The 55635-nt window shown below is 61.5% G+C and carries 56 protein-coding genes (2 of these 56 running past the window's edge); 25 read left to right on the forward strand and 31 right to left on the reverse strand.

What is annotated here, in order from left to right; translation table 11 throughout:
• Positions 1 to 522, reverse strand: partial view of a molecular chaperone DnaJ gene (dnaJ, locus tag AB8A38_RS19280; protein ID WP_439087090.1) — the 5' portion only. 621 nt of this gene lie to the left of the window's left edge; only the first 522 of its 1143 coding nucleotides appear in the window; its start codon is at positions 520 to 522; its stop codon lies beyond the left edge, outside the window.
• Positions 523 to 705: 183 nt separating this feature from the next.
• Positions 706 to 2604, reverse strand: coding sequence for a molecular chaperone DnaK (gene dnaK, locus AB8A38_RS19285; RefSeq protein ID WP_120287698.1), 1899 nt, complete (start codon positions 2602 to 2604; stop codon positions 706 to 708).
• Between the two features lie 379 nt (positions 2605 to 2983).
• Between dnaK and AB8A38_RS19290 the strand changes: the two genes are divergently transcribed.
• Positions 2984 to 3928, forward strand: a complete 945-nt coding sequence (locus AB8A38_RS19290; RefSeq protein WP_315839957.1) for a hypothetical protein — start codon at positions 2984 to 2986, stop codon at positions 3926 to 3928.
• 25 nt (positions 3929 to 3953) lie between these two features.
• On the opposite strand, the gene AB8A38_RS19295 is transcribed toward AB8A38_RS19290, so the two are convergent.
• Positions 3954 to 5483 (reverse strand): hypothetical protein, encoded by a 1530-nt coding sequence (locus AB8A38_RS19295; RefSeq protein ID WP_439087091.1) that lies wholly within the window; start codon positions 5481 to 5483, stop codon positions 3954 to 3956.
• The gene (locus AB8A38_RS19300; protein WP_439087092.1) at positions 5483 to 6997 is read right to left on the reverse strand and encodes a hypothetical protein; all 1515 of its coding nucleotides are present in this window, start codon (positions 6995 to 6997) and stop codon (positions 5483 to 5485) included. The genes AB8A38_RS19295 and AB8A38_RS19300 overlap by 1 nt, the downstream gene beginning before the upstream one ends.
• A 161-nt stretch (positions 6998 to 7158) precedes the next feature.
• On the opposite strand from AB8A38_RS19300, the gene pncA reads away from it, so the two are divergent.
• Positions 7159 to 7875 (forward strand): bifunctional nicotinamidase/pyrazinamidase, encoded by a 717-nt coding sequence (gene pncA, locus AB8A38_RS19305; protein ID WP_315839954.1) that lies wholly within the window; start codon positions 7159 to 7161, stop codon positions 7873 to 7875.
• A gap of 149 nt (positions 7876 to 8024) precedes the next feature.
• Here the strand turns inward: pncA and grpE are convergent, their stop codons facing one another.
• Positions 8025 to 8624, reverse strand: coding sequence for a nucleotide exchange factor GrpE (gene grpE / locus AB8A38_RS19310; RefSeq protein ID WP_315839953.1), 600 nt, complete (start codon positions 8622 to 8624; stop codon positions 8025 to 8027).
• 104 nt (positions 8625 to 8728) lie between these two features.
• Positions 8729 to 9817, reverse strand: coding sequence for a heat-inducible transcriptional repressor HrcA (gene hrcA / locus AB8A38_RS19315; RefSeq protein ID WP_315839952.1), 1089 nt, complete (start codon positions 9815 to 9817; stop codon positions 8729 to 8731).
• Positions 9818 to 9970: 153 nt separating this feature from the next.
• Between hrcA and rph the strand changes: the two genes are divergently transcribed.
• The 3 genes from rph to hemW are packed head-to-tail and all read left to right on the forward strand — an operon-like array spanning position 9971 to position 12514.
• Positions 9971 to 10693, forward strand: coding sequence for a ribonuclease PH (gene rph, locus AB8A38_RS19320; RefSeq protein WP_093757824.1), 723 nt, complete (start codon positions 9971 to 9973; stop codon positions 10691 to 10693).
• Between the two features lie 35 nt (positions 10694 to 10728).
• Positions 10729 to 11364, forward strand: a complete 636-nt coding sequence (gene rdgB / locus AB8A38_RS19325; RefSeq protein ID WP_439087093.1) for an RdgB/HAM1 family non-canonical purine NTP pyrophosphatase — start codon at positions 10729 to 10731, stop codon at positions 11362 to 11364.
• Positions 11351 to 12514 carry a radical SAM family heme chaperone HemW gene (hemW, locus tag AB8A38_RS19330; RefSeq protein WP_439087094.1) on the forward strand — a complete coding sequence of 388 codons (1164 nt, stop codon included), beginning with the start codon at positions 11351 to 11353 and terminating at the stop codon, positions 12512 to 12514. Before rdgB ends, hemW begins: the two co-directional genes overlap by 14 nt.
• 2 nt (positions 12515 to 12516) lie before the next feature.
• Here hemW and AB8A38_RS19335 read toward each other — a convergent pair whose 3' ends face one another.
• Both AB8A38_RS19335 and AB8A38_RS19340 read right to left on the reverse strand, forming a co-directional pair.
• Complete coding sequence (locus tag AB8A38_RS19335) at positions 12517 to 13116, reverse strand: hypothetical protein (RefSeq protein ID WP_439087095.1); 600 nt, start codon at positions 13114 to 13116, stop codon at positions 12517 to 12519.
• A gap of 17 nt (positions 13117 to 13133) precedes the next feature.
• The gene (locus tag AB8A38_RS19340) at positions 13134 to 14360 is read right to left on the reverse strand and encodes a penicillin-binding protein activator (RefSeq protein WP_439087096.1); all 1227 of its coding nucleotides are present in this window, start codon (positions 14358 to 14360) and stop codon (positions 13134 to 13136) included.
• A gap of 225 nt (positions 14361 to 14585) precedes the next feature.
• On the opposite strand from AB8A38_RS19340, the gene rsmI reads away from it, so the two are divergent.
• Genes rsmI through gshB form a run of 3 tightly spaced genes read left to right on the forward strand, consistent with a single transcriptional unit; the run spans position 14586 to position 16922 of the window.
• Positions 14586 to 15542, forward strand: coding sequence for a 16S rRNA (cytidine(1402)-2'-O)-methyltransferase (gene rsmI, locus AB8A38_RS19345; protein ID WP_439087097.1), 957 nt, complete (start codon positions 14586 to 14588; stop codon positions 15540 to 15542).
• Positions 15529 to 15942 carry a YraN family protein gene (locus tag AB8A38_RS19350; protein ID WP_439087098.1) on the forward strand — a complete coding sequence of 138 codons (414 nt, stop codon included), beginning with the start codon at positions 15529 to 15531 and terminating at the stop codon, positions 15940 to 15942. Before rsmI ends, AB8A38_RS19350 begins: the two co-directional genes overlap by 14 nt.
• A 38-nt stretch (positions 15943 to 15980) precedes the next feature.
• The gene (gshB, locus tag AB8A38_RS19355) at positions 15981 to 16922 is read left to right on the forward strand and encodes a glutathione synthase (protein WP_439087099.1); all 942 of its coding nucleotides are present in this window, start codon (positions 15981 to 15983) and stop codon (positions 16920 to 16922) included.
• A gap of 12 nt (positions 16923 to 16934) precedes the next feature.
• On the opposite strand, the gene AB8A38_RS19360 is transcribed toward gshB, so the two are convergent.
• Positions 16935 to 17117, reverse strand: coding sequence for a hypothetical protein (locus tag AB8A38_RS19360; protein WP_439087100.1), 183 nt, complete (start codon positions 17115 to 17117; stop codon positions 16935 to 16937).
• Here AB8A38_RS19360 and AB8A38_RS19365 point away from each other — a divergent pair.
• Positions 17116 to 18096, forward strand: coding sequence for an MBL fold metallo-hydrolase (locus AB8A38_RS19365; RefSeq protein WP_439087101.1), 981 nt, complete (start codon positions 17116 to 17118; stop codon positions 18094 to 18096). The two genes, AB8A38_RS19360 and AB8A38_RS19365, sit on opposite strands and share 2 nt — an antisense overlap.
• Positions 18097 to 18169: 73 nt before the next feature.
• Here the strand turns inward: AB8A38_RS19365 and AB8A38_RS19370 are convergent, their stop codons facing one another.
• Positions 18170 to 19204 carry a diguanylate cyclase domain-containing protein gene (locus tag AB8A38_RS19370; RefSeq protein ID WP_439087102.1) on the reverse strand — a complete coding sequence of 345 codons (1035 nt, stop codon included), beginning with the start codon at positions 19202 to 19204 and terminating at the stop codon, positions 18170 to 18172.
• A 182-nt stretch (positions 19205 to 19386) separates the two neighbouring features.
• On the opposite strand from AB8A38_RS19370, the gene AB8A38_RS19375 reads away from it, so the two are divergent.
• The 4 genes from AB8A38_RS19375 (at position 19387) to AB8A38_RS19390 (ending at position 25014) form a co-directional block, all read left to right on the forward strand.
• A complete protein-coding gene (locus AB8A38_RS19375; RefSeq protein WP_439087103.1) occupies positions 19387 to 20925 on the forward strand; it encodes a YifB family Mg chelatase-like AAA ATPase in 1539 nt (512 codons plus the stop codon).
• 107 nt (positions 20926 to 21032) lie between these two features.
• Positions 21033 to 21503, forward strand: a complete 471-nt coding sequence (locus AB8A38_RS19380; RefSeq protein WP_309941494.1) for a hypothetical protein — start codon at positions 21033 to 21035, stop codon at positions 21501 to 21503.
• 175 nt (positions 21504 to 21678) lie between these two features.
• A complete protein-coding gene (locus AB8A38_RS19385; protein ID WP_439087104.1) occupies positions 21679 to 23925 on the forward strand; it encodes an ATP-binding protein in 2247 nt (748 codons plus the stop codon).
• 138 nt (positions 23926 to 24063) lie between these two features.
• Complete coding sequence (locus AB8A38_RS19390) at positions 24064 to 25014, forward strand: GNAT family N-acetyltransferase (RefSeq protein WP_120288088.1); 951 nt, start codon at positions 24064 to 24066, stop codon at positions 25012 to 25014.
• A gap of 4 nt (positions 25015 to 25018) precedes the next feature.
• Here the strand turns inward: AB8A38_RS19390 and coaA are convergent, their stop codons facing one another.
• Genes coaA through hisB form a run of 7 tightly spaced genes read right to left on the reverse strand, consistent with a single transcriptional unit; the run spans position 25019 to position 29672 of the window.
• Entirely contained in the window at positions 25019 to 25972 is a 954-nt protein-coding gene (gene coaA, locus AB8A38_RS19395; RefSeq protein WP_309941501.1) for a type I pantothenate kinase, read from the reverse strand.
• 28 nt (positions 25973 to 26000) lie between these two features.
• The gene (locus tag AB8A38_RS19400; protein ID WP_320446116.1) at positions 26001 to 26321 is read right to left on the reverse strand and encodes a phosphoribosyl-ATP diphosphatase; all 321 of its coding nucleotides are present in this window, start codon (positions 26319 to 26321) and stop codon (positions 26001 to 26003) included.
• Between the two features lie 48 nt (positions 26322 to 26369).
• The gene (gene hisF, locus AB8A38_RS19405; RefSeq protein ID WP_439087105.1) at positions 26370 to 27131 is read right to left on the reverse strand and encodes an imidazole glycerol phosphate synthase subunit HisF; all 762 of its coding nucleotides are present in this window, start codon (positions 27129 to 27131) and stop codon (positions 26370 to 26372) included.
• A gap of 10 nt (positions 27132 to 27141) precedes the next feature.
• Complete coding sequence (gene hisA, locus AB8A38_RS19410) at positions 27142 to 27873, reverse strand: 1-(5-phosphoribosyl)-5-[(5-phosphoribosylamino)methylideneamino]imidazole-4-carboxamide isomerase (protein WP_439087106.1); 732 nt, start codon at positions 27871 to 27873, stop codon at positions 27142 to 27144.
• On the reverse strand, positions 27870 to 28520 hold the full coding sequence (hisH, locus tag AB8A38_RS19415) for an imidazole glycerol phosphate synthase subunit HisH (protein WP_231078636.1): 651 nt from the start codon (positions 28518 to 28520) through the stop codon (positions 27870 to 27872). The genes hisA and hisH overlap by 4 nt, the downstream gene beginning before the upstream one ends.
• Positions 28517 to 29047 (reverse strand): DUF2628 domain-containing protein, encoded by a 531-nt coding sequence (locus AB8A38_RS19420; protein WP_089263100.1) that lies wholly within the window; start codon positions 29045 to 29047, stop codon positions 28517 to 28519. Before AB8A38_RS19420 ends, hisH begins: the two co-directional genes overlap by 4 nt.
• Before the next feature lie 31 nt (positions 29048 to 29078).
• The gene (gene hisB, locus AB8A38_RS19425; RefSeq protein ID WP_068730239.1) at positions 29079 to 29672 is read right to left on the reverse strand and encodes an imidazoleglycerol-phosphate dehydratase HisB; all 594 of its coding nucleotides are present in this window, start codon (positions 29670 to 29672) and stop codon (positions 29079 to 29081) included.
• A gap of 201 nt (positions 29673 to 29873) precedes the next feature.
• Between hisB and hslV the strand changes: the two genes are divergently transcribed.
• The 3 genes from hslV to hslU are packed head-to-tail and all read left to right on the forward strand — an operon-like array spanning position 29874 to position 32397.
• Positions 29874 to 30446 carry an ATP-dependent protease subunit HslV gene (hslV, locus tag AB8A38_RS19430; RefSeq protein ID WP_068730238.1) on the forward strand — a complete coding sequence of 191 codons (573 nt, stop codon included), beginning with the start codon at positions 29874 to 29876 and terminating at the stop codon, positions 30444 to 30446.
• On the forward strand, positions 30443 to 31054 hold the full coding sequence (locus tag AB8A38_RS19435) for a DUF2585 domain-containing protein (protein ID WP_439087107.1): 612 nt from the start codon (positions 30443 to 30445) through the stop codon (positions 31052 to 31054). Before hslV ends, AB8A38_RS19435 begins: the two co-directional genes overlap by 4 nt.
• 41 nt (positions 31055 to 31095) lie before the next feature.
• Positions 31096 to 32397 carry an ATP-dependent protease ATPase subunit HslU gene (gene hslU, locus AB8A38_RS19440; RefSeq protein WP_439087108.1) on the forward strand — a complete coding sequence of 434 codons (1302 nt, stop codon included), beginning with the start codon at positions 31096 to 31098 and terminating at the stop codon, positions 32395 to 32397.
• A 161-nt stretch (positions 32398 to 32558) separates the two neighbouring features.
• Here hslU and AB8A38_RS19445 read toward each other — a convergent pair whose 3' ends face one another.
• The 3 genes from AB8A38_RS19445 to AB8A38_RS19455 are packed head-to-tail and all read right to left on the reverse strand — an operon-like array spanning position 32559 to position 35579.
• Positions 32559 to 33152 (reverse strand): Smr/MutS family protein, encoded by a 594-nt coding sequence (locus tag AB8A38_RS19445; RefSeq protein ID WP_439087109.1) that lies wholly within the window; start codon positions 33150 to 33152, stop codon positions 32559 to 32561.
• Positions 33149 to 34906 (reverse strand): murein transglycosylase A, encoded by a 1758-nt coding sequence (gene mltA / locus AB8A38_RS19450; RefSeq protein ID WP_439087110.1) that lies wholly within the window; start codon positions 34904 to 34906, stop codon positions 33149 to 33151. The genes AB8A38_RS19445 and mltA overlap by 4 nt, the downstream gene beginning before the upstream one ends.
• Positions 34884 to 35579 (reverse strand): Tim44/TimA family putative adaptor protein, encoded by a 696-nt coding sequence (locus AB8A38_RS19455; RefSeq protein ID WP_439087111.1) that lies wholly within the window; start codon positions 35577 to 35579, stop codon positions 34884 to 34886. Before AB8A38_RS19455 ends, mltA begins: the two co-directional genes overlap by 23 nt.
• 504 nt (positions 35580 to 36083) lie before the next feature.
• Between AB8A38_RS19455 and secB the strand changes: the two genes are divergently transcribed.
• Positions 36084 to 36563: a protein-export chaperone SecB gene (gene secB / locus AB8A38_RS19460; protein ID WP_068730233.1), complete on the forward strand. Its 480-nt coding sequence runs from the start codon at positions 36084 to 36086 to the stop codon at positions 36561 to 36563.
• Between the two features lie 61 nt (positions 36564 to 36624).
• On the opposite strand, the gene dnaQ is transcribed toward secB, so the two are convergent.
• Genes dnaQ through AB8A38_RS19480 form a run of 4 tightly spaced genes read right to left on the reverse strand, consistent with a single transcriptional unit; the run spans position 36625 to position 39419 of the window.
• Positions 36625 to 37326: a DNA polymerase III subunit epsilon gene (gene dnaQ, locus AB8A38_RS19465; RefSeq protein ID WP_089263111.1), complete on the reverse strand. Its 702-nt coding sequence runs from the start codon at positions 37324 to 37326 to the stop codon at positions 36625 to 36627.
• Positions 37327 to 37358: 32 nt separating this feature from the next.
• Positions 37359 to 37958 carry a dephospho-CoA kinase gene (gene coaE / locus AB8A38_RS19470; protein ID WP_439087112.1) on the reverse strand — a complete coding sequence of 200 codons (600 nt, stop codon included), beginning with the start codon at positions 37956 to 37958 and terminating at the stop codon, positions 37359 to 37361.
• Between the two features lie 16 nt (positions 37959 to 37974).
• Complete coding sequence (locus tag AB8A38_RS19475; protein ID WP_439087113.1) at positions 37975 to 38583, reverse strand: Maf family protein; 609 nt, start codon at positions 38581 to 38583, stop codon at positions 37975 to 37977.
• Complete coding sequence (locus AB8A38_RS19480; RefSeq protein WP_089263669.1) at positions 38580 to 39419, reverse strand: pyruvate, water dikinase regulatory protein; 840 nt, start codon at positions 39417 to 39419, stop codon at positions 38580 to 38582. Before AB8A38_RS19480 ends, AB8A38_RS19475 begins: the two co-directional genes overlap by 4 nt.
• 472 nt (positions 39420 to 39891) lie before the next feature.
• Between AB8A38_RS19480 and hemJ the strand changes: the two genes are divergently transcribed.
• The 4 genes from hemJ to mnmG all read left to right on the forward strand — a co-directional run bounded on the left by hemJ (position 39892) and on the right by mnmG (position 45586).
• Positions 39892 to 40314 carry a protoporphyrinogen oxidase HemJ gene (hemJ, locus tag AB8A38_RS19485; RefSeq protein WP_309941542.1) on the forward strand — a complete coding sequence of 141 codons (423 nt, stop codon included), beginning with the start codon at positions 39892 to 39894 and terminating at the stop codon, positions 40312 to 40314.
• Between the two features lie 274 nt (positions 40315 to 40588).
• Positions 40589 to 41854 carry a transcription termination factor Rho gene (gene rho, locus AB8A38_RS19490; protein ID WP_068730228.1) on the forward strand — a complete coding sequence of 422 codons (1266 nt, stop codon included), beginning with the start codon at positions 40589 to 40591 and terminating at the stop codon, positions 41852 to 41854.
• Between the two features lie 210 nt (positions 41855 to 42064).
• Positions 42065 to 43399, forward strand: a complete 1335-nt coding sequence (mnmE, locus tag AB8A38_RS19495; RefSeq protein WP_439087114.1) for a tRNA uridine-5-carboxymethylaminomethyl(34) synthesis GTPase MnmE — start codon at positions 42065 to 42067, stop codon at positions 43397 to 43399.
• Positions 43400 to 43711: 312 nt separating this feature from the next.
• Positions 43712 to 45586 carry a tRNA uridine-5-carboxymethylaminomethyl(34) synthesis enzyme MnmG gene (gene mnmG, locus AB8A38_RS19500; RefSeq protein ID WP_439087115.1) on the forward strand — a complete coding sequence of 625 codons (1875 nt, stop codon included), beginning with the start codon at positions 43712 to 43714 and terminating at the stop codon, positions 45584 to 45586.
• 32 nt (positions 45587 to 45618) lie between these two features.
• Here the strand turns inward: mnmG and AB8A38_RS19505 are convergent, their stop codons facing one another.
• The 3 genes from AB8A38_RS19505 to AB8A38_RS19515 all read right to left on the reverse strand — a co-directional run bounded on the left by AB8A38_RS19505 (position 45619) and on the right by AB8A38_RS19515 (position 46425).
• On the reverse strand, positions 45619 to 45807 hold the full coding sequence (locus AB8A38_RS19505; protein WP_439087116.1) for a hypothetical protein: 189 nt from the start codon (positions 45805 to 45807) through the stop codon (positions 45619 to 45621).
• Between the two features lie 85 nt (positions 45808 to 45892).
• Positions 45893 to 46288 (reverse strand): DUF4269 domain-containing protein, encoded by a 396-nt coding sequence (locus tag AB8A38_RS19510; RefSeq protein WP_439087117.1) that lies wholly within the window; start codon positions 46286 to 46288, stop codon positions 45893 to 45895.
• Positions 46186 to 46425, reverse strand: a complete 240-nt coding sequence (locus tag AB8A38_RS19515; protein ID WP_439087118.1) for a DUF4269 domain-containing protein — start codon at positions 46423 to 46425, stop codon at positions 46186 to 46188. The genes AB8A38_RS19510 and AB8A38_RS19515 overlap by 103 nt, the downstream gene beginning before the upstream one ends.
• A 102-nt stretch (positions 46426 to 46527) precedes the next feature.
• Between AB8A38_RS19515 and rsmG the strand changes: the two genes are divergently transcribed.
• The 3 genes from rsmG (at position 46528) to AB8A38_RS19530 (ending at position 49084) form a co-directional block, all read left to right on the forward strand.
• The gene (gene rsmG, locus AB8A38_RS19520; protein ID WP_439087119.1) at positions 46528 to 47241 is read left to right on the forward strand and encodes a 16S rRNA (guanine(527)-N(7))-methyltransferase RsmG; all 714 of its coding nucleotides are present in this window, start codon (positions 46528 to 46530) and stop codon (positions 47239 to 47241) included.
• The gene (locus AB8A38_RS19525; RefSeq protein ID WP_371423398.1) at positions 47228 to 48082 is read left to right on the forward strand and encodes a ParA family protein; all 855 of its coding nucleotides are present in this window, start codon (positions 47228 to 47230) and stop codon (positions 48080 to 48082) included. The genes rsmG and AB8A38_RS19525 overlap by 14 nt, the downstream gene beginning before the upstream one ends.
• 111 nt (positions 48083 to 48193) lie before the next feature.
• Entirely contained in the window at positions 48194 to 49084 is an 891-nt protein-coding gene (locus AB8A38_RS19530; protein WP_068730222.1) for a ParB/RepB/Spo0J family partition protein, read from the forward strand.
• On the opposite strand, the gene holA is transcribed toward AB8A38_RS19530, so the two are convergent.
• The 4 genes from holA to AB8A38_RS19550 all read right to left on the reverse strand — a co-directional run bounded on the left by holA (position 49081) and on the right by AB8A38_RS19550 (position 55146).
• The gene (gene holA, locus AB8A38_RS19535) at positions 49081 to 50109 is read right to left on the reverse strand and encodes a DNA polymerase III subunit delta (protein ID WP_439087120.1); all 1029 of its coding nucleotides are present in this window, start codon (positions 50107 to 50109) and stop codon (positions 49081 to 49083) included. The two genes, AB8A38_RS19530 and holA, sit on opposite strands and share 4 nt — an antisense overlap.
• 9 nt (positions 50110 to 50118) lie before the next feature.
• Positions 50119 to 50670, reverse strand: a complete 552-nt coding sequence (gene lptE, locus AB8A38_RS19540; RefSeq protein WP_315839921.1) for an LPS assembly lipoprotein LptE — start codon at positions 50668 to 50670, stop codon at positions 50119 to 50121.
• Positions 50657 to 53266: a leucine--tRNA ligase gene (leuS, locus tag AB8A38_RS19545; RefSeq protein ID WP_439087121.1), complete on the reverse strand. Its 2610-nt coding sequence runs from the start codon at positions 53264 to 53266 to the stop codon at positions 50657 to 50659. Before leuS ends, lptE begins: the two co-directional genes overlap by 14 nt.
• 182 nt (positions 53267 to 53448) lie before the next feature.
• The gene (locus AB8A38_RS19550) at positions 53449 to 55146 is read right to left on the reverse strand and encodes a diguanylate cyclase domain-containing protein (RefSeq protein ID WP_315839919.1); all 1698 of its coding nucleotides are present in this window, start codon (positions 55144 to 55146) and stop codon (positions 53449 to 53451) included.
• A 75-nt stretch (positions 55147 to 55221) separates the two neighbouring features.
• Here AB8A38_RS19550 and AB8A38_RS19555 point away from each other — a divergent pair, with 75 nt between their 5' ends.
• On the forward strand, positions 55222 to 55635 hold the 5' portion of the coding sequence (locus AB8A38_RS19555; protein ID WP_315839918.1) for a YggS family pyridoxal phosphate-dependent enzyme. The gene runs 315 nt beyond the window's last position; only the first 414 of its 729 coding nucleotides appear in the window; it begins with the start codon at positions 55222 to 55224; its stop codon lies beyond the right edge, outside the window.

The following is a 55635-nucleotide window of genomic DNA, read 5'->3' on the forward strand; positions in this document are numbered from 1 at the left end:
GCCAGCACCGCCACAGGTCGAACAGGCCTTTGGCTTGGTGCCAGCCTTGGCGCCGGTGCCGGAGCAGGCTTCACAGGTCACCGCGACCGGAATCTCGATCTGTGCGGTCTTGCCGGAGTAAGCCTCCTCCAGCGTGATTTCCATGTTGTAGCGAAGATCTGCCCCGCGCTCGCGGCCGCCGCTGCGACCACCGCCGCGCTGTCCGGCCATGCCGAACAGGTCTTCAAAAATGTCGGAGAAAGATGAGGCGAAGCCGGATCCGAAGCCTGCACCGCCGCCGCCATGGCCCTGCTCGAAGGCGGCGTGGCCGTAACGATCATAGGCGGCGCGCTTGTCGCCGTCCTTGAGCACGTCATAGGCCTCGGCAATCTCCTTGAAACGCGACTCGGCGGTGGCATCGCCGGGGTTCTTGTCCGGATGCCACTTCATCGCCAACTTGCGGAACGCGCTCTTCAGCCCCGCATCATCGGTGCTGCGTTCGACTTCCAGAGACTCGTAGTAGCAGCGCTTGGTGGTGGACATCCGTCAGATCCGCCCGAAATTGGTCCTCATCCCGAGGAGCATCCCAGAAGAACGCATCGATGAAGATGCTACTCCCGTACTAACAAAACTTGCCTAACAAGACCCGCCTGACAAAAAACAACCCTCATCCTTCGAGACGCGCACCGCGCTACTCAGGATGAGGGTCATCGTTCCGCTCGCCTATCAGGCCGACTTCTTCGGCTTGTCGTCATCGACTTCCGTGAATTCGGCGTCGACCACGTCATCCTTCTCGGCATCGCGCTTGGCGTCAGCCTCGGCCTGCTGGGTGTACATCGCTTCGCCGAGCTTCATCGAAGCCTGCGCCAGCGTGTTGGTCTTGGCCTTGATCGCCTCGGCATCATCACCCTTCAGAGCTTCCTTCAGGTCGCTCATGGCATCCTCGATAGCGCGGCGCTCGGTCTCACCGACCTTGTCGCCATGCTCGCTCAGAGCCTTCTCGGTCGAATGCACGAGGGCATCGCCGTGGTTCTTGGCATCGACAGCTTCACGACGCTTCTTGTCCTCGGCAGCGTTGGCTTCGGCGTCCTTGACCATCTTCTGGATGTCGGACTCGGACAGACCGCCAGATGCCTGGATCCGGATCTGCTGTTCCTTGTTGGTCGCCTTGTCCTTCGCCGACACGTTGACGATGCCGTTGGCGTCGATGTCGAAGGTCACCTCGACCTGCGGCATGCCGCGCGGAGCCGGCGGAATGCCCATCAGGTCGAACTGGCCGAGCGGCTTGTTGTCGGCCGCCATTTCGCGCTCACCCTGGAAGACCCGGATGGTGACGGCGTTCTGGTTGTCCTCGGCCGTCGAGAACACCTGGCTCTTCTTGGTCGGGATCGTGGTATTGCGCTCGATGATGCGGGTGAACACGCCACCCAGCGTCTCGATGCCCAGCGACAGCGGAGTCACGTCGAGCAGCAGCACGTCCTTGACGTCGCCCTGCAGCACGCCCGCCTGAATGGCGGCGCCGATGGCCACGACTTCATCCGGGTTGACGCCCTTGTGGGGCTCCTTGCCGAAGAACTGCTTCACGACTTCCTGGATCTTGGGCATGCGGATCATGCCGCCGACCAGAACCACCTCGCCGATTTCACCGGCGGTGAGGCCGGCGTCCTTGAGCGCCTTGCGGCAAGGCTCGATGGTCTTCTGCACGAGATCGTCGACCAGCGCTTCGAACTTGGCGCGGGTCAGCTTCAGCGTCAGATGCTTCGGACCGGAGGCATCCGCCGTGATGAACGGCAGGTTGATTTCGGTCTGGGTCGTCGACGACAGCTCAATCTTCGCCTTTTCAGCAGCTTCCTTCAGACGCTGCAGCGCCAGCTTGTCGTTGCGCAGGTCGATGCCCTGCTCTTTCTTGAACTCGTCGGCGAGGTAGCCGACCAGACGCATGTCGAAGTCTTCACCGCCGAGGAACGTATCGCCGTTGGTGGACTTCACTTCGAACACGCCGTCGCCGATCTCGAGGATCGAGACGTCGAAGGTGCCGCCGCCGAGATCGTACACCGCGATGGTGCCGGATTTCGACTTGTCGAGGCCGTAAGCGAGCGCAGCAGCAGTCGGCTCGTTGATGATGCGCAGCACTTCGAGGCCAGCGATCTTGCCGGCATCCTTGGTGGCCTGACGCTGGGCGTCGTTGAAGTAGGCGGGCACGGTGATGACGGCCTGCTCGACCTTTTGGCCGAGGTGAGCCTCCGCGGTCTCCTTCATCTTCTGCAGCGTGAAGGCGGAGATCTGCGAGGGCGAATAGGTTTTACCGTCGACTTCGACCCAGGCGTCGCCATTGCCACCCTTGGCAATCTTGTAGGGGACGAGCTTCTTGTCCTTCTCGACGGTCGGATCGTCATAGCGGCGGCCGATCAGGCGCTTCACCGCGAAAATGGTGCGCTCGGGATTGGTAACTGCCTGGCGCTTGGCCGGCTGGCCGACGAGGCGCTCGCCATCATCGGTAAAAGCCACGATGGACGGCGTGGTCCGCATACCTTCCGCGTTCTCGATGACCTTCGGCGTTTTGCCATCCATGACGGCGACGCAGGAATTCGTCGTACCGAGGTCGATACCGATGACCTTTCCCATGCTCTCATATCCTTTTTCTGCGGCAGGTTGGCTGGGCCCTGACGGCACCCCGCTCCCAACCCCCAAACATCAACTATTCGCGATATTGCGACGGTAGGCCTCATATAGGAGGGGGGGTGGTGGCCGCAAGGCATCTGGCACACTCCAGACCCATGAAAACACGACCGATGCGCGAAATTAATATTTGGTGAAACAGACCCTTGGCGGTGTTTCGCCAATACGCGACGGATGGGCGCGGACGGCGCCGGGAACGGATTTATGGCTTGATCTGTTGGCGGAACAGGGCAACCGTGAACGCCCTTTCCGGCCGGTCGTGTGATGGCCAATGCCGGAACCCCGCACCATCGAACAGCCTCAATACAAACCCAGTAGATTTTTCATGAAACATGCTGCGCCCCTGTTCGCTTTGACCATGCTGACGGCCATTTCGGTCGCCCACCGCCCCGCTTTGGCGGCTGACCCCGTCTTCCCGCCGGGTGTCCGTGTGGGTCTGGCCCCACTGGTCGGCCTCGCCCCGGCAAAGACCTTTGTTGGCTTCGAGACCTCCGATCAGGGCGTCAAGGTGCTCATGACCGAACTGCCAGCCGCCGCTTTCAACGAGGTTGAGACCGCGTTCAAGGCCAATCCGGCTGGTATGGCCGCGAAGCCCGAGAGCATCGAGACCACGGCCGGAAAGGCCTTCTACACGATCGAGAACGCCAAGGACGCGACCGGCAATGTCAGGCGCTATTCGATGATCGTCGGCGGCGGGACCTTCTCCGGCTATGTCGCCGTGCAGGTCCCGGAAAACGCCCAAAAGATCTATACCGACGACGCGGTGCGCCAGATGCTCGCATCGGCCGTGGTGCGCAAGGAAGTACCGCTGGCCGAGCAGCTCGGCCTGATGCCGTTCAAGGTCGCCGAAATGAGCGACTTCAAGACGGTTCGCACGCTCGCGCCGGGCGCCGCTTTGTTGCTGGCCGACTCGACTGACGAGAACAGCATCGAAACGAGCCCTTTCATGGTGATCGGCAGCCTGGCCTCGGCGCCGGAAAAGGCCGAAGATCGCGGCCGCTTTGCCCAGCAGGCAGCAGGCACGATTCCGGGCCTGCGCGAAGGGCGCATCACCATGTCGGAGCCGCAGCGGATCGACGGTATGCCCGGCTATGAGACGCGCATCGACGCTGTTAGCGGCAAGAACAACACGCCGGTCAGCGTGGTACAGTGGCTGCGCTTCGGCGGTGGCAAAATCACCATGCGCATTATTGCAAGCGCACCGCGCGATGATTGGGCCAAAGCATTTCCGCGCTTCCGCGCCGTGCGCGACGGTATCGAGCCGCGCTGACGCAGCACGTAACACAACATCGGCTTCAGGGCTCATGGCTTCGCGTAAGAAGCGTCACCTTGTTGATGGTGGCCACGACGCGAAAATCCTCTAACAGATCGGCGACGTCGGGATGCGCTTTTAGCCATTCCGAGCCGCTGCCGGTGAGATCATCCACCAGCATCAGGGTCGGTGGTCTTTTCTTGATATCCTCGATCAGCATCGTGCGCTCACGCGCGGCATAGGCCTCGAGCAGTCGGTCTTGTGCAGGACTTACTCCGCCTCTGCTGCGCAGGGCGGCGTGATAGGCGGCGACCCACAGGCCTTGCTGCCGTGAAACCCATGTGCCGCCGACCGCGCGCACAAGAGGATGCCCGATGCCCGGCTCGGCGGAGATAGCAAGAATGACAGGACGCGGTCCCAGTTGCGCGATTTTCTCCTGCAGTGGGCGCGCATCGAAGGCGACGTCGAACCATAACATGGAGCGCATGAACAGGAGCGCCAGCAGGACGACCGCGCCGACGCCGAACAGACGATCCGTCCTGGTGACCGATAGATAGGTCATACGCGCATAGCCAAAAGCAAGCAGTGCGAGCGCAATCATTGGGTATGAATGGTAAGGCCAGCCTTTGCCCTGCAAAACAAAACCAGCGGCAAAGCCGGCCGAGGTCACCAGTAGCAAAACGAACGGACCATCGACGCCGACGCGCCGTTTGAGCACCACAGCCGCGAGCAGCGCGGTGGCCCACAGTGCCACTGCCGGCTTTTCCAGCAGCATCATGACCGGCTGCTGCACCTGAAGATAAACATCGCGAACCATCGGCCCGATTACCGTTAGGAATTCCGGAAACAGCACAATGACGACGGCGGCGTAGAGCGCCAGCGCGACGGCGAGCGCCAGATATTCCGGCCGCAGCAGGACGCGCCACGATAACCGCGTGGAGACAGCCTCCGCGACCAGCGCGCCGAGCAGGGCGATCGCGAAATAGGGCTTGAACGACAGCGCAATCGCCGCGCCGATGCCGGCTGCGATGGCCGCGGGCCATGATGGTGCGCTGTGCTTTACGCGGCCCGCCAATACAGCCAGCATCGGCAGCATGGCGATCAGCGCAATATGTTCGCGCTGACCGAAAGTCTGCGTCGGCAGCACGGCCAGCAGTGCAACTGCCAGCAGCGCCAGCGGCCAGCCTTGCGCGACACTGAGAACCGACGCGCGCGACAGAATGCGGGCGCTGAGCAGCAGCGACATGGCGACGCCGATGAAGACCAGCGCATCGGTCACGCGCTCCGCAGCCAGCCCAAGTGCGCGGGCGATGGCGATCCCCGGCAGATAGGCCAGGACGGCCATCGGCGGATTGGTCTCGATGATATCGATATAGAGGCGCTGACCGTCGAGTACGCGCTCGCCGACAGTCAGAAGCCAGCTTACATCCGTATTGGCCGCGAGAATGTGACGCAGCACAATCGCCACGATCAGCAGTGCGACGACGGCGAGCCACGGAAGGATGCGGCTTCGCTGCAGCGTCCGCCCGGGCAGAACAGTACTTGCGGTTTCGCCCGGCGTGGTGGCGCGCATCACGGCATCCTCTTCAGGATGTCGATGCCGTCGATGGTCTGCACCAGGGCATAGGGCTTCAGGAGCTGCGCCAGCTCCGGATCAGCTTGCGCCCAAGCGCTCCAGTCGGCTTCGCGATCGTCAATCAGCACCACATCCGGCGGCATCTTGCGAATATCATCGACCAACCCATTTCGCTCAGCCGCCAGATACGCATCGAAACGTGCTGATGTTGCAGCGTCGATCGTCCGCTCCAGACGAGCGCGGCGGACGATCTCCCGGATCGACAGCGCCTCCTGACGTGACACCCAGACACCGCCAACATTGCGCACGAGCGGATGTGCAATCGTCGCCGCCCCACCCAACATGATGATCTTCGGACGCTGCAGTCCAAGCTTTACCACAGCATCTTGAAGTGCACGCACATCGACGCTGGCCTTGAACCAGAAGCAGGCACTCACGAGGAGCGCCACAGCGGCGACCGACGAACCGACCTGCAAGCGCGGCCCATGCTGCCGTGCGCGATCGATCGTTGCGACGGCATAACCAAACGCCATCAGCGCCAGCGCCACCATCGGGTAGGCGTGATAGTTATAACCCCTGCTTTGAACGAAATAGGACATCGCAAAGCCAAGCGAGCTAGCCAGGAGCACGACAAGAGCCGGGTCTGCTGAACGCCGACTCTGTAACAGCAGTGTGGCGAATACGGCAACCAACCATAACGTCGTCGCACCGCCCAGCGCGAGCGCCAGCCACGACGACGTCAGCAGCCGATACACGTCGCTGGCAACAGGATAGATCACGGTGAAATAGGCGGGGAAGGCCACGTAGACCCACAGTGCATAGGCCACCACCAGTGCGCTGGCGATCCAGTTCTCCGGCGCGAAAACAATCCTCCACTGCCGTGCATTGGTCGCCGCCGCGATAACGGCTGTACCGACGCCGAACGCGAAATACGGCTTGAAGCACATAGTGATAGCAGCACTGATGCCGGCGATGACAACCACGCCAGGCGGGATTATCTCGCCATCGGCGCGGCGGATCAGGACCGCCAGCGCGGGTAACAAAAACAGCAAGGCGAGATGTTCGCGCTGGCCGAAGTCGTACATTGGCAAGATGCCGAGCAACGCGATCGCACAAACCGCCAGCGGAGCAGCGGCGACGCGCCCGGGGATGCGCGAGTTGTGCAGCAGCTGCCATGTCACCGCCATCGACCCTGCGATGAGGCCGAATACCAGCACGAGCGTCATGAGCTCGGCGCGCAATCCCAGAAGCCGTCCCAGTACCACGGCGATAATATTGACCGCCCCGGCCATCGGGGGGTTAATCTCAAGAATATCGAGATAAAGACGCTGACCATCGAGCACGCGTTCGCAGACGATCAACAACCAGCTGACATCGACATTAAACGGCAGCACCGCGCGCAGCCCGACGGCCATCGCGCAGACGAGAGCGCCGGCGATCAGCCAGATGGCCGCAAGCCGCGTCCGAGGCGTGGTCGCGCCGCCGAGTTGCAAACCGGCATCGATCATCATGCACTTATTCTTTCGGCCAATACCATCGCTACGCTAGGAGAGCTGCGTTAAAAAGCCATTGCGCGGGTCTGCGAGACACCGCCGCACCATCCATATCGAGCCGCCTTTACGGAAGCGCCTAGACCTGATTTGCTGCAGAAATTCTGACAGGAGATGTTGCGATGTTCGATAGACGTCAGCTTCTTGTGGGACTTGGTGCGCTAACAGCGGCCGGCATGGCGCCCAAGGCGCTCGAAGCGGCAGGCAAGGTCAGCCTCGATCGTACATCCGTGTTGCTGGTGATCGACGTGCAGAACTGCTTCCTGCCCGGCGGCAGCCTAGCCGTGAAGGACGGCGATAAGGTCGTGCCGATCATCAACGCCATCGCGAAGAAATTCGCCGACGTGGTGATGACGCAGGACTGGCACACGCCCGGCCATATCTCCTTCGCATCCAGCCATAGCGGCAAGAAGCCGTTTGAGACCCTTGAGGTGAAATACGGCAAGCAGGTGCTGTGGCCGGATCACTGCGTGCAGGGCACTGAAGGAGCCGCCCTCTCGAAGGATCTCGCCATCCCGCATACCGAGCTGATCCTGCGCAAGGGCTTCAACAAGGACGTCGACAGCTATTCGGCCTTCACCGAGGCCGACGGGAAGACCACCACCGGTCTCGCCGCCTATCTGAAAGCCCGCAAATTGCAGCGCGTGTTCATCGCCGGTCTCGCCACTGACTTCTGTGTCGCGTGGTCGGCGCTCGATGCGCGAAAGGCAGGTTTCGATGTCTATGTGATCGAGGACGCCTGCCGCGGCATCGACACGCAGGGCTCGCTGGCCAAAGCCTGGGCCGACATGAACAAGGCCGGCGTGAAGCGGATTCAGTCGGGCGATCTGGCGGCTTGACCCATACTCTCATTGTCATCGCCCGACTTGAGCGCACAACTGCGCGCTGGGTTCGGGCGACCCAGTAAGACCGGCGCTTGTGATCACTCACTGAGACCAGCGTGTACTGGCTCACCCGCTTTCGCGGGTGATGACAGCCAGAGGCGCTGTTACTCCGATGCAGCAGGTGCCGCCTTGGCCCCACCCTTCGATACGCCAACCAGCGCCGGGCGCAGCACGCGCTCGCCAATGGTATAACCGGCCTGCACGACCTGAACCACGGTTCCCGCAGGCACCGAGGCATCCGGCACTTCGTACATGGCTTGCTGGAAATTCGGATCGAACTTCTCGCCGGACGGATCGAACTTCTTCACGCCGTTCTTTTCCAGCGTGTTGAGCAGCGAGCGCTCGGTGAGTTCCACGCCTTCGAGCAGCGCCTTCAGGCCCGGATCGGCGGCGGCCTTGGTGTCGGCAGGCACGGCATCGAGGGCGCGCTGCAGGCTGTCGGCGATATCGAGCACTTCGCGCGCGAAATTGGCGATCGCATAGGTGCGTCCGTCGGCGACTTCCTTCTGGGTCCGTTTGCGCAGATTTTCCATCTCCGCCAGCGTGCGCAGCATCTTGTCGCGCGCGTCCGCAGCTTCCTTGGTCAGGGCCTCGACCGAATTCGGTTCCGGATCGTCCGGCATGATGTAGGGCTTGGAGACCACCGGATCGGCGGCCGCTGCCGTCTTGTCCTGATTGTCGTTCTGCCCATTGGAATCAGTCATCACGCTGCCTTCTTTAAAACACGCCAAAATGGTGGGATTGCTGAGCGGGATATCGGGGTTTGAGCGCCGAAAATCAAGCGCAACCGGCCGGATTCGGCCGATCGTCAGCCGCCGAGCATGCGGCTGACGATGCGCGCCGCGTAATCTACCATCGGGATCACCCGCGCATAGTTCAGCCGGGTCGGGCCGATGACACCGAGAACGCCGACAATATGGCCGGCGCCATCGCTGTAGGGCGCAATGATCGTGGACGAGCCGGACAGCGAGAACAGTTTGTTTTCCGAGCCGATGAAGATGCGGACACCTTCGGCCGTCTCCGCCCGACCGAGAAGGTCGATCACCTCGCGCTTGGCTTCGAGATCGTCGAACAGGAGGCGAACGCGTTCAAGATCCTCCAGCGCATGGAGATCCTCGAGCAGATTGGCCTGGCCGCGCACGATCAGCTGCCGATCGTCCTTCTCGCCACCCGACCAGCTGGCAATGCCGGCGGCAATCACCTTCTGGGTCAGTTGATCGAGCTCGATCTGGTTCTGGGTCAGTGCCGTTTCCAGTTCCAACCGGGCCTCAGCCAGCGTGCGGCCGCGAATCCGGGCATTGAGGAAGTTCGACGCCTCGTTCAGCGCCGACGACGGCACCCCCGGCGGCAGGGTCAGCACGCGGTTTTCGACCTGGCCATCCTCGGCGACCAGCACGACCAGCGCCTTTTCGGGTTCCAGACGGACGAATTCGATGTGTTTTAGCCGCACATTGGACTTGGCGGTCAGAACCACCGCCGCCGCGCGGGTTAGCCCGGACAGCTGCGTCAGCGCCTCGCCGAGCGCCGCCTCCACGGTCTGCGAGCGCCCCACCGAGGATAATTGCTGCTGGATCGACTGCCGCTCCGGCTCGGTGAGGTCACCGACCTGCATCAAGGCATCGACGAAAAACCGCAGTCCGAGTTCGGTCGGAAGCCGTCCTGCTGACGTATGCGGCGCATAGATGAGGCCGAGCTGCTCCAGGTCCGACATCACGTTGCGAACCGAGGCCGGCGACAGCGGAACCGTGATCAGGCGCGAGATGTTGCGGGAACCCACGGGTTCGCCGGTGGCGAGATAGCTCTCGACGATCTGCCGGAAGATCTCACGCGATCGCTCATTGAGCTGGGCGAGCCCGGCATGCGGCGAAATCAGGCCGATCGGATCGTGATGGACCACAGGGTACTCCTTGAGGATCTAATCTGTCGCTCCGGCGGGCCGGATACAAGCACCATTGCGGTTGTGGAACCTGCCCTGCCCTTGCCGCTGCGCTCCGTGGCCCCTAAAAGCACCGCGAACAGGCTTTCTCTGGACATTTGGAAGGATTTTCTCATGCGGCCAAGCCGTCGTGCGCCCGATGAACTGCGCGCCGTGTCGCTGGAACGCGGCGTGGTCAAATATGCCGAAGGCTCCTGCATGGTGAAATTCGGCGACACCCATGTGCTGGTAACCGCCACGCTGGAAGAGCGCCTGCCGCCATGGCTCAAGGGCCAGGGCCGCGGCTGGGTCACCGCCGAATACGGCATGCTGCCCCGTGCCACGCTGGAACGCACCCGCCGCGAAGCCGCATCCGGCAAGCAGGGCGGCCGCACCGTCGAGATCCAGCGCCTGATCGGCCGCTCGCTCCGCGCTGCCGTCGACCTCGAAGCACTCGGCGAACGCCAGATTACCATCGACTGCGACGTGATCCAGGCCGACGGTGGCACCCGCACAGCGTCGATCACCGGCGCATGGGTTGCGCTGGCCGACTGCATCTCGTGGATGAAGAACCGCAACATGTTCAAGAACGGCGGCGGCAACGTGCTGCGCGACAATATCGCGGCGATTTCCTGCGGCATCTATCAGGGCACTCCAGTGCTCGATCTCGATTATGCCGAAGATTCCGAAGCCGACACTGACGCCAATTTCGTGATGACCGGCGACGGCCGCATCATCGAGGTGCAGGGCACTGCCGAGAAGACGCCGTTCACGCAGGACGAGTTCCTGAAGTTGATGGCACTGGCACAAAAGGGCGTCGGACGCCTAGTTGAACTCCAGAAAATGGCCATCGCGTGATTCCGCAAGTCATCAAGCAGGCGTAGACTCGCATCATGCATCGTCGAATCACTGGGAAGCTCGTCATCGCCACCCACAATCCCGGCAAGCTTGCCGAGATGCGCGATCTCCTGGCCCCCTACGGCATCGAGGCAGTGTCAGCAGGCGAGCTCGGTCTCGCCGAACCCGACGAGACCGGCAATACTTTCAAGGCCAATGCCGCGATCAAGGCGATTGCCGCGGCCAATGTCGCGCAATTGCCGGCCTTCGCGGATGATTCCGGCCTCGTCGTCGATGCCCTCGACGGCGCGCCCGGCATCTTCTCGGCGCGCTGGGCCGGCGAGTCCAAGGACTTCACCGGTGCGATGACGCGCGTCGAACGTCTCTTGCAGGAACGCGGGGCGACCACTCCCGACAAACGCACCGCGCATTTCGTCTCGGCACTGTGCGTAGCGTGGCCCGACGGTCATCTCGAGGAAGTCGAAGCGCATGCGCATGGCACGCTGGTCTGGCCGCCGCGCGGCACCGCCGGCTTCGGCTACGATCCGACATTCCTGCCCGATGGTCACACCCGCACCTATGGCGAAATGACCGCGGTTGAGAAGCACGGGTTGCCGCCACTCGGCGAGGGCTTGTCGCATCGCGCCAGGGCATTCGTGAAACTCGCGGAGATCTGCCTTGAACCCCGCTGACGCACAGCAAGACGCTTTCGGCGTCTATGTGCACTGGCCGTTCTGCCTGTCGAAGTGCCCGTATTGCGACTTCAACAGCCATGTCCGTCATCACGCTGTCGATGAAGTACGTTTCGCGCGCGCTTTCGCACGCGAGATCGAAACCACCGCAGCGCGCACGCCCGGCCGTACGGTGACGTCGATCTTTCTCGGCGGCGGTACGCCGTCGCTGATGCAGCCACAAACCGTCGGCGCTATTCTCGACTCGATCGGTAAATACTGGAACGTCGCCTCCGACGTCGAAGTATCACTCGAAGCCAACCCGACCTCCGTCGAAGCGACGCGCTTTCGGGGCTATCGCGAGGCCGGCGTCAACCGCGTGTCGCTCGGCGTACAGGCGCTTGACGATGCGTCGCTGAAATCACTGGGACGTTTGCATACGGCGCGCGAGGCACTCGATGCCGTGGCCATCGCGCGCAGCGCGTTCGATCGCTATTCGTTCGATCTGATCTATGCGCGCCCCGACCAAACTCCGCAGATGTGGACCGACGAACTCAAGCTCGCCATCTCGGAAGCCGCCGAACATCTGTCGCTGTATCAGCTGACCATCGAGGAAGGCACGCCGTTCTTCGGATTGCACGCCGCCGGCAAACTCAAGACACCCGACGAAGGCCTTGCCCGCACGCTTTATGACGTGACGCAGGAGGTCTGCGCGCAGCAGGGTCTGCCGTTCTACGAGATTTCCAATCACGCCCGCCCCGGCGCGGAGTGCAAACACAATCTCGTCTATTGGCGCGGTCAGGAATATGCCGGTATCGGGCCAGGCGCCCATGGCCGCCTCGACATCGACGGTGTCAGACATGCCATTGCCACCGAAAAGCGTCCGGAAGCCTGGGTGATGCGTGTGGAAGACAACGGCCACGGCGTCACATCGGATGAATTGCTCAACAGCGAAGAACGCGCCGACGAATATCTGCTGATGGGCCTGCGCCTCGCTGAGGGCATCGATCCCGCGCGCTATCAGATGCTGTCCGGCCGCGCGCTGGATGAAAAGCGCATCCAGATCCTGCGCGAAGAAGGCGCGATCGTCGTGGAAGAGAACGGCCGTCTGCGCGTGACGCAGGAGGGATTTCCCGTGCTCGATGCAGTCGTGGCCGATCTGGCGGCTTAACCCTATTCGACCGACAACCCATCGGCCTTACACGAATGTTCTCTGCTATCGGACCTTGGTAGCCACGAATCCTGTCGTAAGCTTGGGATGCATTCGCGCTGTTCGTTTGGCTTGAAGAAAGCAAGCCCGCTACGCCCGTCGAACGCGCCGAGGTAACTCCAAGTTCCAGAATTCGTGGTTCGCGTAATCGCCAGAGATTGCAACGTATCGGTCTTCACGACAAACTCATCGCCAGGGCCAAGGACCGCCACATCGTTGCCTGACAAATAGATACTCGTTCGTATCTGCGAGGACCATGAAAGTTCTTTGCTGGCAGTACCTCGCGGTGTGACTACGGACAGATAGCGGCCACTACGCGCGATCCCATCGCCCATAACGAAAAACTGCTGCAACGTTACTGTTGCATTGAGTTTCGGAATGAAAACTTCTGCGGTGGCAACAGGGATGAACTGCGCCGCAGTATACAATCCGGCAATTGTGATAGACGCCAGAATGAGCAGTAACAGAGGGGTGGAAACGACAACGATCACCGGAAGGCTAAGGGTCGCGAGTATCCCTCGATCAAACTGCAAAATAAACGAGCGCAAACGCACACGTGACATCGGCTAAAGCTCCTCGCCTACGCGCCAAAGCTCTTTGGCGAGCCCGCCACGGCCTGACCACCACCTGATGCAACCTTCATCACGGCGAGCCCGCGATCGTTGCCGCCATCGCTGCGGAACCGGAACAGGCCATCGATGCCGGCAAAGCCGGATGGATTGGTGAGCGTCTCAGGCGCGAAGCGCTGTCCCCCCTGGGTACGCGCCAAAGCCGCCACGAGCGCGACGGCATCGTAAGCAAGCGTCGCCGTGCGCACGGGATCGCCACCATATTTCGCGCGGTAGCGACCGGCGAAGGCACGAAACCCTGCGGGATCCGGCGCCGCATAGAGCCCGCCCTGCAGCGCGGCGCTGTTGAAGACGCGCGGATTGTCCCACAGGCCCGTGCCAAGCAATTGCACGTTGCGCAGATTGGCACCCGCCGCAGTCAAGGCATCAGCCGTTGCGACAACCGCGTCGCCATCGTCGGCAATGAACAACGCGTCGGCGCCGGTGAGCGATGCGGCAATGTTGCGTGCTGCGCCGGAGCGATCCGCACCATAGCGCTCAAAGGCGACGACACGGCCACCCTTGCGCGCGACGGCCTGCTTGAAAGCGACTTCAACAACATTGCCATAGGCATTCTCGGGCAGCATCGCCGCAAAGGAGCGTTTGCCCGTGCCTGCGGCGTAATCGACGATGCGATTAACGTCCGACTCAGGCAGGAAGCTGAGCAAATAGACACCACGGCCGGCGACGCTGGAATCGGTCGAGAACGCGATCACCGGCACGTTACGCGCGCGCGTGAGCTGCGCCGTTGCCGGTACCGAGAGTGCGAAGAGCGGCCCGAGAATGATTTCGGATCCTTCATCGAGCGCCTGCTGGGCGGCCTGCTGCGCGCCCTGCGCGCTACCATTATCGTCCTTGATCAGGAGTTGAATGCTGGGATTCTGGAATTCGGTGAGCGCCATTTCGGCGGCGTTCTTCATCGACTGCGCGGCGACGCCAGCATTGCCCGAAGCCGACAGCGGCAGGATCAGTCCGACTTTCGTGCCGCCGGTGCCGATGGCTTGTGACTGCTGCGCCGGTCCGGCAGGCGCTCCCGATGGCGCCGCTGGTCCGGTGCCGAATGCATTGGTCAGCGTCGATTGCACACCCGCGCAGGCCCCGAGCAGCGGCGCGCCCAGCAGCAGGCCGACAGCCGTCCGCCGTGTTGCGCCCGACGTCGCGCCCTTGGTCCCGGATTTGGGGTCGAAAGGATCCGCCATCACTTCTCTTCTTTCGGCCGCATGAGATCGGCCCGCCTCGTCACCCACTATATAGTGTGAGGCGCGGATTCAGACATATTGTCGGCGATAAGTTAACCAAAACAAAAGCTTTATGTCCGGCATACCCCGTCACCGCGGCCGGATTAGCACGACGGGAATGAACCACAGCCAAACGCCGAAAAAACGGCTGTCCCCCTTTGGCGCAATTCGCTCTACATTGTCGCCATGCGCGCAACACCCCTCTCCTCATCGCCTGCGGACGCCGCGGCGCCATCGGCCCGGACCTTCACGGTCTCCGGCCATCTGCTCATGGCACCGAAAGCTGTTCCGGGGCTGCATCTCGTAGCCACGCCGATCGGCAATCTTGGCGACATCACCCTGCGCGCGCTGGAGACCCTGGCGGGGGTCGATATTATCGCCTGCGAAGACACCCGCATCACCCGCCGCCTGACCGAGCGCTACGGGATCACTGGCACACTCAAGCAATATCATGAGCACAATGCCGAACAGGCGCGGCCGAAGATCCTCGAAAAGCTGGCGCAGGGCGCATCCATCGCGCTCGTGTCGGATGCCGGCACGCCCCTGATTTCCGACCCCGGCTTCAAGCTGGTGCGCGAGGTCACCGCCGCAGGCTTTAACGTGATCTCGCTGCCGGGGCCGTCCTCGGTGCTGGCCGCGCTGGCCGTGTCGGCGCTGCCGACCGATCGCTTCTTCTTCGAGGGCTTCCTGCCATCGCGGCAGATGGCACGGCGATCGCGCCTGACCGAGCTGGCTGCCATCGACGCCACATTGGTGATGTTCGACTCCGGCAACCGCGTGCAGGACACGCTGGCCGATCTCGCCGACATCATGGGCAACCGCGATGCGGCGATCTGCCGCGAACTCACCAAGATGCATGAAGAGGTCAATCGCGGAGCGATTGCCGACCTGGCCAAGGAAGCCGATGGGCTGGAGACCCGCGGTGAATTCGTGCTGGTCATCGGACCACCGGCTGCGGATGCGCACGCCATGACCGAGGACGATCTCGATGCCCTGCTGCGCAGCTCGTTGCAGCGCGATAGCGTCAAGGATGCCGTGGCGCATGCGGTCGAACTGTCCGGCCGGCCGCGCCGCGCCGTTTATGCCCGCGCGCTGGAACTGGCGAAGGAGATTCACAGGGACTCCGGTGATGGCGAAGACTGACAAAGTCTCCGCACCGAAGCCCACAGCCAGACCGGCTGCGCCGGAGCGCGTCGCCGCGTTCAATACCGGCCTCTCAGCCGAAAGCCGTGCCGCTGCTTTATTGCTGGCCAAGGGCTATCGCATCCTCGCCCGCCGCTTTCGTACCCCGCATGGCGAGATCGACATCGTCGCCAGGAAGCGCAACCTGATCGCCTTTGTCGAGGTGAAGGCCCGCGCCAGCCTGGACGAGGCCGCCTATGCGGTGACGCCGCGCCAGCAGGCCCGGATCATGGATGCCGCCCAGGGCTGGCTGATGGCACATCCCGAACATGCGGAATTCGACCTTCGTTTTGACGTCGTGCTGATTGCGCCAAGACATTTGCCACGCCATCTGTTAGCGGCATTCGACGCCTCGACCTGAGCTTTCGCCTCCCCGACCACAATTCCGGACCTTGCAGCATGACCTTGAACGTCGCCGTCCAGATGGACCCCATTGCGCGCATCAATCACAAGGGCGATTCGACCTTCGCGATGTTGCTGGAAGCCCAGAAGCGTGGCCACAAACTGTCCTATTACACGCCGGACAAGCTCTCGCTGCGCGGCAATGACGTGGTGGCGCCGGTGCAATCGCTGTCGGTGCGCGACGTCGAAGGCGATTACTTCACCCTCGGCGATCCCACCCGCACCAACATGGAATCCTTCGACGTGGTGTTGCTGCGGCAGGACCCGCCGTTCGATCTCGCTTATATTACCTCGACACATCTTTTGGAGCGCATCCATCCGAAGACGCTGGTGGTCAATAACCCGGCCTCGGTACGCAACGCGCCGGAGAAGATCTTCGTGATGGGCTTCTCGGACCTGATGCCGCCGACGCTAATCTCGCGCGACAAGGACGAGATCAATGCATTCCGCGCCGAGCATGGCGCTGTGGTGATGAAGCCGCTGCATGGCCATGGCGGCGCAGCGGTGTTTCGCGTGCTGCCGCAGGACATGAATTTCGGCTCGCTCTACGATCTGTTCTCCGTGACCTTCAAGGAGCAGTGGGTGATCCAGCGCTTCCTTCCGGAAGTGAAGCACGGCGACAAGCGCATCATCCTGATCGACGGCGAATTCGCCGGTGCCGTGAACCGCGTGCCGGCTGAAGACGATTTGCGCTCCAACATGGTGCGTGGCGGCGCCGCCAAGGCCACCGAACTCTCGCCGCGTGAGCGCGAAATCTGCGAACGCGTTGGACCGGCGCTGCGTGATCTCGGTCTGCTGTTCGTCGGCATCGATGTGATCGATGGCAATCTCACCGAGATCAACGTGACGTCGCCCACGGGCATTCGCGCCATCGCCAAGCTTGGCGGACCGGATGTCGCGGCGCGGGTCTGGGACGTGATCGAAGCGAAGCGGAAGTAAACTCCACCCACGTCATTCGCTGCGTTGCGTCAATGCTTGACGCAGCGGTTTGAATTCCGTTCGTCGCAATTCTTCACCCGCTGCTTTTGCTTGCCAGTCATTGAGGGCAAGGGCAGCATGTTGATGCACGCCCGACCAATCGGGCGGCCCGCCACATTTGGCGGCAAGCAAAAGCATATCAGTGGAGAAACGCATGACTTCAGAAGTTTCGCGAAGGTCCCTGCTCTCGCTCGGCGCAGGGTTGGGCGCCAATCTCCTCGCTCCCGGCCTCATCGGCAGCGCATCGGCCAAGGCACCAAAGCTCGGCACACAGGCGCCCTACTTCCACCGTTTCATGTTAGGCAGCGCGGAAGTCACCGTTGTCTCCGACGGACCTTTGCCGCTTGGCGATCCCTCCGGCACATTCGTCGGCGTACCCAAGGAAGACGTGCAGAAGATGCTGACGGATAATTTCCTCAGCAGCAGCAATGTCGTGCTCGAACAGAACGCGCCGATCGTCAACATGGGCGACAAGCTCATCCTGTTCGACACCGGCATGGGCACGTCACAACTGTTCGGCAACACCACGGGCCGCCTGCAGAAGAGTATGGCCGAAGCCGGCATCAAGCCGGGCGATATCGATGCCGTCGTGTGCTCGCACGCGCATATCGATCATATCGGCGGCATCGTCGATGCCAATGACAAGCCCCTGTTTCCGAACGCGCAGGTCTATCTCAGCGAGGAAGACTTCAAGTTCTGGACCGACGAAAGTAAACTCGGCTCGCCGCTCAAGGACTTCATCGTCCATGCCCGCAAGAACCTGCTCCCGGTGAAGGATCGCCTGGTGTTCTTCAAGGACGGCCAGGAGTTCCTGCCGGGCGTCACCGCCATGCATGCACCTGGCCATACGTTCGGCCACCATATGTTCATGATCCAGTCGGACGGAAAGTCCTTCGCGTTCCTCGGCGATCTTACCCATCATCAGGTGCTGTTGCTGGAGAAGCCGCGGATGGAGTTCGCCTATGATTCCGATCCGAAGATGGCGGCGGCGACGCGGGTGAAGATGCTGGACATGCTGGCAGCCAACAAGACCGCGGTGATGTCCTATCACTTCGCCTGGCCGGGCTACGGACATGTGGTCAAATCCGGCGATGGTTTCCGCTATATCGCCGAGCCGATGGTGATGAATCTCTAGCGGAAATCCTGCGACTTTCTTGCGGCGATCCTGAGACAGCGATCGCCGCAGGAGCTCCGCAGCGAGCGCATCGTCATGCCGCCGACGAGGTGTCTCGCGAGCGCAGCTCGGCACCGCGTTTATAGATCCGGAACGTCCCACGTCCGGCATCCTTCGCCGCATAGAGTGCCGAGTCGGCCATGGCTGCCAGTTGCGACGACGTGCAGTTGTCCGCCAGTGCGATGCCGACCGATGCGCCGACGCGCAACTGTTGTCCACGATGATCGATCGGTAGACCCAACTGTGTGACAATCGCACGCGCGGTCTCGGAGGCTTCCTCGAATTGTGCGTGCGGTCCCAGCAGAACGGCAAATTCATCACCGCCAAGGCGCGCGACCAGTTCGGCGCCCCCGCAGATATTGCGGATTCGATTTGCGACGACGGTCAGGCAGGCATCGCCGGCCGCATGACCGAAACAGTCATTGACCGGCTTGAATTCATCGAGATCGATCAGCAGCAGCGCGCCGAACGGCTTCACCTTGATGGTCGACGCCGCATCGAACAGCGACAGCTTGGTTTGAAACTGGCTGCGATTGGCGAGCCCGGTCAGCGTATCGAACTCGGCGAGATAGCGATTGCGATCCGCCAGGATTTTTTCTTCGGTAATGTCCTGCTTCATCCCGAAGATGCGGACGGCAACGCCATCGACCGACTCGACTGTGGCCGTGATCCTGATCCAGCGCCGGTTACCCTTGAAGGTGATGATCTCCGCATCGAGACTGAATCCGGTTCGATCTTCGATTGCCTTGCTGCGCCGCTTCGTCAGTTCCCTGACGGATTCTTCGGGATAACAGGCGAGCGCCTCCTCTCGAATCGGCGTCGAGCCGCGCGGCAGATCGAAGATGTCATAGACAACATCGGTCCAGACCAGCGATTCATCGGAAAGGTCGCATTCCCAGACGCCGATTCGCGCTGCCGCCGAGGAGCGATCGAATATCTTCCGGCTATGCGCCAGCGAAGCAGCCTGTTGGTCGATGATGGCTTGCTGGGCCTCGATCTGCGCCTTCAGCGCAGCGATCAGGTCGGCGTCATCCGGAGCGTCTGGCGGCATCGACAAGCGATCTGACATCTGCGGGCACCCGGTCTTCGTCTCGAAGCTCATAGGATGCTTTGCATGACGTGTTTAAGATTTTCTACGCCAATGGCCGACTTCAGCCAAAACCAGCATACTTTACCGCTACATTTCGTTCACTGATTGTTCTTGAAATAGAAGCAACCTTAGGTTACGCTCTCATGTCGAATGAGGGCGGCATGGTTCAACGCGTTTCCACCGTAGCCTTTGAGGGGATCGAGGCCCGCGCGGTCGACGTGCAGGTTCAGGTCGTGCCCGGCCTGCCTAATTTTTTGATCGTCGGCCTGCCCGACAAGGCGGTGTCCGAGGCCCGCGAACGGGTCCGCGCGGCGCTGGTCGCCTCGGGCCTAGCGCTGCCGGCGCGACGCATCATCGTCAATCTCGCACCGGCTGACCTACCGAAGGAAGGCAGCCATTACGATCTGCCGATTGCGCTGGGACTGATGGCTGCGATCGGCGCGATTCCGCCGGATGCATTGACGGGCTTCACTGTACTCGGTGAACTCGGCCTCGATGGTTCGCTCGCTCCCGTGGCCGGCGTACTGCCGGCCGCGATCGGCGCCAACGCGCGCGACGAAGGATTGATCTGTCCGGCGGACTGCGGGGCGGAAGCCGCCTGGGCCAGTCCCGACATCCAGATCATCGCCGCGACGTCGCTGATCCAGATCGCCAATCACTTCAAGGGCACACAGATTTTGTCACGGCCGCAGCCGAAGATACATGCGCGCGAAGATACGCTGCTCGATCTGCGCGACATCAAGGGACAGGAAAGCGCCAAACGCGCGCTGGAAATCGCTGCCGCGGGCGGCCATCACCTGTTGATGGCAGGGAGTCCGGGATCGGGAAAATCCATGCTGGCGGCACGGCTGCCATCGATCCTGCCGCCGCTATCGCCGGCGGAGCTGCTTGAAGTCTCAATGATTGCGTCGGTCGCCGGCGAGATCAAGGACGGCGTGCTCACCGCACGGCGGCCATTACGCGCGCCGCATCATTCCGCCAGCATGGCCGCACTCACAGGCGGCGGCCTGCGCGCGCGGCCGGGCGAGATTTCGCTGGCGCATCAAGGCGTACTGTTTCTCGATGAATTGCCGGAATTCGATCCGCGCGTGCTGGATTCGCTGCGCGCTCCGCTGGAGAATGGCGAGGTGGCGGTCTCGCGTGCCAATCATCGCGTCACCTATCCCGCACGCTTTATGCTGGTTGCTGCGATGAATCCATGCCGTTGCGGTCACGCGTTCGAGCCGGGCTTCTCCTGCAAGCGCGGCCGCATCGATCGTTGCACCTCGGATTATCAGGCGCGCATCTCGGGCCCCTTGATGGACCGCATCGATCTGCGCATCGAAGTCCCGGCGGTGACCGCGGCGGATCTCATTCTGCCGCCACCGTCGGAAGGTTCCGCCGAAGTCGCGGCGCGTGTCGCCGCCGCGCGCGATCTGCAGATCATGCGCTATGCGGCGGCGGGATTGCCGGGCACACATACCAATGCCTCCGCGCCGGCCTCTGTGCTGGAAACGGTAGCGCAGCCGGATGCCCAGGGACTGACATTGTTGCGCGATGCCGCCGAAACAATGCGACTGACCGCGCGCGGCTATCACCGCGTGCTGCGCGTGGCGCGGACGCTGGCGGATCTCGACGGCGCCGAGAAAATCGGGCGGCTGCATCTGGCCGAAGCGTTGTCTTACCGCGCGCTGGCGGAGGGCATTCGCCGAGCTGCTTGACGTCTCCTCCTCGCCACTGATGTGGACGTCAACGCGATAGTAACGAGTTTTGTTTACGCTCTGCTCACCATAACCCCGCGTTACGGGGCCAGGGCGAGTATCGTGTCATGCTGCGTTTCAAGATTTTAGCCTCGACGATTCCTCTGGTACTCGCGGCATTTCTCGCCCGTGGCGATCTCGTAGCCGGCACGCATCCCTGCATCTCAACCGGTGAGACCAGCGTCCAGATCGCCACCATGCCCTGGCAGGCGCAATCGCATGTCAGCTTCACCAGCGATCCCTTGCAGGCAACCGTCCGTGTGCAGATCGTCGATAGCGCCGAGATTGCCGACTTCGTCGTACTTGATGATGTCGATGCGGCGGAACCGGACGCTTGTCCCGTCACCGCTGCGACGCGCTTCATCGGCATCGCCGACACATCGGTAACATCGGAACCCGTCATCTATCTGTCGGAACAGGGCGACGCCGACTACCGGATCTTCGTGAAATCTCGCAGCTTCACGGCGCGCGACGCCGCAGCGCTGATCGTCAGCGCTCACAGCCGGAGCCCGGCGCGGATGGCAGCGGCCAGCCTCTAGGCCGCGCATTAACGCTTCATCAACCATGTCAGCGCGGGCAAATTCAAAACTGCCACCGTGCAAGCACTTGGCAACAACATACCCGCATTGTTTCCGACATCTGCGATCGCCTGATCGCGGCCTGTATTCGCGTGCAATCGCGAGCCATGATGTGACCAAGCCGGAGTGCTGATCTGTGGCGAAAGGTGTTTTCCGGATCAAGGTCTACTTCCGCCGCTTCGCGCGCCGTTTTCCGTGGCTTGCTTTCGTCATCCGCTCTTTCGTGATGTTCTCGGCTGCCTTCGGTGGCGCCTATGGTTTCATCTCAGGTTCGACCTCGAAAGACTCAGGTTACGACCCGCACGCTTTTGCAATCGGCGCCAGCTTCCTGTTCGCGCTGGCCTGCGTCGCCCTGGCCACCATGAGCATCCGCATGCGCTTCATAGGCAAACGGATGCGCAAACTGGCTGCGCATAACGAAGCCCTGGTCGACCGGAACTGGGAATTGAAGGAAGCCGAAGAGCGCGCGCGCAGCCTGTTCGAAGCGCAGGGCGACCTGATCGTGATCCGCAACAGCGAAGGCTGCATCACCTTCGTCAACGATGCCTATTGTGCGCTGGCGGAACAATCGCGCGAAGCATTGATCGGCAGCCACTTCGAACTCGCGCTGCTGGAGCAGGGCGATATCGCCAACGAGTCGAACGGCACCAGCATGCACGATCAGAAGATCGCCACGGCGACCGGTCCGCGCTGGATCGCCTGGCGCGAAGGTCTGGTGCGCATCGATGCGGGCCAGCCCGCCGAATTGCAATGCGTCGGCCGCGATGTCACTGACCGTACCCAGACCGAACGCGCCCTCGGTGAGGCACGCGACCATGCCAATGCCGCCAACCGAGCCAAGTCGCGGTTCCTCGCGATGGCATCGCATGAAATCCGCACGCCGCTGAACGGCATTCTCGGCATGAGCGGCTTGCTGCTCGATACGCCGCTGACACCCGAACAGACCACTTACGCCAAGGCCGTGAAGACCTCCGGCGATGCGCTGCTGTCGCTGATCGAGGAGCTGCTAGATTACTCCAAGATCGAGGCCGGCAAGATCGATCTGGAACATCGACCCTTTGCACTAGCCGGATTGATCGAGGACATCACCGAATTGCTGGCGCCGCGCGCGCAGGCACGCAATCTCGAAATCGCGGCCTATGTCGATGAGCGATTGCCGCTGACAGTGATGGGCGATGCGGCGCGCCTGCGCCAAGTGCTGCTCAATCTCGCCGGCAATGCCATCAAGTTCACGGCGACCGGCGGCGTAGCGCTGATCGTCGAACCCGGCATCTGGCCGAACGAAATCTCTTTCCTGGTGCGCGACACCGGCATCGGCATCGCGCCGGATGCGCAGCAGCGCATCTTCCGCGAATTCGAGCAGGCAGACGAGGGCACCGCGCGCCATTATGGCGGAACGGGTCTTGGCCTCAGCATCAGCGAGCGCATCGTCAAGCGCATGAACGGCCGCATCACGCTGCAGAGCACGCTCGGCGCCGGTTCGACATTCGAAGTGTCGATCCCGCTCGCCGCATCCGACAGTGGCACCGCGACTTTCATGGCACCCGATCTTACCGGCCTTTCGGTGATGCTGGTGGCGCCGCAGACCATCGAAGCCTCACTGACGGCCCTGCGGCTCGGGCGCTGGGGGGCACAGACTTGCACCGTGTCCGATATTGCCGTCGCGCAAGCCCTGCTACCCGAACGGTCGTGGCATGCCGTCATGATCGATCGCGCCCTTGGTGCTAACGCTGCCGAGCACCTCGCGGACACCGCAATTCCGCATGCGCTGCGACGGATCGTGCTGTTCACGCCTGCGATGCGCCATGAATTGCAGCCCGCGACGCCGAGTGCGTTTACCGGCTATCTGGTGAAGCCACTGCGTGCGGCCTCGCTTGCCGCGCGCCTGACATTACAGATGGACTCACCGACGATCGCCGCCGATGATCTGTTGGATCGCGATCCGGCCACACCGGAACTAACGGAGGCGATGGCACCCAGCCTCTCGATCCTGGTCGCCGAAGACAACGAGATCAACGCGCTACTGATGCGCTCGTTGCTGACGCGGCTTGGCCACAAGCCGGTCGTGACCACCAATGGCGAAGAGGCACTGGAATCCTGGCTCGCCTCCGACTCCGCAGGCACGCCTTATGACCTCGTCTTGATGGATATCCAGATGCCGAAGCTCGACGGCATCGAGACCACCAAACGCATTCGCGCGCGCGAGGCCGGTCAACGCGTCAGGCGTACCCCGATCCTGGCCCTCACAGCGAATGCACTGGTCGAAGATCGCTATGCCTGTTTCGAGGCCGGCATGGACGGCTTCCTGATGAAGCCGCTGGACCGCGACAAGCTCGCCGAAGCCCTCAAGGGACTCGCCAAGATGCGGCACGTCGCCGCCTAGCAGCTCCACCTTCGCTGTCACACCCCCGCAACACGCCCGTCACACGGCTGTTGAGCGCCCGTGATGTCTGGTGCGGATAAGCCGCATCGATGATTCGCGCGATGCCTGCGGCACAAGGCGATTGAGTTGGGGATGGCCATGCACGGCAACGAACTGGTGCGACCGAAGCAGGGTTTCATGCAGATGTTGCGGCCCCAGAACATGAGCGCCGCCGCGCAGACGGCGATCACCTGGTTCAAGCCGCCGCTGCATCTCGATCCGGCCAACGGTATTCCCGTCGCCACGAGTTCGCTGGGCCGGATGGGTCCGCTCGAAGTTCGCCTCGCGCAGGACAAGCGCGATGTAAAACGCGCGCAGCGTCTGCGCTACAAGGTATTCTACAAGAACGGCACCGCGATCGCCGACGCCGCCACTATGCTGGCACGCCGCGACAAAGATGCATTCGACAAGATCTGCGATCACCTTCTCGTCGTCGATCACGATGCCAAGCCCACACTGTCCGGCAAGCAGCCGGTGGTCGGCACCTATCGCCTGCTACGCCATGAGGCGGCCATGCAGAACGGGGGTTTCTATACCGACAGCGAATTCGATCTGTCGGGGATGATCGAGCGCCATGCGGGTCTGCGCTTCCTCGAACTCGGTCGCTCCTGCGTGCTGCCGCGCTACCGCAACAAGCGCACCGTCGAATTACTGTGGCAGGGCATCTGGAGCTACGTGCGACAGAACAAGTTCGACGTCATGATCGGTTGCGCCAGTTTTGAAGGCACCGATCCGGATCGCCTCGCGCTGCCGCTGTCGTTCCTGCATCACAACGCCCGCGCGCCCGAAGCCTGGCGCGCCCGCGCGCATCCGTCGCGCTATGTCGAGATGAACCGGATGGCCGCGGATGCCATCGACACCAAGGCGGCGCTTCGTGCGCTACCGCCGCTGATCAAAGGCTATCTACGGATCGGCGCCATGATCGGCGACGGCGCCGTGATCGATCATCAGTTCGGCACCACCGACGTTCTGATCGTGATGCCGGTGACGTCGATCGGCGCACGCTATATCGAGCATTTCAGCACGGACACCTCACGCCACGCGGCTTAATCGCTTAGAGGCGACGCAGCGCGACGTTTTCCACCACGTGATCCGCGCCCTTTTTAAGGATCAGCGTCGCACGCGGCCGCGTCGGCAGGATGTTGTCTTCGAGATTGGCGAGGTTGGTGCGCTCCCAGATCGCCAGCGCCGTCGCGGTGGCTTCTTCATCCGACAGCAATGCGTAGCGATTGAAATAGGATCGCGGATCGTGGAATGCGGTGTCGCGCAGCGCCAGAAACCGTCTCACATACCAGTCGCGCAGTACCGGCTCATCGGCGTCGATATAGACGGAGAAGTCAAAGAAGTCGGAGACCACAGGCACCGCCTTGCCGTCGCGCGGGAGGCGGCCGGTCTGTAGCACATTGACGCCTTCGACGATCAGGATGTCGGGCTGATCGACCTCGACCCACTTGTTTGGGACCACGTCGTAAGTGAGATGCGAATACACAGGCGCGCGGACGGCATTGCGACCGGCTTTGATGTCACTGAGAAACTGTAGCAGCGTCGGCAGATCGTAGCTTTCGGGAAAGCCCTTCTTCTGCATGATGCCTTCGCGCTCGAGCACCGCGTTCGGATAGAGAAAGCCGTCGGTGGTGACGAGATCGACCTTGGGCCGCGGCGACCATCTTGCGAGCAGTGCCTGCAGCACGCGGGCGGTAGTCGACTTGCCGACCGCCACCGACCCGGCGACGCCGATGATATAGGGCATCTTGCGATCCTCGATGCCGAGGAACCTGCGCTGCGCGTAGTAAAGACGTTGCGTCGCCGTGACATAGATCGAGAGCAGGCGGGACAGCGGCAAATAAATCTCTTCGACCTCGCGCAGATCGAGGCGATCGTACATCGAACGCAGAGCGGCGATCTCGCCGGCCTCCAGCGTCATCGGCGTATCGTCGCGCAGCTTGGCCCACTGCTCCCGCGAGAAATTCCGATAGGGATTGTATTGTTGGTCTGCCCGCATATCCATGAAGCGGTCCCCGTTGTGATCGACGCTGTTACTCGCTCTTGCGCGACGCTTTCTCTTGCAGTCCGGATTGGGACGTGCGCTGACCGAGCGCCGCCTCGACCTCCTGAATCGTCACGCCGCGCGCCTTCAGCAGCACCAGCAGATGAAACAGCAGGTCGGCACTTTCATTGATCAGATTGGTGCGATCGTTCTCGACCGCCGCGATCACGGTTTCGACCGCTTCCTCGCCGAATTTCTTGGCGCAATGCTCCGCGCCCTTGTCGAGCAGCTTGCGGGTATAGGACGTGTCGCCACCCGCCGCCGCGCGGGCGTCGATGGTGTCAGCGAGATCGTGAAGCGTAAAAGCCATTTCGGCGCCTTGTTGGCTGGGCAACGCAGACTCCTGCCAGAGATTGACCTAGGGGTCGAGCCGCATCGGCAGTCCGGCCCGGACCATATGCTCCTTGGCCTCGCGAATGGTAAATTCCCCGAAGTGAAAAATCGAGGCCGCCAGCACCGCATTGGCGTGGCCGCTCCTGATACCTTCTACCAGATGATCGAGATTACCGACGCCGCCCGAGGCGATCACCGGTACGCCGACGCTGTCGGCGATGGCCCGGGTCAGTTCGATATCGAAGCCGGAGCGGGTACCGTCGCGATCCATCGATGTGAGCAGGATTTCACCTGCTCCCAATGAAACGACTTCCTGGGCGAATTCGATGGCATCGATGCCGGTCGACTTGCGGCCGCCATGGGTGAAGATCTCCCAGCGCGAGGCGGCGCGCTTGGCATCGATGGCCACCACGATGCACTGCTCGCCGAACTTCTGGGCGGCTTCCTTGACGAACTGGCGATTGGCCACCGCGGCCGAATTGATCGAAACCTTGTCGGCACCGGCGCGCAGCAGCGTCTTGATGTCATCCACCGTACGCACGCCGCCGCCGACCGTCAGCGGCATGAAACAGGCTTCGGCGGTGCGACGGACCACGTCCATCATGGTGCCGCGGTTTTCGTGGGTGGCGTTGATATCAAGGAAAGTGAGCTCATCGGCGCCAGCGGCGTCATAGGCGATAGCAGCCTCTACGGGATCGCCGGCATCGCGCAGGTCGACGAAATTGACGCCCTTCACGACACGTCCGTCCTTGACATCGAGACAGGGGATGACGCGGACTTTAAACATGGCTCGGTCCTTATGCCGCCCGCTTGATGAGCTTCAGCGCCTCGGCCGGATCAATCCGTCCGTCATACAGCGCACGACCGGAGATCGCACCTTCGAGCTTCGCCGCGCGTGGCTCAAGCATGGCCTTGATATCATCGATGGAGGCAAGGCCGCCCGAGGCGATCACCGGAATTGAAATCGAATCGGCCAGCGCAATCGTCGCATCCCAATTGATACCCTTGAGCAAGCCATCGCGCGCGATGTCGGTGAAGATAATCGCGGCGACGCCTGCATCTTCAAAACGCTGTGCGATTTCGAGTGCGGTGACAGTCGAGGTCTCGGCCCAGCCTTCGACGGCAACCTTGCCGTCGCGCGCATCGAGGCCAACGGCCACCTTGCCGGGGAATTTCTTCGCGGCTTCCTTTACGAGCGCGGGATCGCGCACCGCAGCCGTGCCGATGATGACGCGGGCGATGCCCTTGGCCAGCCAGGCTTCGACCGTCTTGAGATCGCGAATGCCGCCGCCGAGCTGCACCGGCATCTTGATGACCTTCAGCATCGATTCCACGGCCTGCGCATTCACCGGCTTGCCCGCAAAGGCGCCATCGAGATCGACGACATGGAGATATTCGAAACCCTGGGTCTCGAAGTCGCGCGCCTGTGCTGCGGGATCGAGGTTGAACACAGTGGCGCGCGCCATGTCGCCCTGTTCGAGGCGAACGCACTGGCCGTTTTTCAGATCGATGGCAGGAAAGAGAATCACGGCTTCCACTTCAGAAAGTTCGAAATCAGAGCCAACCCAAAGCGTTGGCTCTTTTCGGGATGAAATTGTGTACCGATCGCGGTGTCCTTGCCGACGATGGCGGTGATGGGACCGCCGTAGTCGGCACGCGCCAGCACATCGGCCTCGTTGACCGCGTTTAGATGATAGGAGTGTACGAAATAGGCGTGGCGGCCCTTCGGCCCGAGCGGCAGGCGCTCCAGCACGGCATGCTCACGCACCATATCGAGCGTATTCCAGCCCATATGCGGGATCTTCAGATTCTCTTCGCGCGGCTGGATCTTCTCGACATCGCCAGCAATCCAGTTGAGCCCGTCGGTCGTGACGTGTTCCTTGCCCTTGGTCGCCATCAGCTGCATGCCGACGCAGATACCGAAGAAAGGCCGCGCCTTGTCGCGCACCGCTTCGGTCATCGCCTCGACCATGCCGTCCAGCGAATCCAGTCCCTTGCGGCAATCCGCAAAGGCGCCGACGCCGGGCAGCACGATGCGATCGGCGCGGAACACCGCTTCGGGATCGCGCGTGACAATGATTTTCTCCGGCACATCCATGCTGCGCGCGGCGCGCTCGAACGCTTTCGCCGCGGAGTGCAGGTTGCCGGAGCCGTAATCGATAATGGCAACGCTCACCGTGTCACTCCCGGTTGCGGGAATAACCCGATGATGTCGTTTTGCGCCGGAGAAGGCGGACGTGAGAAAGACTGGCTGGGAACGTGACGGGTCGGCGGCGGACCGCCGCGATCGCTCGCCCACTGATCGTTGACTGCGTTGTGCTGCGCGGTCCAGCGATCGAAGAAGCGACGCTCGGCGGCATCCTTGTTATCGGCGACGACCACATCGAGCTGACGCCACTTGCCGCGCGACAGAGTCCAGCGTCGCAGGCTGGCGGCCTCGAAGCCCATCAGCAGCGCGAACAGCAGCATCACGACGAAACGGGCGCCGAGATCGACCTTCAACATCGACAGCGCGACTTCGCCTGCGATCGACAGCACGACATAGCCGAGCAACGCCCACCACAGCCGATGATAGATCAGCCAGATGAGGCCGGCGACGAACGCCCAGAAATGGAATCCATCGCGCACGAACTCGAACTTGTCCGTTGCCGCAAACGGCTCAGGGCCGGCACCGCGAGGTGCGTGAACTGTGTAGACCGGCATGGCAAACTCCGCCCGAAACCATAGAGGCCGATCAGCCGCCGAGCTGACCCTTGGTGGATGGCACTTCGCCGGCATTGCGCGGATCGATCGCAACACCCGTCCGCAGTGCCCGCGCCAGACCCTTGAAGCAGGATTCGGCAATGTGATGGCTGTTCTCGCCATATAGGGTTTCGACGTGCAAAGTCACGCCCGCATTGCCGGCAAAGGCATTGAACCACTCGCGCACGAGTTCGGTGTCGAATTCGCCGATCTTGTGGGTCGGGAAGGTGGACTTGAACACCAGCACCGGCCGGCCGGAAATATCCAGCGCCACCCGGGTCAGGGTCTCGTCCATCGGCATATAGACCGAGGCATAGCGGGTGATCCCGGCCATATCGCCGAGCGCCTGCTTGACCGCCTGGCCGAGCGCGATACCGACATCCTCTACCGTGTGATGGAAATCGACATGGAGGTCGCCGACCGCCTTCACGGTGACGTCGATGCGGGAATGGCGGGCGAGCAGATCGAGCATATGGTCGAAGAAGCCGATTCCGGTGGTCGATTTGGATACGCCGGTACCGTCGAGGTTCACGGAGACCTCGATATCGGTTTCCTTGGTCTTGCGCTTGATCGTCGCCGTGCGCATGAAAACGCCTCTCCGCCTGCTGAAAACGCGCCCTTTTAACAGGGAGATGACACCTTCGCTACCGCGGGAGAGCCGATTCCGGACCGATCTTTGCGCCTATGGTGACCGGAATCCGCGCGCATCGGCCGCTGGCCTATGCTTCCTCACCGGATTTGCAACGGCCGGTATCCGTGCCTAGATCAGGCCCTCAAGAGGGTTTCCATGAACGCATCCTATTCGGCCTCCCATGACGGATCGTCTCCGGTCTGGCACGGCACCACCATACTGACCGTCCGCAAGGGCGGTAAAGTCGTGATCGGCGGCGACGGCCAGGTCTCGATCGGCCAGACGGTCATCAAATCCAACGCCAAAAAGGTCCGTAAGCTGGGCAAGGGCGACGTGATCGGCGGCTTTGCCGGCGCCACGGCGGACGCCTTCACGCTGTTCGAGCGTCTCGAAGCCAAACTGGAACAGTATCCCGGCCAATTGACCCGGGCGGCCGTCGAACTCGCCAAGGACTGGCGCACAGACCGGTATCTGCGCCGGCTGGAAGCCATGATGATCGTCGCCGACAAGGACGTTTCGCTGGTGCTGACCGGTACCGGCGACGTGCTGGAACCGGAAGCCGGCGTAATGGCCATCGGCTCCGGCGGCAATTACGCACTGGCAGCGGCGCGGGCGCTGGTCGATACCGACCAGGATGCCGAGACCATCGTGCGCAAGTCGCTCGATATCGCCGCCGATATCTGCGTCTACACCAACCGGAACGTGACGCTGGAAATGCTGGAGGCATGACCGCCGCGGGTCACGATACCCGCGCGTCTTCCGTCACCGGCCTCTCGGTCACGCAGGGCGTCGCGATCGCGCTCGGTCTGCTCGCGCTGCAGGCAACACTTCTCTATGCGATGGGACGGCTGCCGATCTGTGCCTGCGGCTATATGAAGCTCTGGCATGGCGTGGTGCTGAGTTCGGAGAACTCGCAGCATCTCACCGACTGGTACACCTTTTCCCACATCATCCATGGCTTCCTGTTCTACGCCGCCACCTGGCTGCTGTTTCCACGACTGTCCTGGATCGCGCGGCTGATCGTAGCGATGCTCGTGGAAGGCGGTTGGGAGCTGCTGGAAAATTCAAGCTGGATCATCGAGCGCTATCGCGCCGGAACGATGTCGCTCGATTATTACGGCGACAGTATCGTCAATTCGCTGGCGGACACGCTATCGATGATCATCGGCTTCATTCTTGCCCGGAAGCTGCCGGTCTTGGCTACGGTCGCGATTGCACTTCTATTCGAAGTTCTGGTCGGCCTGCATATCCGCGACAATCTCACTTTGAACGTGATCATGCTGATTCATCCATTCGAAGCGATCCGAACCTGGCAGGCCGGACCACCCATCATCTGATCCGCTTGTCCCAACGCCCTTCTCAACCTACGTAGAGCGACATGACCGACTTTTCTCCCCGCGAAATCGTTAGTGAACTCGACCGCTTCATCGTCGGCCAGCATGATGCCAAACGCGCGGTGTCCATCGCACTGCGCAATCGCTGGCGACGCCTGCAGCTAACGGGGTCGCTCCGCGAGGAAGTACTGCCGAAGAATATTTTGATGATCGGCCCCACCGGCGTCGGCAAGACCGAGATTGCGCGTCGGCTTGCGAAGCTCGCAGGCGCGCCTTTCATCAAGGTCGAGGCCACCAAGTTCACTGAAGTCGGTTACGTCGGCCGCGACGTCGAGCAGATCATCAGGGACCTCGTCGAGGTCGCGATCTCGCTGACCCGCGAGCGCAAGCGCAAGGACGTCCAGGCGCGTGCGCAGCTCGCCGCCGAGGATCGTGTGGTCGACGCGTTGGTCGGCGCCACGGCGAGTACGGCGACGAAAGAGTCCTTCCGCAAGAAGCTCCGCACCGGCGAGCTCAACGATAAGGAAATCGAGATCGAGGTGCAGTCCTCCGGCGGCCCGTCGATGTTCGAAATTCCCGGGATGCCCGGCGCGCAGATGGGCGCGATCTCGATCGGCGATATCTTCGGCAAGATGGGCAAGGGCACCAAGACGCGCCGTCTACGTGTGGAAGATGCGCATGAGCCGTTGGTGAATGAGGAAGCCGACAAGCTGCTCGACAGCGATGCGCTGGTCCAGGAAGCGATCTCTGTCGTCGAGAACAATGGCATCGTGTTTCTCGACGAGATCGACAAGATCTGTGTGCGCGATGGCCGCAGCGGCGGTGAAGTGTCGCGCGAAGGCGTACAGCGCGACCTGCTGCCGCTGATTGAAGGCACCACCGTCTCGACCAAGCACGGCGCGGTGAAGACCGACCACATCCTGTTCATCGCATCCGGTGCATTCCATATTGCCAAGCCGAGCGATCTCTTGCCGGAATTGCAGGGCCGCCTGCCGATCCGCGTCGAGCTCAATGCGCTGACCCGCGATGACATGCGCCGCATTCTCACCGAACCCGAGGCTTCGCTGATCAAGCAGTATGTGGCGCTGCTGCAGACCGAAGGCGTGATGCTCGAATTTGCAGATGATGCCATCGATGCACTGGCCGATGTCGCCGTTGCCGTGAATTCAACCGTCGAGAATATCGGAGCACGACGTTTGCAGACGGTGATGGAGAGGGTGCTCGACGAGATTTCCTTCGCTGCGCCCGATCGCAACGGCGAGACCATCCGAATCGATGCCGCCTATGTGCAGAAGCATGTGGGGGATCTGGCGAAGAATTCGGATCTGAGCCGGTTTATTTTGTAGTTCGCCAACCTCGTCGTTCCCCGCCACTCCGATTGGAGTGGCTGAGGGCGCGCTCATGCGCGAACCCGGAACCTCGTGCGGCCCTATCACTGCGAGATTTCGGGTCTGCACTGCAGCCGGCTTCGCCGACTTGCGTGCATCCCGGAATGACGAGTTTGGGCCTACCGCGCCCGCCTGATCCGCACATACAGCGCACCGGCGCCGCCGTGCCCGATATGCGCTTCCTCGAATCCCACCACCAGCGACCGAAATTCCGGCAGGCCCAGCCAAAGCGGTACCTGGCGGCGCAGGACGCCGCGCTCGGATTCCGGGCCGGTCGTGCGGCCCTTGCCGGTGATGACCAGCACGAAAGTCATGCCGTCATGGCTGGCGCGATGCAGGAATGCCGACAGCGCGTGATGCGCGCGCGTCTGTGTCATCCCGTGCAGATCGATCCGCGCGTCGATGTCCTTGCGACCGCGCGAGAGCTGCGAACGTTCGCGGCGGCCGAGCGGCGCCAGAGGCGGCACGGGCGGCGGCGCAGGCTTTGCGGCTTTGAGGACTGCCGGCGGTGCCGAGGTTATCTTCTTGGGCGCCGCGACTTTCACAAGCGTTGGCGCGTCTTCCGCAGGCTCCGGCTTCACCACGCGCTTCTTGCGCAGCGGCTTGACCTGTTTGGCGACCAGTTCCCACAGCGCGCGCTCCTCTTCGCTCAGCACGCGGCGACGGCGCGGCGCCACGGGATCGACGAGTTGCGGTGGACGTGAACGCTTCATTGCCAGGGGAAACGGAAGAGGGATTGCGGCTGCTTCGCTGCGCGACGATACACGCGGTGCCTGACTTTGGCACGTTTCGGTTTAACTTCCCGCTTCACTTCAGGTTTTACTTCGGGTTTTTTCTGCGACTTCGCCTCGGCTGCGACTTGAGGCGCGACCGCAGGCCGAGCCTCCGGCAATGGCACTGTCGTAGCCACGGATGGAGACGACGTCGGGGCGGGCGCGACTGCAGCCACAGCCGGTTTTGCAACTGGCAATGGCCGCGTCGCTGTCACCGTTGGCGCTACGGGTTTTGACGCGACCGATGTATCAGACTTGGACGTATCGGGCTTTGCTGCAGCCTTGTTATCGGTCGCGGAATTTTCGACCTTCGATGCTTCCGCAGGCTTCGGCTCCGTCTGTGGAAACAGTTTTGCGATTCGCTCCGACGGCCGCGCATCGGGCAGCGGCATGTGATGGCCGCGCGCAGAGGGATCGAGACTCTTCGGCACCAGCATCACGAAGCGCGCAGGATGGCGCATCCGCCCGGCGACTCGGCCAGCTTCTGCGCCGGCGCCAAAATACAGATCCGCGCGGGCAGGGCCGATAATGGCCGAGCCAGTGTCCTGCGCCACCATCAGGCGACGGAACGGCGTCTTTGCCGTATCCGAGTCGACAGGCAGATCGCCTTCGATGAAGAACGGCGTGCCATAGACATGCAGCGACTTGTCGACGGCGATGGAGCGGCCCGGCGTCAGCGGTACACCCTGGGCGCCGACGGCTTCATCCTTGTCGGAGAGCTGCACCTCGCGGAAGAACACGTAAGAGCGGTTCTGCCGGCGCAGTTCGCTCGCCGCATCGGGATTCTCATCCATATATTGACGGATGCGCTGCATCGACATCTGTTCACGCGGGATGATGCCGCGATCGATGAGTACGCGGCCGACCGGCGTGTAGCGATAGCCATTATGTGCATCGTAATTGATCCGCACCGTGCCGCCGTCTTCGAGGCGGACGCGCGCCGAGCCCTGGATCTGCGTGAACAGCAGATCAATCTGACTCTTCAGCCAGACGATTTCGAGCCCACGCCCGGCGATGGCGCCGTCTTCGATCTCACCACGATCATAATAAGGCACGAGTTTGCGACGGCCGATCTTGCGGAACACATCGCCGCCATTCGGCATGCTTGCGGATGACTGGCGATAGCCGCGCACAAACAGATTCGACGGGCGGCGATAGACCGGCACGGTGTAAACGTCAGTCTTCGTGCGCGAACCGTCGATCACCGGCTCATAGTAGCCGGTGACAAAACCTTCGGGTTCGCCGAGCCGTGAGATACGCAGCGGCTGAAAATGGTCTTCAAAGAAGGCGCGGGCCTTGGCGCCATCGGAAATCTCGGCAGTTCTCGCAGCCCGGCAGGGATCGCGGAGCGTGGTGCCGAGCGCCTTGGAATCTGGTGGTGCCTTGCGTTGAGCTACAATCGGTTTGCAGCTGGTACGAAAAGCCTGGAAGGCGAGGAGGTGATCGTCTTCGCTCCAGCCGGCGATATTGGCCCAAGCGACAGGCTCGTACTGGCTGCCTGTGAATTCGAACGGCCATTCCCGCGGCGGATTGTGCCGCGGGACATAGACAAATTGTGCGGGTTCATTCTTGACGTGCTTAGCGTAACGCCGGACCCGTGCGTCTGCAGGGGCAGGAACCAACGCAGCAGCAATCACGCACAGCGCGGCAAGCCGGCCGAGCCTGGCAGCGTTATTGCACGCTGCCGGTGCCAACCAGCTTCCAATTCGGATCGCGCGAAGTGATGTCGCGGGCAAAGGTCCACACGTCGGTGATGTCGCTGACCTTGTCGGCATTGCCGTCGACTACAGCGCCGGTCTTGTCGCGCGTCACCGAGATCATCTGCGACACGAAACGCACGGTGAGCTGCGCCGCGCGATCACGCACTTCTGCGCCGACGAGTTCGGCCTTGTCGATCGAGACGAAACGCGTCTCGGTCTTCTGCTCGTTCTTCTCGCGGTCCTTGATGACGGCATCGAACGAGTCGAACACCTCAGACGACAGCAGGTCCTTCAACGACCGGCGATCGCCATTGGCAAAAGCCAGCACGATCATTTCGTAGGCGCCCTTGGCACCGGTGATGAAATGGCGGGGATCGAACGACGAATCCTGGTCGACGATGGCATCGAGACCGGCGGCGAGCGGCGTGCCCGGTTCGGCGATGCCCTTCCAGCGCTCGGCGGGAGAGACGTCGGCGGCCGGTGCCGGCGCAGCCTGATCGATGGGGCCGCCGGGCATCGGCACGACATTGCCTTCGGGCGGTAGAGCATCACGCGCGGCGCGGTCGAAGGGCGGACGCTCCTCGCCGGTGCGCTGTCCGAGCACGTTGCGCAGGCGGATGAAAATGAAGACCGCCAGTGCCAGGAAGATGATGGTGTAAATGTCCACGTCTTATTGCTTTCTGATCGGTGCCGGGCATGCCCGGCGGAAGACTATGCCGCCCATCGCGGTCTGAAATCGGCTCCCAGAGGGTCGGGAGATCGCGTCATGGGCGAACCTGCTTCATGTAGACATGAAACTAAGCCCAGCCAATGGCGCGCCATCGTGTCCGGCTGCGGCAAAGCGGCCTTCGCGCCGGCAGCCTCGACCGCAACCGTTTCGATAAATTCTAGCGCGTTTGTCCGTCAGAGGAAATCGGATCGAACGAGGAAAACCCGCACTTTCAGTCATTTAACGTGAATTCGGGGCGAATATGACCGGTTTTGCACCTGGATGCCCAAGCGGTGGGTCAAACCAGCGATTTTCTAGCGCTCAGGTTGCGGCGTGGCATCCTTGTCGAGTGCCGCAGGCCTATGATAGCCACTCGCCGCGATCACCTCATTCGACCGTTCGCGCGGACGTCCGCGACGAACCGGTTCCACCCGCCCGGCAGCGCTTCAGGAGAATTTTTCGATGGCAAACGGCAACGGCACCCCTCCGGAGCAGTCACCCCCCCAGCTCAATGTACTGGCGCAGTACACCAAAGACCTGTCGTTCGAAAACCCGAACGCTCCAGCCTCGCTGGCACCGCAGGCCCAGCAGCCGAACATCAATATCCAGATCAATGTCGGCGCCAACAATCTCTCCGAGAGCGAATATGAAGTGACGCTGTCGGTCGAGGGCAAGGCCGAGAACGCCGGCTCGGTGCTGTTCTCGTTCGAACTGGCCTATGCCGGCGTATTCCGCATCGTCAACGTGCCGCAGGAAAACCTGCACCCGCTTGTCATGATCGAATGCCCGCGCCTACTCTTCCCGTTCGCGCGCGAAATCATCGCCACCGCGGTGCGCGATGGTGGCTTCCCGCCGCTGATGCTCGATCCCGTGGATTTCGTCGGTCTGTACCGGCAGAACCTGGAACGTCAGGCTCAAGCCGACGCTGGTCCGGCAAACTAAGTTCGGGTGCTCCAAACAATAAGCTTACGTCATGGCCGGGCTTGTCCCGGCCATTGTCGTTTTACGACGGCGTTCCCAGAAATTCGTTCCAGATTGCCTTCTCGCCCATCGTTGCGACAAAGGCGCGGTGCTCGGCGCGATCGGCTTCGGTCACGCGCGGCGCAAGTGCGATCTCGCGCTGGCGGCGCGGTGCGTCATTGATGCTGCCGGTGCGCTGCGCAGGCGCTTCGTCCGCCAGGATCAGTTGCGACTGACGGGCGCCAATGAGGTCTATATAGACTTCCGCCAGCAATTCGGAGTCGAGCAGCGCGCCGTGCTTGGTGCGGCGGGAATTGTCGATCGCATAGCGGGCGCAGAGATCGTCGAGCTTGTTCGACACACCGGGATGCTTGCGGCGCGCCAGCAGCAGCGTGTCAACGAGACGCTCGCGCGGCACCGGCGGGCGCTTGATGCGATCGAGTTCGGCATTGATGAAGCCGAGGTCGAACATGCCGTTATGAATCACCAGCGGCGAATCGCCGATGAAAGCCATAAAGTCGTCGACCACTTCGTGAAACAGCGGCTTGGTCGACAGGAACTCGGCCGACAGCCCGTGCACGTTGAACGCTTCCTGAGGCATGTCGCGCTCGGGATTGACGTAGACATGGAAAGTCTGGCCGGTCGGCATCCGGTTGAAGATTTCGAGGCAACCGATTTCCACCAGCCGATCGCCCCGGAGGGGATCGAGGCCCGTGGTTTCGGTATCCATGACGATTTCACGCATCGAACTAAGCCGGTTGTCGAATCAGGGGACGGTCAGGGCCGCCGTTGTGGCATCTTAACAGCCTCGGCGAGAATTTCACGGATCCGCTCCCGCACGGGGTCCAATCCGTTCGATGTATCCACCACGAAGTCGGCGCGCTTGCGCTTTTCGGCATCAGGCAGCTGCCGCGCCAGAATGGCGTCGAGTTTCTCGGCCGTCATACCCTCGCGCGCCAGGATGCGCTCGCGCTGCTGCTCGGGATTGGTGGACACGACGACCACCGCATCGACCCGCTTTTCTCCGCCGGTTTCATAGAGCAGGGGCACATCGACCACTGCCACCGGCGCACCCGACTTCTCTGCATCGTCCAGGAATTTTCTGTGATAGGCGCCGAGCAGCGGATGCACGATCTGCTCGAGCTTCTTCATCGCGGCGGCATCGTGCACGACCAGCGGCGATAGCTTCGCGCGATCGACCTTGCCATTCACCGTGGTTCCGGGAAACGCCGCCTCGATCAGCGGTGCAGCTTCGCCCTCATAGATCATGTGCACGGTGGCGTCGGCGTCATAGACCGGCACCCCGGCTTCCATGAACAACTTCGCCGTGGTGGATTTCCCCATTCCGATCGAACCGGTCAGCCCCAATACGCGCATCAAGTCCTCATCAAAATCAGATCGCGATCATCTCTTCGCCGCGCAGGAAACTCAGCAGCGGCAGCAGCGGCAGACCGAGAATGGTAAAGTGATCGCCTTCAATCAGCTCGAACAGATGCACACCCAGACCTTCGAGCTGATAGGCGCCGACACTCGTCGTCACCTTGTCGCCCACAGCGTCCAGATAGGCATTGATCGCCACATCATCCAGCTTGCGCATGGTCATATGCGCCACGGAGACATTGGAGAACAACGTCGCACCATCGCAAACGACGGCAAGCGCTGAATGCAATTCGTGGGTCCGGCCGGCGAGGATCGCAAGTTGTTCGGCCGCCTGTTCGCGTCCGGCGGGTTTGCTGAACATCCGATCGCCCAGTGCCAGGGTTTGATCGGCGCCAAGAACATAGCGGCCGGGATGACGCAGCGAGATAAAGGCCGCCTTCCGCTCGGCGAGCAAGGCTGCGATCTCGCCCGGCGCCTTCAACCCGGATTTCTGCTGGATGCCGCGCTCGTCGATATCTGCAGGCATCGCATCAAACGTAATGCCAGCATTCGCCAGCAACTCACGACGCGCCAAACTCTGCGACGCCAGGATCAGCGGTTGCACGCCGCGCCAAATGGTCATTCGGACATCCTCTGACGCTGGCGATCGGCAAGCAGTTTCATAATGGCTGCCGCGGTTTCTTCGATGGAGCGACGTGTCACTTCCAACAAAGCCCAGCCGTATTTGGCGCTAAGCTTGCGCGCATAGGTGACTTCGTCCGTGACCGACTGGCGATCGATATAATCGTCATTGGCCGTATCGCTGCCAATGCTGAGAAGCCGGTTCTGGCGGATCTGAATCAAGCGCTCCGGCGTCGCGTGCAGGCTGACCACTAGCGGATTTTTCAACGTCTCAAGCTGATGGGGAATGGGGATGCCGGGGACGAGCGGCACATTGGCCGTGCGCACACCACGATTGGCAAGATAGATCGATGTTGGCGTCTTCGATGTGCGCGACACGCCGACCAGAACCACGTCCGCTTCTTCGAGGCCTTCCACATGCTGGCCGTCGTCATGCATCATCGAATAATTCAGCGCGTCGATGCGCTTGAAGTATTCGGCGTTCAACGTGTGTTGTGCGCCGACACGGCCGGTGGTCGACGCACCAAGATAGGCCTGAAACAGTTGCATCACCGGCCCGATGATCGACAGGCTCGGGCTGTTGATCTCCTGGCACTTGGCTTCCAGTCGGCCGACCAGATCTTTTTCCAGCAGCGTAAAGAGAACAATGCCCGGCGCTTCCTCGATCTCGGAAAGCACCCGATCAAGCTGCTTCTGACTCCGCACAAGCGGGTAGACATGCTCGACCGGCGTGACATTCGCGTATTGCGCCGCGACGGCGCGGGCCACCGTGATCAGTGTCTCACCGGTCGAATCGGAAACCAGATGGAGATGAAAATAGCTGCCGGTGGTGGGCACCATGATCGTGTATGTCCTGTGAATCTCTGTGGAGCTTTCCGGGATATCGACCACCGCCGCTGCGGGCCCGGGATAACTCGGTTTTTTCTTCACAGGCCTCATGAAAAGGAAAAACTCTGAGGCTACCTGGAATGATAATGGGGTTATCTAGGTTTGTCTTGGGATAATCCAGTGCACAGCGACGGTAAGCCTTTGCGCTGCATATCGAACTTGCATGCGAGCTGCTGTCGGAAAATCACGCGGCAATGTGCATAAGCGTGGGACAGTTCTCGAATTGTTTTGGGCGGCTGAAATCCACTGTCACTTAGACTCAAACCTAAGATTCTATAAATATTATTTAAGAGAAGGATGCCTTGCGGATAGTGCGGTGATCCGCTCTGTATCGGCGTGTCCTTGCAACATGGTTTTCCGGTGAAGTGTTCCGGTCTCGGCACGTGCGATGTGACGCAGTGATGCTGGAAAGAACTTTCGAATGTATGAATGGGCCAAGGCGCTGCATGTGATCGCCGTCATCTCGTGGATGGCGGGCATGCTCTATCTGCCGCGACTGTTCGTCTATCACTGCGATGCGGAGATCGGCTCGAAGCAATCCGAAACCTTCAAGGTGATGGAGCGTCGTTTGCTCAAGGCGATCATCAATCCGGCGATGATCGCCACCTGGATCCTCGGCCTGTATCTTGCCTGGGCCGGTCACTGGTTCAGCTCGGGCTGGTTTCACGCCAAACTGACGCTGGTGCTGCTGATGTCTGGCGTTCATGGCTTCCTGAGTGCCCGGGTGCGTGATTTTGCTCAGGACAAAAATACGAGGACGTCGAAATTCTATCGAATTATCAACGAGGTACCTACAGTTTTGATGATCCTGATCGTCATTTTGGTGATCGTGAAGCCTTTCTAGGCCAAATTTGTCATCACAACCGCCGTTTCGGCTCCTTGCGCGACACCCTGCTATTTTCTATATTCGCGTCATCCCACCCCACGCAGGCGGATGTGGTTTGTACCGGTTTCGCTTTTTGAACCGGCCACCGCATCAGGTTTGAAGCTCCTTCAGCACCTTCCTCGCTCAAGACTTCTTGGCCAGAGACCTGCGGACTTTCCTGATCTTTTCCAGCGTCCGCATCAGTCTTGGCTACCTCGCGCTCCCTCCCCGACTTTCCACAGGATCCCTCCCAATGCGGGAAATGAAACTCCAGGACCTCAAGGCCAAGACGCCAGCCGAGCTTGTCTCGTTTGCGGAAGAGCTCGGGGTCGAAAATGCCAGCACCATGCGCAAGCAGGAGCTGATGTTCGCGAGCTTGAAGCAGCTGGCGATCAAGGAAACCGACATCATCGGCGAAGGCGTCGTCGAGGTTCTCTCCGACGGTTTCGGCTTCTTGCGGTCACCCGATGCGAACTACCTGCCGGGTCCGGACGATATCTACGTCTCGCCCTCGCAGATTCGCCGTTTTGGCCTGCGCACTGGCGATACGGTCGAAGGCCATATTCGCAGCCCGAAGGAAGGCGAACGCTATTTCGCTCTGCTGAAGGTCAATACGCTCAATTTCGAAGATCCCGAGAAGTCGAAGCACAAGGTCAATTTCGACAATCTCACCCCGCTATTCCCGGATCAGCGCTTCCGCCTCGAGCTGGAAGATTCGACCCGCCGCGATCTCTCGGCGCGCGTTATCGACATCGTCGCGCCGATTGGCAAGGGCCAGCGCGCACTGATCGTAGCGCCGCCGCGCACGGGTAAGACCGTGCTGATGCAGAATATCGCGCATTCGATCACGGCCAATCATCCGGAATGCTATCTGATCGTTCTTCTGATCGACGAACGTCCGGAAGAAGTCACGGACATGCAGCGTTCGGTGAAGGGTGAAGTCGTCTCTTCGACCTTCGACGAGCCGGCTGTGCGTCACGTGCAGGTCGCCGAAATGGTGATCGAGAAGGCAAAGCGCCTGGTCGAGCACGGCCGCGATGTGGTCATCCTCCTGGATTCGATCACCCGCCTCGGCCGCGCCTACAACACCGTCGTCCCGTCGTCCGGCAAGGTGCTGACCGGCGGCGTTGACGCCAACGCGCTGCAGCGGCCGAAGCGCTTCTTCGGTGCCGCCCGTAATGTAGAAGAAGGCGGTTCGCTGACTATCATCGCCACCGCGCTGGTCGATACTGGCAGCCGCATGGACGAAGTCATCTTCGAAGAATTCAAGGGCACCGGTAACTCGGAACTCATTCTGGACCGCAAGGTCTCGGACAAGCGGACCTTCCCGGCGATCGATATCTCGCGCTCGGGCACCCGCAAGGAAGAGCTCATCACCGATCCGCAGCTTCTCAAGAAGATGTATGTGCTCCGCCGGATCCTCAATCCGATGGGTACGATGGACGCCATCGACTTCCTGCTCGACAAGCTCCGCAACACGAAGAACAACTCGGAATTCTTCGATTCAATGAATACGTAAGTTTCAGGGCTGTTCGAGCGAGCAGCTTCAGGATTTCAAAGAGCGCCGTAGCGAAAGCATCGGCGCTCTTTTTGTTTGGTGCGCCGTTACTTACTGTCGTTCTGGGTTCGGTTGCATCAAGCGCTTCGCTCGGCCCAGAATGACGGTGTGGGTGGGATTTCTGAGTCAGAATCCCCATTGCATCCCGCCACCCCCATCGGCAAATAGGCGATGCATCCGCGCGACCAGACGATCTACGCCTTGTCCTCCGGCCGCCCGCCGACGGCGATTGCGATTGTCCGCGTGTCAGGTCCCCAGGCAGGTGAGGCGCTGACGCGTCTGGCGAAGAGACTGCCGGCGCCGCGGTTGGCGACCCATGTTCTGTTGTCAGACGAGAAGCTCGGCCCGATCGACGATGCGGTGGTGCTGTGGTTTCCGGGACCGGCCAGCGCGACTGGGGAAGATGTCGCCGAATTTCATATCCACGGCGGGCGCGCGGTACTGGCCTCCTTGTTCGTGGCGCTGGGCGCTATCGACGGCTTGCGGCCGGCGGAGCCCGGCGAATTTACGCGCCGTGCGTTCGAGAACGGCAAGCTCGACCTGACCGAGGCGGAAGGCCTTGATGATCTGATCCATGCCGATACCGACCGGCAGCGGCGCCAGGCGCTGCGGCAGCTCAAGGGACTACTCGGCGACAAGGCGCGCAACTGGCGACAGCAGATCATCGAGGCGCTGGCTCTGGTCGAAGTAGGTATCGATTTTTCCGACGAGGGCGACGTGTCCGCCGAGTTGCTGGCGCCGGCTTTGGCGAAAGCATCGGCGCTGCATCGAGAGATCGAGGGAGTGCTGGCGGCGCAGGGTCGAAGCGAGCGGTTGCGCGACGGTCTGTTGGTGGCGATCGCGGGCCAGCCCAATGTCGGCAAATCGACGCTGATGAATCAGCTCGCCCGGCGCGACGTGGCAATTGTTTCACCGCATGCCGGCACCACCCGGGACGTCATCGAGGTGCAGCTGGACCTCGACGGTTATCCGGTAACTATCATCGACACCGCCGGCATTCGCGAGACGGCCGATCCGGTAGAGGAGGAGGGGGTGCGCCGGGCGCGGGCTCGGGCGGCCGAAGCGGATCTGGTGCTGTGGCTGGTCGACTCCAGCGCGGAGGCGTCCAATCCAGAACAATGGCTGACGGAATCTGAGACGCCGGTCTGGGTGGTCCGGAACAAGGTCGATCTGGTCCAGACTGCGTCGGCCGGGCCAGATCTGTTGATCGCCATCTCTGCAGAGCGCGGTGATGGCCTCGCACAACTGTTAGCCCTGCTTGTCGATTTTGCCGGTCGATACTTCGGGAGCGGTGAGGCTGGGCTGATTACCCGGGAGCGGCAGCGTCTTTTGCTGCGCAGCACGTCGGATTTGCTGCAGCATGCTGCAACATCGGCTGGGCAAGGCGAAGAATTCGTTGCCGAAGATATGCGTGCTGCAGCGCAGCAATTGGGGCGGTTGCTGGGACGTGTCGATGTGGAAGATGTCCTTGATAGCATCTTTCGAGACTTTTGTATAGGTAAGTAATATTTCTTTGTTCATTATTTAATGAAGTGAATATAAAATCAATATAACGTGGAACACTCGGCAAAAGCGTAGAAATTTCAGCTGTCATTACGAGCGGAGCGATGCAATCCAAAGGCTAGGTTTGCGGGCGGCTGGCTCGACGGGACTGCTTTGTTGTAAGATGCTCCGCGCCATCGCGCGCTAAACAAGAGTGTGTTTCACGTGAAACAGTCCGGCTCTCTGATCCTCTTAAAGGACGTCTGTTGTTTCACGTGAACACTGTCTGTGGATTTCTCTTCAATCCCAGCGGCACCCGCGCTAGAAGCTGCGGCCATGCAGGACAAGTTTGACGTCATCGTAATCGGGGGAGGCCATGCCGGCTGCGAGGCCGCGGCTGGTGCTGCGCGCATGGGCGCGCGGACGGCATTGGTCACGCATCAGTTTGCGACCGTTGGCGCGATGTCCTGCAACCCAGCCATCGGCGGTCTCGGTAAGGGCCATCTCGTTCGCGAGGTGGATGCGCTGGACGGGTTGATGGGACGCGTCGCTGATGCCAGCGGGATCCAGTTCCGCATGCTCAACCGCAGGAAGGGTCCGGCCGTTCGTGGCCCGCGTACCCAGGCGGACCGCAAGCTTTACGCTGCAGCGATGCAGGCGGCGATCGTGGCGACCGAGAATCTGAGTGTGGTTGAAGGCGAGGCCGACAACCTGCTGATGTCAAATGGCCGGGTCACCGGCATCCGTCTGGCCGATGGCCGCGAACTCTCCGCCGGATCGGTGGTCATCACCACTGGGACCTTTCTGCGCGGCCTGATCCATCTCGGCGAGAAGAACTGGCCCGCTGGCCGGATCGATGAAGCTCCCGCACTCGGCCTGTCCAAGGCGTTCGAGCGCGTCGGCTTTACCCTCGGACGGCTCAAGACCGGCACGCCACCGCGGCTCGATGGGACCACCATAGACTGGGCCGCCGTTGAGATGCAGTCCGCCGACGATCCGCCGGAGCCGTTTTCGGTGATGACCGATCGGATCACCAATCCGCAGATTCAGTGCGGCATCACGCGCACCACACCGGCGACCCATGAGGTGATCCGGGCCAATGTGCATCGCTCGCCGATGTATTCCGGCCAGATCAAGAGCTCGGGGCCGCGCTATTGCCCGTCCATCGAGGACAAGATCGTCCGTTTCGGCGATCGCGATGGCCACCAGATCTTCCTGGAGCCGGAAGGCCTCGATGACTCCACGGTCTATCCCAACGGTATCTCTACCTCACTGCCCGAGGACGTTCAGGCTGCGATCCTGTCCTCGATCCCCGGTCTCGAGCGGGTCCGAATGGTCCGCCCGGGCTATGCGATCGAATATGACCATGTCGATCCCCGCGAACTCGATCCGACCCTGCAAACCAAGCGCGTCCCCGGCCTGTTTCTGGCCGGGCAGATCAATGGCACCACCGGATACGAAGAAGCCGCCGCCCAGGGTCTCGTCGCCGGTCTGAATGCGGCCCTGGCCGCGAGCGGTAGTAGCCAGTTGATCGTGTTCGATCGAGCTGACGGCTATCTGGGCGTGATGATCGACGATCTGGTCACTCGCGGGATTACCGAGCCCTATCGGATGTTCACGTCACGGGCGGAATACCGGCTTACGCTGCGTGCCGACAACGCCGATCAGCGCCTGACCGATAAAGGTATCAGCCTGGGATGTGTCGGCAGCGCCCGTTCGGTCCGCCATGGCGCCAAGATGGAAGCCCTCACTGCCGGTAAGGCTCTGACCCAGGCGCTCTCGATCACTCCTAACGGGGCGGCTAAGCACGGTCTGGCGCTCAATCATGACGGTCAGCGCCGCTCCGCCTTCGATCTCCTGTCCTACCCCGAGACCGAATGGGCCACCGTGACCGGGATCTGGCCAGAATTGTCGGCCATTGACCCAGCGATCGGCACCCATATCGAGATCGACGCCAAATATGATGTCTATCTGAAGCGTCAGATCGCGGATGTGGAGGCTTTTCGCCGTGACGAGGGTCTCTCGCTGGTGGATGTCGACTATGATGTGGTCCCCGGACTGTCCAATGAGGCCCGGGCGAAGCTTAAAGCCGCGCTTCCGCACACAGTGGGGCAGGCCGGACGTCTGGATGGTATGACCCCGGCCGCCCTGGCCATTCTCGCGGCCTATCTCCGCCGCGAAGCACGCAAGCCGAAGGCTGCTTTGGCCTAGTTGGTTGTTTCACGTGAAACAGGAAGCCGAAATCAGCGCGGCTCTGTTGAAGGTGGCTTCGCTGGACGGCGGGGCCAGAAAGCAACAGCTGCGACGGCCACTGTAAAAAGAATCACAGCAACGATTGTCTGGACCACGTCAAAATTGAGTGCGTCACGCGAGACGAATAGCGCAGCGATGGGCGCTGCCAGCATCAGGAAAAGCCGTACGATCACACTCATGGTCATCTGCCTCCAACGATGATTCATTGGAGGCAGGACTCGTCCCGCTCGCATTGATCCTGGTCAACTCACTGTCCTGAATCCTCTAGACTGCAAAGCCTTGCGCCCTCAGGACTGCATTCAGCTGGTCATCAGAGGTGCTGAACAAGTTGTACAGGACAGTATAAGGATCACGTTCAAGCTTGAGAGCACGCGCAAAAGCAGGCTCTGTCTTCACTCCCTCGGCCCGTAACGCGCAGATGGCGGTGTGGAAGGTGGGTCCACCCAGGGTCAGCAGTCGCTTCTCGACCTCGAAGTGCCGCCAGCCAGTTTGATCCTGTACGGGAGTCGAGCTGACAAAGATCTCGAACGGCCATCCATACGCTTCGAATGTCGCGATCACCGGTCGGCCTTTGGCCGACCATTGATAAATGGCAAAGCTCTCGGACTCGCCGAAGTGCTCCAGACAAGTCCGACAGCCGTGGACAGGTCGGCGGCGCAACAGACGATATCGATGTCACTATCGGGCCGGGCGACGCCGAGCGGCAGCGTGCCGATCCTACGCGGGTCGAACGGCTCGAGGATGCCGAGCAGGCCGGTGCGTCGAAGGGCCTCCTGATAGGTCAGTCGCTCATTCATCGGCAATTCCGGCCCGGATTCGTCGCCTCGATCCGGCAATTTGATAGCGGCAGCAATGGACTCAGAGTATGGATGGGTCCCAACAGCTTTTCAGACAATCTAATGGCCCAACGATCCCAGCAAGCTGCTCCCGCACCCCGGCTCGATGCCGACAAGGCTGTGGCCCTGCGGTTGACACCTGTTTCACGTGAAACGGAAGACAGGCTCGATCGCTATGTTGACCTGTTGCTGCAGTGGCAGGCCAAGACAAATCTGATTTCGCCGGCCACGCTTCCAAATCTCTGGACGCGCCATATCTCGGATTCGCTGCAGCTTCTGAACCTCGCGCCGGATGCAAAGATCTGGCTCGACTTCGGCAGCGGCGGAGGCTTCCCCGGTGTCGTTCTGGCCTGTGCCATGGGTGACGTCGGAAGTGGGCATGTTCATCTCGTCGAGCGCAACGCCAAGAAGGCGGCGTTCCTGCGCGAAGCGCTACGGGTGACACAAGCCCCGGGTACAGTTCACCTCGCTGACATCGGGGATAATGTGGATAGATTTCCCGAGCATGTCGATTGCATCACCGCGCGTGCCGTTGCGTCGTTACATATCGTTATCGGTTTTGCCGAGCCCCTAATGAAGAAGCCAGGCACAAAAGCCTTATTTCTCAAGGGTCAAGATGTAGAATCGGAATTGACCGAAGCTACTAGATATTGGAATATAAGCCCGCGCCTGCATGCCAGCCTGACCGGCGGACAAGGCTGGATCGTCGAACTCGACCGGATCGAGCGATTGACCCCGTCCGCAAACCAAAATGGCCACGCCAATGACCGTAATTGATCAGGAATATCAAGAGCATACGTCAAATACGGTGCCTGGACACCCGCGCATCCTGGCGCTGGCTAACCAGAAGGGCGGCGTCGGCAAGACCACGACTGCGATTAATCTCGGCACCGCACTTGCCGCAATCGGCGAGCGCGTGCTGATCGTCGATCTCGATCCGCAAGGCAATGCGTCCACCGGTCTCGGCATTGATCGTCGCAATCGCAACTGCTCGACCTATGACGTCCTGATCGGCGAAGCGCCGCTGCGCGATGCCGTTGTGGTCACCGCCGTGCCGCGTCTGCATATCGCTGCCTCGACCATGGATCTCTCGGGCCTTGAGCTCGAACTTGGTTCGGCCCGCGACCGCGCCTTCCGGCTGCGCGATGCGATCGGCGAATTGAACAACAATGTCTCGCCGGGCTCCGACTACACTTATGTGCTGATCGATTGTCCGCCGTCGCTCAATCTTCTCACGGTCAATGCGATGGCTGCGTCGGATGCGATCCTCGTTCCCCTGCAGTGTGAGTTCTTCGCGCTCGAAGGTTTGTCACAGCTGCTGCAGACGGTGGAGCAGGTGCGCTCGACACTGAATCCGAACCTGTCGATCCATGGCATCGTGATGACCATGTTCGACGCACGCAACAACCTGTCGAACCAGGTCGTTGCCGACGTGCGCGAGTTCATGGGCAGCAAGGTTTACGAGACCATGATCCCGCGCAACGTCCGCATTTCGGAAGCACCGTCCTACGGTAAGCCAGTGCTCGTCTATGATCTGAAGTGTTCGGGCTCCGAAGCCTACTTGCGGCTCGCGACCGAAGTGATCCAGCGCGAGCGCGATCTGCGTACTGCTCACTGAAATCTTGCGTCGATAGTTTTCGGGATGCGGTGAGCTTTGCGCCACCGATCCTGCGGTCTGAATTTCTAGTTTGAGTACGGAGTAACCCGCATGAGTTCGAAGGGATTGGCGATGGCCGATGAAGCGCGTTCGCGGTTAGGCCGCGGTCTTGCAAGTCTGATCGGCGATGTCGGCGGCGAAGCCGCGCATGTCGAGCGTCCTTCGCGCAATCAACGCAAGGTGCCTATCGAATTTCTCAAGGCCAATCCGCGCAACCCGCGGCGGGCCTTTGCGGATGCGGAGCTCAGCGAACTTGCGGCATCGATCAAGCAGCATGGTGTGATCCAGCCGATCGTGGTGCGGCCGGTGAAGGGCTCGAACGATCGCTTCGAGATCATCGCCGGTGAGCGCCGTTGGCGTGCGTCGCAGATCGCCGGTCTGCATGAAGTGCCGATCGTGCCGCTCGACGTGACGGATTCGGCCGCGATGGAAATCGCGATCATCGAGAACGTCCAGCGCGAAGATCTCAATGCGATGGAAGAGGCGCAGGGCTATCACGCACTCGCCGAGACCTACAAACACAGTCAGGATGAAATCGCGAAGATCGTCGGCAAGAGCCGCAGCCATGTAGCCAACATGATGCGTCTCACCAAGCTGCCGGAGGACGTGCAGGGCCTGATCGCGTCGGGTCAGTTGTCCAACGGTCACGCCCGCGCGCTGATCAACCTGCCGGATGCGTCGAGCGCCGCGAAGCGGATCATCGCCGAGGGACTGAACGTTCGTCAGACCGAAGCACTCGCGCATGAAGAGGGCGTGCCGGAACGCGCGCCGCAGAAGCCGCGTACGTCGTCTCCCAAGGCGGCGAAAGATGCAGACACGATCGCGCTCGAAAAGCGGGTCAGCGACGTGCTCGGGCTGAAGGTGTCGGTGGATCACCGCGATCCCGGCGGCACCGTGATCATCAAGTATCGTGATCTCGATCAGCTCGACGAAATTCTGAAGCGGCTGGATTCGGAAAGCTAACCGCGCCGCCTTGCATTCACGGCAATCGACATCAACGCCCTCTGTGCGATCACCGCGCCGAGGGCGTTTTGTTTGCGGACATCGAGCGCGGCGACCGCGAGCTGGTCGATAATAGTCACCAGTCGCTGCGCTGAGAAATTGCGCAGCGCCGCTTCCACCGTTCCCTTGCGTGAGAAATGCAGCCGCGGAAATCCGCTCTCGACAGCGGATGACGCAGAGCTGCCGGCCTCTACCAGCAGGCGGGCTTTGTGCAGCAGTGCGGCCTGGCGCTGCGCAGCCATCATGATCATGCCCGGGTAAGTCCCGGCGATCATCGCCTTGTTGAACTCGACCTCCACCGCGGCGGGATTTCCGGCAAAGGCGCCATCGACGATCGGATCGATCTTCAGTTCGGACGCGTCGGCAACGACGGCCATCACATCGTCGAGCGTGACTTCGCCGGTGCCATGCGCATAGAGCGTCAGCTTGCGGAGTTCATTACGCGACGCTTGCCGATCACCGCCAAGCAGCGACATCAGTGTCGCGCGCGCATCCGGCGCCATGCGGAGATTGGAGACGCGGAGTTCTTCGTCGATAAGCTTTGCGAGATCGCGCTCGGTGTCCGGGTAACAGGCGATGGCCACCGCTGTCCTGGCCTTCTCGCAAACTTTCCGCAAAGGCGATTCCGGCCTGAGCTCGCCGGCCTCGATGACGATGCGGCAGTCCTTGATGTCGGAGTCGGCGAGCGTATCGACGCCGCTGGAAAAATTCTTCGAGCCCGCGCGGACGCGGATCGCGCGGCGCCCGCCGAACAATGGCACTGTCATCGCCTCTTCGACGAGCCGGGACGGTTCGGCAGCGAGATCGTCGCCGTCCATGCGAACCAGCGAAAATGGATCGTTGGGATCGTCGACCGCGGATTTCATCAGCGCGTCGGCGCGTTCGCGCACGAGTCCGGCATCAGCTCCGTAAAGCAGGATAATGGGCCGGCCGGCATCCGGCCTGGCCAGGAACGTGTCGATATCTTTTCCGCGAAGCGCAACCACGCGGCGTGCTTAGGTGCCGGCGTAGAAGAACGACGCCAGCCGGGTATTGATGTTGTCGGCGATCTCGGCCGCGGCGCGGTCTTCAGCGTCCCGATAGGCGCGGGCGCGGGCAAAGCGCTGCAGCTGGCCGGGGATGTCGTAGGTGACGCGGGAGAAGGTGCTGCCGGTCAGGACCTGCTTGCCGGTGGCGATCTCGATCAGACCATAGGTCGCGTCGATACCGTAATTCTCGCTGGTCGGCAGCGCGGTATTCGGATCGACGATCAGCGAGGTCCGGCTCGGATTGAAGCGGATCTTCAGCTGATAGGTCGGCGGCAGGCCGGTGGCACTGCCATACATCTTGAACATCAGCGCGTTGCGGATCGCCACACCGACGCGGGCCTGCGGTGATGCATTGGGATATTCCAATGGCGGAACTTCGACGCCCTGCAGCTTCTCGCGCAGGCCGGGCTTGCCATCATTGCGCTCGGCATACATCGGCTGGAAGCAGCCGGCTGTCAGCGCCGCCAAGGTGGCGACGACCATGAGCCGGGCGGCAATGCGGGATTTAGCCGACAACATTCACGATCCTCTGGGCGACGACGATGACCTTCTTGACGGGCTTGCCGTCCAGCGCCTGTTTTACAGCATCGAGTGCCAGAGCGGCAGCCTCAATTTCCGGGTTCGTCGCTTCCCGGGCCACTGTGACTTCTCCGCGCTTTTTGCCATTGACCTGCACCGGCAGGGTCATGGTGTCTTCAACCAGCAGATTGGGCTCGATTTGCGGCCAACGGGCTTCCGAGATCATGCCCGGTTGCCCCAGCACACCCCAGCATTCCTCGGCCAGATGCGGCATCATCGGCGCAAACAGTTGGACAAGGATGACCGAGGCCTCGTGGAGCGCCCAGCAGACATCCGGAGCCGGGGTTCCCGGGCGTGCCAAAGCTTCGCCCAACACATTGGAAAATTCGCGGATATGGGCCAGGCAGACATTGAAGTGCAGCTTTTCGATCTCGGTCGAGACCTTGCTGAGCGCGCCATGGGCAGCCTTGCGGATCGCCAAGGCATCGGGGCCAAATTCAGCGGGACGGGCTGCCGGCGCAGATTTGCCATGTGCGGCTGATTCGTTGATCTGACGCCACAGGCGCTGCACGAAACGCGAGGCGCCCTTGACGCCTTCTTCGCTCCAGATCACGTCGCGGTCGGGCGGCGAATCCGACAGCATGAACCAGCGGGCGGTATCGGCGCCGTAGGTGCCCATGATGTCGTCGGGATCGACTGTGTTGCGCTTCGACTTCGACATCTTTTCGATCGGGCCGATGGTGATGTCTTCGCCAGTGGCGATCAGCGTAGCGCGTTGGCCGTTACCGCCGATCTCGATGTTGACCTCGGCCGGTGAGGCGAAGGTGCCGTCCTGCTTCTTGTAGGTCTCGTGAACCACCATGCCCTGCGTGAACATGCCGGCAAATGGTTCGTCGAAATTGACGTGACCCGTCGCCTTCATCGCGCGAGTGAAGAAGCGACTATAGAGCAGATGCAGGATCGCGTGTTCGACGCCGCCGATATACTGATCGACCGGCATCATGCGGTTGGCGACAGCAGTCGTCGTAGGTGCCGTCGTGTTCCACGGATCGGTGAAGCGCGTGAAGTACCAAGACGAATCCACGAAGGTGTCCATGGTATCGGTTTCGCGCCGCGCATCCGCGCCGCAGTTTGGGCACTTCACATGCTTCCACGTCGGATGATGATCAAGCGCATTGCCCGGCTTGTCGAAGGAAACGTCCTCCGGCAGCACGACCGGCAGATCCTTGTCCGGCACCGGCACGATATCGCAGCTCGGGCAGTGGATGATCGGGATCGGGCAACCCCAATAGCGCTGACGTGAGATGCCCCAGTCGCGTAGGCGGAAATTGATCTCGCGCTTGCCCCAGCCGTCCTTCTCGAAAATCTCGAGCGACTTCTTCATCGCTTCTTCGCAGGTCATCACGCCGGGTTCACCCACCCAACGGACATACTGCACAGTCTCACTTTTCGCCGGAGCGAAAGCGATGTTACCAACGCGCTCATCGCTGCCGACGGGCACAAACACGTCGAGCACCGGCAGATCGTACTTGCGCGCGAAATCCAGGTCGCGCTGATCGTGTGCCGGGCAGCCGATGATGGCGCCGGTGCCGTAATCCATCAGCACGAAGTTCGCGATGTAGAGTGGCAGTGTCCATGACGCGTCGGCGGGATGCGTGACCTTGATGCCGGTGTCGAAGCCGAGCTTCTCGGCTGTGTCGATCTCGGCCTGCGAGGTGCCCATGCGACGGCATTCCTCGATGAAGGCGACAACCTTTGGGTCCTTTTCTGCCAGCGCTTTCGCCAGTGGATGATCCGGCGAGATCGCAGCGAAAGTCGGGCCATACATGGTGTCCGGGCGTGTCGTGAACACCGGCAGTTTGTCGAAGCCGGTGGGGGCGCCGATCAGTCCGAACTGGAAATGCAGGCCTTCCGACTTGCCGATCCAGTTGCGCTGCATCAGGCGCACCTTGTCGGGCCAGCGGTCTAGCGTATCCAGTGCAGACAGCAGCTCGTCGGAATATTTACTGATCTTGAAGAACCACTGGGTCAGCTCGCGCTGCTCGACCAGCGCCCCTGAGCGCCAGCCGCGGCCGTCGATCACCTGCTCATTGGCCAGCACGGTATGGTCGACCGGATCCCAGTTCACCTTGGACTTCTTGCGCTCGGCGAGGCCGGCACGCATGAAATCGAGAAACATCTTCTGCTGATGCTTGTAGTAGGTGGGGTCGCAGGTCGCGAATTCGCGCGACCAATCCAGCGACAGACCCATGGTCTGCAGCTGCTTCTTCATCGACGCGATATTCTCGTAGGTCCACGCCTTCGGAGCGACCTTGCGCTCGATCGCGGCGTTCTCGGCGGGCAGGCCGAACGCATCCCAGCCCATCGGATGCAGCACGTTCTTGCCCTGCGCGCGCTGGAAGCGCGCAACCACGTCGCCCATGGTGTAGTTGCGGACATGGCCCATATGGATGCGCCCCGACGGATAGGGGAACATCTCGAGCACGTAATACTTCTCGCGCGGATCGTCGTTCTTGGTGGCGAAGATCGCCTTGTCGTCCCAGACGCGCTGCCAGCGCGGTTCGGTCTCGCGGGCGTTGTAACGTTCGTTGCTCATGGTGCTTTTGAAATCCGCCGGCCGGTTCGAGCGCTTCTCAGATCATGGACGCGCGAACGAGGTCGCAAACCGGTGCTTGCTCGGGCTGAATTCGCGCTTGAGGCCGGGGACTAGGCCATAAAAGGCCGCGTTAGGTCAATGGTTTAAGACGAAAAACGGGCCAAGAGTGGGTCTCTGTCGCCTCACCCCGCCAGCGACACGGCCGTGCCGTAGGCTCGGACAAAGCCGTGCTCAACCACGGTGTTACGGCCACGCCGTTTGGCGGCGTAGAGCGAGGCATCGGCCGCCTCGATCAGGTCCCTGGCGGTCTCCAGTGTGGCGGGTGTCGCTGAGGCCACGCCGACACTGACGGTGACCCGCTGATGCGCGCTGGTGGCATGGGGGACTGACAGATTCCAGATGGCGGCACGCACCATTTCGCCGATCTGGACGCCGCGGGCGACCTCGGTGCCCGGCAGCAGCAGGCAGAATTCCTCGCCGCCATAGCGTCCGGCAAAGCCGGAGCTGCGATCGGCCAGATTCGAGAGCGCTTCGCCGACGCGCGCCAGGCAGGCATCGCCTTCGGGATGGCCATAGGTGTCGTTGAAGAGTTTGAAGTGATCGACGTCGATCATCATCAGCGTCAGATGGTCGCCGGACTGCTGGGCTTTCAGCCACTCGAAGTCGAGGCGGCTCTGGAAGCCTCGCCGATTCGCTAGGCCGGACAGCATGTCCACCGACGCCAGCACCGTGAGCTGCTCGTTGCTGGCGCGCAATTCACGCTCGCGACCGCGCAACTGTGCGGCCATGCCGTAAAATGCACGGGCCAGCGGCACGAACTCAGCCGGCAGCGTGTTGCGAGCAACGCGCGCCGACCAGTCACCGCGGCCAAACCTCTGCGCCATGGTTTCCATCATTTGGATCGGTTTGATGATCAGTCGCTCTGCAACCACCAGCGCGCCAAGAAGAACAAAAAGACAGACGAAGGCGAGCTGCAAATAAGCGGTGCGGATCTCGCGATCGGCAACCGCCGAGACTCGGGCCTCGTCGATGCTGACAATCAATTGCGCGCCGGTACCGGGGATTGTCGCGAATGATACGGCGCGCTGTGAACCGTCACTGGCGCTGAATGACAGCGAACCGGTCTGCTTATCTGTATTGCGCAGATGCGCTTCGATCATCGGCAATAGAGCAAGGTCTTCCATCGGCCGACCGATCGCGCTGGTGTTTGTCGGCGGCGCAGCAAGCACGGTGCCGGCATGATCGACCAGCAGTGTCGTGACGCCGGGCCGGTCGCCGAGATTGCCCATGATCTTCGACATCCAGTCGAGATTCACCGCCGCCAGAACCACGGCATCGTCGTCCTTGGTCAGGCCCGGTGCGAGATAGGCAGCCATCACCGTCGGCTGGTTCGTCAGGCGGCTGAACAGATAATCGCTGACGACAAACTCACCGGTCGCTATCGCCTTCTTGAAATAGGGGCGATCGCTGAAATCGAATCTCTGCTCGATGACTTCCGGCCAGGTTGAGCACATGGCGATGCCATCCGCGCCGGCCACTGTCAGGCTGCGCAGCCACGGCATATCGCCGCGGAGGCTCGCCCGCATAATGGCGCAGCTCCGGTTCACCTGAGCGGCCGACGTATAGATGTAGGCGGATGATTTCAGCACGGCCTCGATAGAGGCGAAGACTTCGCGCTGTGCATCGGCGCTGTGCTGGGCGACACCAGCGAAATCACGCGCGGCCGTCGTGATCTGGTGGGTACGCGTCGCATCGAGTGAGCGAATTCGCTCCGCCATTAATGGCCCCACCAGAATGAGGGCCAACAGGACCAGTCGAGCGCGAATACCGAGAGCTCCCCTGAGCCTCGCTTTATTGCGGTTAATACCGATGCGTGACATCTTCGATCCCTAAGCCCCGCGGACATAGGTACTCTAAAGCCTTCAAAAAGCCTTTCCCGGATTCGTTAAACTGCAATGGATCTCAAGAAAGTTCGCGCCTTGGTTGAAAATAAATCCGTGCAAGAGTCGTCAGGCGTAACGCCTTCTTTACCAACCGACGGACTCGCATCGGTCGAGTACGATATCTTTCGCGCGTGTAACGAAGCGCGGCGGGATCGCAGTTCTGTGACATTGATCGCGGTCTCGAAGACCTTCGAGGCTGACGCAATTGCGCCCGTGATCCAGGCCGGTCAGCGTGTGTTCGGCGAAAATCGCGTCCAGGAGGCAAAATCCAAGTGGCCGGCGCTGATCGCCACTCAACCCGCGATTGCGCTGCATCTGATAGGGCCTTTGCAGTCCAATAAGGCCAAGGAAGCGGTCGCCTTGTTCGATGCAATCCACTCGGTCGATCGCCCGAGCATTTGCGAAGCGTTAAGCAAGGAGATGAAG

The organism is Tardiphaga sp. 839_C3_N1_4, from assembly GCF_051811045.1.
Lineage (GTDB): Bacteria > Pseudomonadota > Alphaproteobacteria > Rhizobiales > Xanthobacteraceae > Tardiphaga.

What these genes read in the sequence shown, in the direction of transcription:
- dnaK (WP_120287698.1), bottom strand. Translation starts at nt 2,604, where the DNA reads ATGGGAAAGGTCATCGGTATCGACCTCGGTACGACGAATTCCTGCGTC.
- AB8A38_RS19290 (WP_315839957.1), top strand. Translation starts at nt 2,984, where the DNA reads ATGAAACATGCTGCGCCCCTGTTCGCTTTGACCATGCTGACGGCCATT.
- AB8A38_RS19295 (WP_439087091.1), bottom strand. Translation starts at nt 5,483, where the DNA reads ATGCGCGCCACCACGCCGGGCGAAACCGCAAGTACTGTTCTGCCCGGG.
- AB8A38_RS19300 (WP_439087092.1), bottom strand. Translation starts at nt 6,997, where the DNA reads ATGATGATCGATGCCGGTTTGCAACTCGGCGGCGCGACCACGCCTCGG.
- pncA (WP_315839954.1), top strand. Translation starts at nt 7,159, where the DNA reads ATGTTCGATAGACGTCAGCTTCTTGTGGGACTTGGTGCGCTAACAGCG.
- grpE (WP_315839953.1), bottom strand. Translation starts at nt 8,624, where the DNA reads ATGACTGATTCCAATGGGCAGAACGACAATCAGGACAAGACGGCAGCG.
- rph (WP_093757824.1), top strand. Translation starts at nt 9,971, where the DNA reads ATGCGGCCAAGCCGTCGTGCGCCCGATGAACTGCGCGCCGTGTCGCTG.
- rdgB (WP_439087093.1), top strand. Translation starts at nt 10,729, where the DNA reads ATGCATCGTCGAATCACTGGGAAGCTCGTCATCGCCACCCACAATCCC.
- AB8A38_RS19335 (WP_439087095.1), bottom strand. Translation starts at nt 13,116, where the DNA reads ATGTCACGTGTGCGTTTGCGCTCGTTTATTTTGCAGTTTGATCGAGGG.
- AB8A38_RS19340 (WP_439087096.1), bottom strand. Translation starts at nt 14,360, where the DNA reads ATGGCGGATCCTTTCGACCCCAAATCCGGGACCAAGGGCGCGACGTCG.
- rsmI (WP_439087097.1), top strand. Translation starts at nt 14,586, where the DNA reads ATGCGCGCAACACCCCTCTCCTCATCGCCTGCGGACGCCGCGGCGCCA.
- AB8A38_RS19350 (WP_439087098.1), top strand. Translation starts at nt 15,529, where the DNA reads ATGGCGAAGACTGACAAAGTCTCCGCACCGAAGCCCACAGCCAGACCG.
- gshB (WP_439087099.1), top strand. Translation starts at nt 15,981, where the DNA reads ATGACCTTGAACGTCGCCGTCCAGATGGACCCCATTGCGCGCATCAAT.
- AB8A38_RS19365 (WP_439087101.1), top strand. Translation starts at nt 17,116, where the DNA reads ATGACTTCAGAAGTTTCGCGAAGGTCCCTGCTCTCGCTCGGCGCAGGG.
- AB8A38_RS19360 (WP_439087100.1), bottom strand. Translation starts at nt 17,117, where the DNA reads ATGCGTTTCTCCACTGATATGCTTTTGCTTGCCGCCAAATGTGGCGGG.
- AB8A38_RS19370 (WP_439087102.1), bottom strand. Translation starts at nt 19,204, where the DNA reads ATGTCAGATCGCTTGTCGATGCCGCCAGACGCTCCGGATGACGCCGAC.
- AB8A38_RS19375 (WP_439087103.1), top strand. Translation starts at nt 19,387, where the DNA reads ATGGTTCAACGCGTTTCCACCGTAGCCTTTGAGGGGATCGAGGCCCGC.
- AB8A38_RS19380 (WP_309941494.1), top strand. Translation starts at nt 21,033, where the DNA reads ATGCTGCGTTTCAAGATTTTAGCCTCGACGATTCCTCTGGTACTCGCG.
- AB8A38_RS19390 (WP_120288088.1), top strand. Translation starts at nt 24,064, where the DNA reads ATGCACGGCAACGAACTGGTGCGACCGAAGCAGGGTTTCATGCAGATG.
- coaA (WP_309941501.1), bottom strand. Translation starts at nt 25,972, where the DNA reads ATGGATATGCGGGCAGACCAACAATACAATCCCTATCGGAATTTCTCG.
- AB8A38_RS19400 (WP_320446116.1), bottom strand. Translation starts at nt 26,321, where the DNA reads ATGGCTTTTACGCTTCACGATCTCGCTGACACCATCGACGCCCGCGCG.
- hisF (WP_439087105.1), bottom strand. Translation starts at nt 27,131, where the DNA reads ATGTTTAAAGTCCGCGTCATCCCCTGTCTCGATGTCAAGGACGGACGT.
- AB8A38_RS19420 (WP_089263100.1), bottom strand. Translation starts at nt 29,047, where the DNA reads ATGCCGGTCTACACAGTTCACGCACCTCGCGGTGCCGGCCCTGAGCCG.
- hisB (WP_068730239.1), bottom strand. Translation starts at nt 29,672, where the DNA reads ATGCGCACGGCGACGATCAAGCGCAAGACCAAGGAAACCGATATCGAG.
- hslV (WP_068730238.1), top strand. Translation starts at nt 29,874, where the DNA reads ATGAACGCATCCTATTCGGCCTCCCATGACGGATCGTCTCCGGTCTGG.
- AB8A38_RS19435 (WP_439087107.1), top strand. Translation starts at nt 30,443, where the DNA reads ATGACCGCCGCGGGTCACGATACCCGCGCGTCTTCCGTCACCGGCCTC.
- hslU (WP_439087108.1), top strand. Translation starts at nt 31,096, where the DNA reads ATGACCGACTTTTCTCCCCGCGAAATCGTTAGTGAACTCGACCGCTTC.
- AB8A38_RS19445 (WP_439087109.1), bottom strand. Translation starts at nt 33,152, where the DNA reads ATGAAGCGTTCACGTCCACCGCAACTCGTCGATCCCGTGGCGCCGCGC.
- secB (WP_068730233.1), top strand. Translation starts at nt 36,084, where the DNA reads ATGGCAAACGGCAACGGCACCCCTCCGGAGCAGTCACCCCCCCAGCTC.
- dnaQ (WP_089263111.1), bottom strand. Translation starts at nt 37,326, where the DNA reads ATGCGTGAAATCGTCATGGATACCGAAACCACGGGCCTCGATCCCCTC.
- coaE (WP_439087112.1), bottom strand. Translation starts at nt 37,958, where the DNA reads ATGCGCGTATTGGGGCTGACCGGTTCGATCGGAATGGGGAAATCCACC.
- AB8A38_RS19475 (WP_439087113.1), bottom strand. Translation starts at nt 38,583, where the DNA reads ATGACCATTTGGCGCGGCGTGCAACCGCTGATCCTGGCGTCGCAGAGT.
- hemJ (WP_309941542.1), top strand. Translation starts at nt 39,892, where the DNA reads ATGTATGAATGGGCCAAGGCGCTGCATGTGATCGCCGTCATCTCGTGG.
- rho (WP_068730228.1), top strand. Translation starts at nt 40,589, where the DNA reads ATGCGGGAAATGAAACTCCAGGACCTCAAGGCCAAGACGCCAGCCGAG.
- mnmE (WP_439087114.1), top strand. Translation starts at nt 42,065, where the DNA reads ATGCATCCGCGCGACCAGACGATCTACGCCTTGTCCTCCGGCCGCCCG.
- mnmG (WP_439087115.1), top strand. Translation starts at nt 43,712, where the DNA reads ATGCAGGACAAGTTTGACGTCATCGTAATCGGGGGAGGCCATGCCGGC.
- AB8A38_RS19505 (WP_439087116.1), bottom strand. Translation starts at nt 45,807, where the DNA reads ATGAGTGTGATCGTACGGCTTTTCCTGATGCTGGCAGCGCCCATCGCT.
- AB8A38_RS19515 (WP_439087118.1), bottom strand. Translation starts at nt 46,425, where the DNA reads ATGAATGAGCGACTGACCTATCAGGAGGCCCTTCGACGCACCGGCCTG.
- rsmG (WP_439087119.1), top strand. Translation starts at nt 46,528, where the DNA reads ATGGCCCAACGATCCCAGCAAGCTGCTCCCGCACCCCGGCTCGATGCC.
- AB8A38_RS19525 (WP_371423398.1), top strand. Translation starts at nt 47,228, where the DNA reads ATGACCGTAATTGATCAGGAATATCAAGAGCATACGTCAAATACGGTG.
- AB8A38_RS19530 (WP_068730222.1), top strand. Translation starts at nt 48,194, where the DNA reads ATGGCCGATGAAGCGCGTTCGCGGTTAGGCCGCGGTCTTGCAAGTCTG.
- lptE (WP_315839921.1), bottom strand. Translation starts at nt 50,670, where the DNA reads ATGTTGTCGGCTAAATCCCGCATTGCCGCCCGGCTCATGGTCGTCGCC.
- leuS (WP_439087121.1), bottom strand. Translation starts at nt 53,266, where the DNA reads ATGAGCAACGAACGTTACAACGCCCGCGAGACCGAACCGCGCTGGCAG.
- AB8A38_RS19550 (WP_315839919.1), bottom strand. Translation starts at nt 55,146, where the DNA reads ATGTCACGCATCGGTATTAACCGCAATAAAGCGAGGCTCAGGGGAGCT.